Below are 57,671 nucleotides of genomic sequence, written 5' to 3'. Positions count from 1 at the left end.
CTATACTCATAGTCGTAAGCGGCAAACATAGTCGGAGGACAGGCCATGATGGGCAAGAGCAGGAAAGAGCGGCTGCCGGAGTTGTCCCGGCTGGAGCGGGAGATCATGCAGGTGGTGTGGGCGCTGGGGGAGTGCTCATCGTCGGAGGTGATCGCGGCGCACACGCGGGAGCCCGCGCTGGCGGCGACGACGATCAAGACGGTGCTGGCGAACCTGCGGAAGAAGGGGTATGTGGCGGTGGTGCCGAGCACGGAGCGGGGGTACCGGCTGCGGCCCACGGTGGCCCGGGAACAGGTGGCGCGGCGCTCCATCCGGGGGCTGGTGGCCGATTTCTTTGACGGGTCGCCGCGGCATGCGGTGGCCTATCTGCTGAACGACCCGGACATCACGGCGGAGGACTTGGAGGAAATCCGCCGGATGGTCGAAACACGCAACAAGGAAAGGGAGTGACCATGCGCCTGCCGGAAGAGATGAACGCATGGCTGTGGTACCTGGGCGGGAACGTTGTGTTGGAGCGCCTTTTCTGGGCGAGCCTGGAGATGGCGGTCCTCGCGCTCGCCGTGGGGATGGTGATCGCGCTGGCGCGGCCGGCGTCGCCGCGCGTGCGGGCGCTGCTCTGGCTGCTGGTGCTGGCGAAGCCCCTGGCCGCGCTGGCCCTCGGGCCGCTGTATCCCGTGCTCATTGTGGAGGAACCGCAGGTCGCCTACCTGGCGGTGGACCCTGCACCCTGGGACGATGAACTGCTGACAGCCCCCGCCGCGCCGCCGCGTCCGGCCCCGGCGGCGGTACCGGCGGACACGGCCGCCCGGCCCTGGTGGGAGGCGTGGGCGGACGTCGCGCGGCGCGCCGACCCCCGCCGGGCCGGGGCGGCGCTGTGGGGGCTGCTCGCCGGGCTGATGGCGCTGCACCGCGCGCTGGACGCGGTCCGGCTGCGCCGGCTGGTGCGGCGCGGCGCGGCCCCGTCGGCGGCGTGCGCGGCGCTTTACGCCGAAGCGGCCCGCGGACTGGAGGTGCGGCGGCCGCCGCGGCTGGTGGTGACGGACGAGGTGGAGTCGCCCGCGCTGGCGGGCACGCTGCGTCCGGTGGTGCTGCTGCCCGCGTGGCTGCACACGGCGGGGGAGCCGGGGGTGGTCTCCTGGGCCCTGCGGCACGAACTGATGCACTGGAAGCTCGGCGACACCCTGTCGAACCTGGTGCGCCAGGCGGCGCGGGCGCTCTTCTTCTTCCATCCGGCGACCTGGTGGGCGGCGGCGCGGTGGGAGGAGGAGGCGGAACTGGCCTGCGACCGCGCGCTCATCAACACGCCGGGTGAGGCGGACGCCTATGCGGGGACGCTGTACGAGGTGCTCGCGCAGATGCGCGGGCGGCGCGACCGCGCCTTCGCGGGAACCCTCGGCGCCACGCGCACCCAGATCGGAAAACGCATCGCGGCCCTGCTGGCCAACCCCCTGCGGTGCCCCGCCCGGCCCGGCATGTGGGCCGTGGCCGGCCTGCTGCTCCTCGCGGCCGCCGCGCTGGGGACCGGCGGAACCTTTGGCGGGCAGGTGTCCGCCGACACGCCGCCGGACACCATACAGGCGGAGTTGGAAAAGGCGCTCGAACGTCCCGCTTCCCTGGTATTCAACAAGGTGCATCTGTGGGACGTGCTGAGTTTTGCCGCAGACGCCTATGATGTGGATTTCGCCCTGGACTGGCGGGTGATTGCGCCGCCGCCACGCAGGGACGGGCACACCGTGAAGGGGGGCACCGCCGCCTACGCGACAGACGGCATGGTGGCGGCGGTGGACTGCCGCGACGTCGCCCTGCGGGAAGCCCTGACGAAGATGCTGGAACCCCTGGGCCTGGCCTATGAATCCGCGGAGGGCGTGGTGTGGGTGAGCACGCCGGAGCAGTTGCGGCGGGACGCCGCCGATGGATCAGCCCGGGCTGTCGTGCCCGCGCCCGGGGCTTTCCCGGAATGGGACAAGGTCCTCAACGCGCCGACCACGGTTGAGTTTGAGGACATTCACGTCCAGCAGGTGGTGGAGTTCCTCGCGGACTCCTACGATCTCCCCCTCGTGCTGGACACTCAGGCGATCCCGCCCCCCTCTGAAGATCAGTCCACCTGGTTATATGGCCCCGTGGGGCCGGACGGCATCCGGGGGGGGGCGCCCCCCTTCGAAGGGGAGGCTCCCCCGGCCGGGACCTGGCTGCCCAGGGTCTTTCTTGGCAACGTGGCGGCGCGGACGGCGCTTTCCTGCATGCTGCGCCCGCTGAACCTCGTGTGCGTCCCGAAAAACGGAAAGTTGTTGGTGACGGCGCGCGGTGCGCAGGCCCCGGCGGGAACGGGGACGGTTCCGGCGCTGGTGCGCGTCCGCACGCTTGACAGCGGGGTGAAGCGCGCCCTGATCCGCGACACGGACGGCGGGCTGCACTGGTACAACGAGGGCGCGCGCGTGGGGGACTTCACGGTCACGGAAATCAACGCCGTCAAGAAGACGGCGCGGCTCGTCGCGGACGACGGGCAGGGAATTCACATGGTTGCGGAGACCAGGGACGGCGCCCCCGAGCCGGCCTGGACGGGGCCCTATGTGGCGTTTCGCTGGGAGGCCCGCGACGGGGGCGGGGAGGAGGTGCCGTGGGCGAAGGGCCACGGGGAGGGCCGCCTGCGGCTGGAGCCGGAGGCGCTGCTTACGGAGTATGGCGTGCTGCGCGCGGCCATCAGACCGTCGGAGGACGGTCGCACCCGGGACGTGCTGCTCACGCTGCGGCCCGAAGCGGCGGCGGCCTTCGGTGCGGCCACCGAGGCGGGCGTGGGCCGGAAGCTCGCCATCGTGTTCGACGGAGAGGTCGTGTCCGCGCCCGAGGTGCGCAGCCGGATCACGGAGGGGGTAATGATCCCGGGGTTGTCGTGGTCCGAGGCGCAGGGCGTCGTGGAGTCCGTGGAGATGGCCCCGAAACCGGGGGAGGAGGCCGCGGCGGCCGCGCAGGCCGGGGAGGAGAAGGGCCCGCAGTATGCCGTGGAGGCCCGGTTCTTCCATGTGCCAAGAATGGGGCTGGCAGAGACGGTGATGTCCAGCCCACAGTGGGTGAATCAGATGTTTGTCGAGACGAGATCGCCGGAAGACGTGCGCGTGTTCCGCTTTCCGGATGCGGAACAGGTGCTCAACGGCCTTGAGAAGGTGGAGGGAACGATGCTTGTCTCGGCGCCCCGCTGCACGTTCATACCGGGGAAGACGCCGCCCAAGGTTCTCTGGAGGAGGGACGAAAACCGGAATCCGGGGCCGGGAGACGCGCCTCTCCGAACGCTTGACGCCCTGAGCCCCTCGTTTTCCCGGTTCCGCGCGCAGACGCCCCCCTGCGTCGTGATGGCAGACCTGACCACCCAGCCGGTTTCCGGGGAGGGGAACCAGGCACCCCTCCATGAGGGCGTTGTGTTCGCCCTGGCCGCGGGGGCCGCCGGGCCGCCCGCCCCGCTGGACGTCACGGTCTACCTCAACGAGCTGCGGCGCGGGACGGCCCCCAAGGTGCGCGACCACCCCGTGACCCTGCGGATGCCCCTCGCGCCGGGGGAAACGGTCGCCGTAGTCTGTGACACGGAGGCGCCTGAAACGGTTCAGTTCGTCCTGCTGACGCTGTCCGCAGTTGATCCCGCGAAGCGTGGCAGGTTCTTTGAGGAACCCGCCTCCTGAGTCCCGGACTGCCGGACAAGTGGCTGGCCAGGCCACACTCCGGGGCGCCGAGGGCGCGGTATTGCACAGCCCGGGACGTGAGCCCCGGGAATGCGGATGCACCCGTCCTCTTTGGAGAGCGTTGAAAGCACGGCACATCCGCGGAAGGCCTTTGTGCCGCCCCTTCGGGGCTCGGGGGATGGGGGGAGGGGTCGCTTTCCCGGGGCTCACGCCCCGGGCTGTTTAGTGCCGCGCTTTCAGCGCTTTTTTCGGTCACTTCGCTCTCCACCTCTCTGAAGGAGGCCGGCCCCCCGCCTGTCTGGCAATCCGCCATAGCCTGCCCCCTTGCCTTTTCCGCCCCCGTGCGGTAGGCTTCTGCATGTTTCGCGGGACCGGGCGCAACCGGAGGACAGGCTCATGGACAGAATGAACCGGCGGGTGTTTTTGAAGGCGGCGGGGGCGGCGGCGCTGGGGGCGGGCGCGGCCGCGCGCGCGGCGGCAACACGGCCGCCGAATGTGGTCTTGTTCCTGATTGACGACATGGGCTGGCGGGATGTCGGGTGCTACGGCAGCCGGTTCTATGAGACGCCGAACATTGACCGGCTGGCGGCGCAGGGCATGCGGTTCACGCAGGCCTACGCGGCGTGCCCCGTGTGCTCGCCGACGCGGGCCAGCGTGCTCACGGGGAAATACCCGGCGCGGCTCCATCTGACGGACTGGATCCCCGGGCACAAACACCCGTACGCGAAACTGCTGCCGCCGAAGTTCAACCAGGAGCTGCCGCACGACGCCGTGACGCTGGCGGAGGCGCTGAAGCCCGCGGGCTACGCCACCGCGAGCGTCGGCAAGTGGCATCTGGGCGGGCCGGACTTCGGGCCGGCGTCGCAGGGCTTTGACCTGAACGCGGGCGGCACGCACCAGGGCCAGCCGCCGTCGTACTTCTCGCCCTATGGCATCCCCGCGCTGAAGGACGGCCCGGAGGGCGAGTACCTGACCGACCGGCTCACGGACGAGGCGGTGGCCTTCATCGAGAGCAACCGGGAGCGCCCCTTCTTCCTGTACTTCCCGCACTACGCGGTCCACACGCCGATCCAGGCGAAGAAGGACGTTCAGGCGCGGCACGCCGGGAGGGTGCGCGGTGACGACCCGCAGAACAACCCCGGCTACGCCGCCATGGTGGAGGCCGTGGACCAGAGCGTGGGCCGCGTGATGGGCGCGCTGGACCGCCTCGGGCTGGCGGAGGGCACGGTGGTCATTTTCACCTCCGACAACGGCGGCCACGGCCGGGTGACGTCCAACGCGCCCCTCCGCGGGGGCAAGGGCACGCTGTACGAGGGCGGCGTCCGCGAGCCCCTGATCGTCCGCTGGCCGGGCAGGGTCGCCGCGGGGTCCCTGTGCGACACCCCGGCGTGCAGCGTGGACTTCTTCCCGACCATTCTGGAGATCGCGGGCGTGGGGCCGGGGCCGCAGACGGACGGCGTGAGCCTCGTGCCCCTGCTGACGGGCGCGGGCGGCATCGCCGCGCGCGATTTGTACTGGCACTACCCGCACTACCACCCCCTCGGCGCGACGCCCGGCGGCATCGTTCGCCGCGGCAACCACAAGCTCATCGAGTACTACGAGGACAGCCGTCTGGAGCTGTACGACCTGGCCGCCGACCCCGCCGAGACCAGGAACCTCGCGGCGGAGATGCCCGAAAAGGCCGAAGAGCTTCGCCGCGCCCTCCACGGCTGGCTCCTCGACGTGGACGCCCAGATGCCCACGCCGAACCCCGCCCACGACCCCGCCCGCGCGGCAAAGACGGGATGATAGAGCCTTGGCGTACCGCACCCTTGTGAGATGGCCGGAACATGCGCATCAAGACAAGGCCGCCGGGACGCCAGCGGCACGAAAGAGGCCGACGGGGGCATTCCGTACCGCCGGCCTTGTCTTTGGGCACCCTTCACAATTTCGGCTGCCCCGTTGGGGCATGACGGTTCTGCGCGGGCAACCCAGGGCAGGCCTGGCCCTTCGGGCGGCGGCCTGCCCTGGGCTATATTCGGCAACGCTTTCAGCGTTGAAGAGGGTCCAGAATAGGCAACGATCAGACTTTTTATCAGAGGGGGTGAACGGGTTTTCGTGCGAGTGCCCCGCGCGGCCGCCCTACTGAAAACCGCCCCCGCGGGCATGTGCTACAATACGGGCCGCAACGGGGGCCGTTCCGGCCCAGGGAGTGAACAGGCGGCATGAACCGGAAAGACGCGCGGACCATCTATCTGAGCGGGCCGATCATGGACGCGGCGGCGGACGAGAGCAAGCCGTGGCGCCAGCGGGCCAAGGAGCGGCTCGCGGGCCGTTTCATCCTGCTGGACCCCATGCGGCGCGACTTCCGCGACCGCGAGATTGACAGCGCCAACGAGATCGTGGAGTTCGACCTGCAGGACGTGCGCGACGCGGACATCCTGCTGGTGAACTACAACAAGCCGTCCATCGGCACGTCCATGGAGGTGTTTTACGCCGCCCATGACCAGGGGAAGTTCGTGATCGCCTTCAGCCCCTTCCCCTTCCAGGACATGTCGCCGTGGATGGTGCGCTACTGCACGAAAATCCTGCCGGACCTCGACGCCGCGCTGGACTATATTGAACGCCACTTCTAACCGCCGGGAGAAGACAGACATGAACATGCCCGCCACGCCCCTGGTCGTCATCCTCATGGGCAGCGAGTCCGACTGGGAGACCATGCGCCGCGCCCACAGAACCCTCGCCGAGTTCGGCGTGCCCCATGAGTCGCGGGTGCTCTCGGCCCACCGCACGCCCGACCTCGTGGCCGACTACGTCCGCGCATCGGACGCGAACGGGACGGAGGTCTTCATCGCAGGGGCCGGGCTGGCCGCCGCGCTGCCCGGCGTCGTGGCCGCGCTGACCACGCGGCCCGTGCTGGGCGTGCCCGTGGCCTCGGGGCCCCTCAACGGGCAGGACGCCCTTCTCGCCATCGTTCAAATGCCCCCGGGCATCCCCGTGGGCACGCTGGCCATCGGCGGCGCGGGCGCGACCAACGCCGCGCTCCTGGCCGTGGCCATCCTCGCCAACAAATACCCCGTCCTCGCCGAAAAGCTCGCGGCGTACCGCGCGGCGCAGGCAGAGAAGATCCAGGCCATCACGCTGCCGGAGGACTGACCGGCGCGCCGGAGGGCAGGGACGCCCCATGCTTCACGATACTGACGTCGTCATAGTGGGCGCGGGCCACGCGGGCATCGAGGCGGCGCTCGCCTGCGCGCGCCTGGGCCGCCGCACGCTCCTGCTCACGCTCAATCTCGACGACATCGGCCGCATGTCGTGCAACCCCGCCATCGGCGGCGTGGCCAAGGGCCAGCTCGTCCGCGAGATCGACGCCCTCGGCGGCGAGATGGGCCGCTGCATAGACCGCACGGGCATCCAGTTCCGCATGCTTAACCGGAGCAAGGGCGCCGCGGTCCACTCCCCGCGCGCCCAGGCCGACCGTTTCCTCTACCAGCAGGACATGAAGCGTGTCTGCGAGGGCGAGCCGAACCTCTTCCTGAAGCAGGCCGAGGCCGTGGACCTCCTCGTGGAGGGGGACGGCGGCGAAACGCCGCGCGTCGCGGGAGTGGTGACCGCCTTCGGCGAGGAGATCCGCGCGCGCGCCGTCATCGTCTGCGCGGGCACCTTCCTGCGCGGCCGCCTGCACTACGGCATGACCAGCGTGGCCGGCGGGCGCGGCGGCGCCCCCGCCGCCGACGGCCTCAGCGAAGCCTACCGCCGCCTAGGCTTCCCCGTGGAGCGCCTGAAGACCGGCACCTGCGCGCGCATCCACCGCCGCAGCATAGACTTCGGCGTGCTGGCCGAGCAGCCCGGCGACCCCGACCCGCGCCCCTTCTCCTTTTCCACGCCCGTCGCGGGATTCAACCGCAATCTGGCCTCCTGCTGGGTCACGCGGACCAACGAGCGCACCCGCGACATCATCCTGCGCAACATGGACCGGTCGCCCCTCTACTCCGGGCGCATCGAGGGCGTCGGCACGCGCTACTGCCCGAGCATCGAGGACAAATACGTCAAGTTCCCCGACCGGACGTCGCACCATCTCTTCCTGGAGCCCGAGGGCCTCGACACGGCGGAGTTCTACGTCAACGGCCTCTCCACCAGCCTGCCCGAGGACGTGCAGCGCGACATGCTCCACTCCTGCCCCGGCCTCGAGCGCGCCGAGATCGTGCGCCCCGGCTACGCCGTCGAGTACGACTTTGTACCCCCCGTGGAGCTGAGGCCCACGCTGGAGACCAAGCGCGTGCGCGGCCTCTTCCACGCCGGGCAGATCAACGGCACCTCGGGCTATGAGGAGGCCGCCGGACAGGGCCTCTTCGCCGCGCTCAACGCCCTGCGCCTGCTCGACGGCGCGCCGCCGCTCCTCCTCTCGCGCGACGAGGCCTACCTCGCCGTCATGGTGGACGACATCGTCACGCGCGGCGTGCGCGAGCCCTACCGCCTCTTCACCTCCCGCGCGGAGTACCGGCTGCACCTCCGCCACGACAACGCCGACGAGCGCCTCGCGAAGTACGGGTTCCGAAACGACGCCGTGCTGGCGCGCCTGCGCGAAAAGCAGGACGCCGCCGCGCGCGAGCTGGCCCGCATCGAGGGCGCCGCCGTGCCCGTGTCGGAGGCCCTGAACGCCCTGCTCGCGCGCCACGGCGGCGTGCCCGCGGCGCGGTCCCACACCGTCGGCCAGCTCCTGCGGCGGCCCGGCCTGTCGCTGGAGGAGCTGTGGCGCTTCAGCCCGCCCCCCGAACCCGTGGACCTCGAGGCCCGCGAGCAGGTCGAGATCCGCGTCAAGTACGAGGGCTACCTCGACCGCGAGCGGCGCACCATCGAGCAGTTCCGCCGCGCCGAGCACCTGCCCATCCCCGACGGCTTCGACTACGACGCCGTGCCCGGCCTTCCCCGCGAAAGCCGCCAGCGCCTGAAGGAGGTGCGCCCCGCCAGCTTCGGCCAGGCCGCCCGCGTCCCCGGTGTCCGCGCCTCGGACGTCGCCATCCTGCATGTGTGGCTGGAGAAGCGCCGGCGGGAAAGCGGCGGGTGCGGGCCGCAGCCGGCCCCCTTGGAATAGCACTGCCCCATCGGGCCGGTCCGACCAGTCCGACCAGTCCGACAAAGTCCCGCCCGCATCCGACCGATCCGACGGATCCGACCGATCGGTCCGATGCCCCCGCCCCGCGTGTTTACTACCTTCCTGAAGTCTGAAGCCTGAAGCCTGAAATCCATCCCACTTTTGTCCGCCGCAAGACGTCCAAAACGCCGTCCTTGAACGGGACTTTCCCCTTGTAGTATTATCTTTTTGAGGGAATTTCGGCGTTGTGGACGTTGCAACGCCGGGCCTAAGATATTCCCGCGTCTTCATTTCCGAGGGTCCGGCATGAATTTTCTCACCAAGGCGGCCATCAAGGCACATGTTCTCCACTGGCGGCTTACTTGGAAGAAACATGACTCCAAGCACCCCGTTCCGGCGTCGGTGCGCGACAACCCGAAGTTCATGACGGCATGGGACGCCGTGGACCTGATCCGGGACGGTGCGGTGATGGGCACCTCTGGCCTGGGCGGGAACCAGCGCTGCGCGCTCATGTACTGGGCCATGCGGGAGAAGTTCCAGGCGACGGGCCACCCGAACAACGTGACCATCATCTGCGTGGGCGGCCAGGGCGGCCGCGGGAAAATCCCGGGGTCGCTGGAGGAGATCGGGCTGGAGGGGCTGAACACGCGGCTTTTCACAGGGCACGCGGAGACGTTCAAGGCGCAGCTCCGCCTCGCGGACCAGGGGAAGCTGGAGCTCCAGATCATCCCGCAGGGCACGATGACCCTGCTGCTCCGGGGGCAGGGCGAGGGGCGCGACTGCGTCGTCAACGACACCGGCGCGGGCACCTTCATGGATCCGCGCTGCGGCCGCGGCACGCCGTTGAAGCCGGAGACGGCCCCGCAGTATGTGGAGGTGGCGGACGGCCGGTTCAGGTACACCATCCCGAAGATTGACACGGCCGTGTTCAGCGCCCCGGCGGCGGACCGCAGGGGCAACATCTACATGAAGAACTGCGCGGTCCTCGCGGAGAGCCTGGAGATCGCGCGGGCCGCGCGGCGCAACGGCGGCCGCGTGATCGTGAACGTGGGCCTGCTGGTGGACGAGGGGTACGACGAGGTCTTTCTGAAGGCGGAGGACGTGGACGCGGTGGTGTACTGGCCCGATGTGGAGCAGACGGCGACGATCAAGCACCGGAAGCGCTGGGAGCAGTTCACCCTGAACAGCCGCATGTCCACGGAGGAGGGGATCGCGCGCGCGCGCGTCGTGAACGACATGCTCGGCGTCACGCCGAAGCGAAGCGCCGCGGACCAGGTGCTGGCGCGGCTGGGAACGAAGATTTTCGTGGAGAACGCCCGGAAGGGCGACCACGTGGACATCGGCGTGGGCCTGCCCGAGGAGGTGTCGCGCCTGCTGCACGCGAGCGGCGTCATGGGCGAGCTCGCCATGATCAACGAGAGCGGCGTCTTCGGCGGCATGGCGGCCCCGGGCATCTTCTTCGGGGCGGCCGTCAACCCCACCGAGATCGTGCCCTCGGCCACGGCCTTCGAGCGCATCTACCAGCGCCTCGACTGGTCCATCCTCGGCGCGCTCCAGGTGGACAGCGACGGCAACGTCAACGTGTCCAGGCGCGGCGAGGGCGCCATCAACTACGTCGGCCCCGGCGGGTTCATCGACCTGTGCGCCTGCTCGAAGCTCCTGCTGTTCTGCGCGGCGTGGAACGACCGCGGCGTCATCCAGCCCGAGGGCGGGCAGATGCGCGTGCTCCAGAAGGGCACCCCGAAGTTTGTGGACCGGGTGGACGAGGTCACGTTCAACGGCCGCGAGGCCCTGAAGCAGGGCAAGAAGGTCTTTTACGTCACCCACGTGGGCGCGTTCCAGCTCACGGAGCGCGGCATGGAGATGATCTGGGTCATGCCGGGCGTGGACGTCGAAAGGGACGTCGTCGGCGGCTGCACCATGAGGGTGGTCCTTCCGGAATCCGGAAAGGTGCCCGTGGCGCCCGAGGCGGTCGTGACCGGGCAGGGGTTCAAGTTCGCCCTGCCGGAGGGATGAGCCTGTGAAGACATCCGTGGTCTCCGTCCTGGCCGTGCTCGGCGCGGCCCTGATCCTCACGCTGGACCTCGCCGCGCGGGGCGCGGACGCCCCCGCCGCCGCCCCGGAAGCCGACCGATGGGAGAAGGACATCGCCGCCTTTGAGGCTGAAGACCAGGCGGCCCCGCCCGCGCCCGGCGGCGTCCTCTTCACGGGCAGCTCCACCACCCGCATGTGGGACCTCAAGGCAGACTTCCCGGACCTGCCCGCCGTCAACCGCGGCTTCGGCGGCTCCGCCTACGCCGACCTTGACCGGCACATCGGGCGCATCATCGCCGCCCACCGGCCCCGCACCGTGGTGGCCTATTCCGGCGACAACGACATCGCCTCGGGCGGCGCGCCGGAGAAGGTGTTCCAGGACTTCGCGTCCTTCGCGGCGAAGCTCCACGCCCTGCGGTCTGACGCGCGCCTGCTCGTGATCTCCACCAAGCCCTCCACCGCGCGCTGGGACAAGTGGCCCGCCATCCAGGACCTCAACGCCCGCGTCGCGAAATGGTGTGAGGAGACCCCGTGGGCCGAATATGTGGACACGGTCCCCGTGAGCCTCGGCCCCGACGGGCTCCCCCGGAAGGACCTCCTTATGAAGGACGGCCTCCACCTCAACCGCGAGGGCTACCGCCTTTGGGCGGAGACGCTCAAGAAGCACACGCCCTGACGCGCGCTAGTTCGCAACCTTCTCGCCCTTGGCGCCGTTCCAGGTGCCGCCGGCGGTGAAGGTGTAGCGCAGGGTCTCGCGGCCCTCCGTGTCCGTGGGGATGTCGGCGGTCACGGCGGCGGCCTCGGCGCGCGTCGGCTTGTCCGCCCCCCGGTACACGCGGTACCGGTACTCGACGGTGCCGACGTAGCCCCGGTCCTGGTCCACGAGATGCCCCGCCGCCTTGGCGTCCAGGGGCATGAAGTTCTCGTAGATTTTGACCTCCTTGAAATACCGGCCGCGCAGGCCGTCCTGCTCGAATTTGATCTCGCCGTTGCGGCCCTGGGCGTTCAGGCGCTTCATCTCGGTCTTGCCGACGGCGTCCAGCTCCTGGAACACCTTGTCGGAGCCGGAGACATAGCCCTCGGGCTGCTCGCGGAGGCCGAAATCGGCCAGCACCTTCTCGGTGACACTGCCGCCGCCGGTCTGGCACCCGGCGACGGAAACCGCGGCCATCAGAAGCAGGAAAGCGCGCATTTTCACGGTGAAATCCTCGCGCGCCGGGGCTGTCTTTCCGGCGCGGGGCCATTATAGCACGCGCGCGAAGCGGTAAAGCGTCGCCCGCTCAGACAGTCGCCCCGCGCGCCCGGCCGCCTGGAGGTGAACAAAAGACAAGGCAGGCGGGACGCCTGCGGTACGGAAAACGCCCCGGACGCCGCCTTCGTACCGCAGGCGTCCCGCCCGCCCTGTCTTCGGGGTTCCGCATGCGATCCGGCCGTCCGGTCACACGCCGTGCGTCTTCCGGTACCACGCCACGAAGCGGCGGACGCCCTCGTCCATCTCGAAGCGCGGGGCGTAGCCCACAAGCCGCCGCGCGCGGGAGATGTCCGCGTAGGTGATCTCCACGTCTCCCGGCTGCACGGGGCGGCGGTCAATGACGGCGGGGCGGCCCGCGTGCCGCGCGACCATCTCCACCAGCTCGGCGAGGGTCGTGGTGCGGCTTTCGCCCAGGTTGAGGATCTCATAGCGCAGCGGCGTGTCCACGCAGCCCAGCAGCCCCTGCACAATGTCGTCTATGTAGGTGTAGTCGCGCCGGGTGGACCCGTCGCCGAAGACGGGGATGGGCTCGCCGCGCAGGAGGTTCCGCGTGAACTTGTGGATCGCCATGTCGGGCCGCTGGCGCGGGCCGTACACCGTGAAGAAGCGCAGCATCGTCACGTTCAGCCCGTAGAGGTGGCTGTACACGTGGGCCTGCAGCTCGTTCATCCGCTTCGTCGCCGCGTAGGGGCTGATGGGCCGCATCACGGGGTCCTCCTCCGTGAAGGGCACCGCCGTGCTCCCGCCGTAGACCGACGAGCTCGACGCGAACACCAGGTGCGACGGCCCGAAGTCGCGGCACGCGTCCAGGACGTGCTGGCCGCCGATCACGTTCACCCGGTGGTAGAGGTTCGGGTCCTGAAGCGACGGCCGCACCCCCGCCCGCGCCGCCAGATGCACCACCACCTCCGGACGGAACCGCTCAAAGGCCCCCCGCAGCGCCGCCTCGTCGCAGATGTCCGCCTCCACCAGCGCAAACCCGGGCTGTGCCAGCGCCCCGGCGAGGTTCCCCCGCTTCACCGCCGGGTCGTAATAGTCATTGAACTCGTCCAGCCCCAGCACCTCGTCCCCCCGCGCCAGCAGGGCGTCCGTCAGATGGGATCCGATAAACCCGGCCGCGCCGGTGACCAGCACACGTTTCATGCGGTGATTCCTTGTGGATGGGAACAGGACAAAAGAACGGGGCCATTGTAGCCCAACCGCCCGCAACCGCGAAAGCGCGGAACAACCGAAGACAGGGCCGCTGGGGCGGCGGCACGGCGAAGCCCCCCCGGACAGCGCATCCCCAGGATCGTGCGCCCCATGCGGCCTCCAATTCCCATTCTCCGGGGGCGCCGGGGACGGCCACGCTGGTCCCGGAACACCCGCAGGTCTTTTCCCATCTCTGTGCGGCGATGCTGTACCATGGCGTTTTCCGGAAAGGCGGCGCGCTTTCCGCGCCGACCATGGAGACCAATCATGATGAGAATCGCCCTCCCGCTTGCCGTGGCGCTGTGCTGCGCCGCCCCTGTGTTTGCCGGGGTCCCCGCCGCCGAACCCGTCTTTCCGCGCTTTGACGTGCGGGACACGGGGGCGCCGCCGGAGGGGGTGCCGGAGGTCGCGCCGTGGAAGGTGGTGGCGCTGGACCCGGACTATGCGGGGCAGTGGGCGGTGGCGGGGGATGTGGACGGCGACGGCGCGGTGGAGGTTGTGGCGGCGGAGAATGTGAACGTGGAGGACACGCATTACACGAGCGCCGTGGCGGCGCACCGGCTGGACGGGTCGGTCCTCTGGCGCTGGGGGAAACCGGACGCGGGCCGCAAGGTCTGGCACCATGACGTGGCCTGCCAGATTCATGACTGGGACGGCGACGGAAAGAACGAGGTGGTCGTCTGCGACCAGCGGGACATCGTGGAGCTGGACGGCGCGACGGGCGCGGAGAAGCGCCGCATCCCCATCGCGGAGGGCGCGACGGACTGCCTGGTCTTCTGCGACCTCGCCGGGCGCGGGCGGCCGGAGGAGGTGCTGGTCAAGGACCGCTATGAGCGCATCTGGGCCCATGACCGCAGCGGCACCCTGCTCTGGGACGTGACGAAGCCCGGGGGCTACCGCACGGCGCACCAGCCCCGGCCCCTGGACGTGGACAGCGACGGCCGGGATGAGATTCTGGCGGGCTATGCCCTGCTGAACCCCGACGGCTCGGTCCGCTGGGTCTACGAGACGAAGGAGCCCATTCTCCCGGGCGTCGGCCACATGGACTGCGCGCGCGTGCTCCGCGCGGGAAAGACGCCGGAGGAGGTCCGCATCGTGTTCACCTGCTGCGGCGCGAACAACATCGCCGTGGTGGACGGCGCGGGCGCGGTGGTCTGGGAGCGGCCGGGCCTCCATTTCGAGTCGGTGCAGACGGGGAGCATCGTGGCGGACGCGCCGGGGCCGCAGATTCTGGTGGATGTGGACCACACGCCGGACGGTGCCAGCCCGATGTGGGTGCTTGACGCCGACGGCGCGCCCCTCGGCCGCATCACCACGCGCTACTCGCGCCACCACCGCCTGCTCGACTGGACGGGCGACGGCCTCGCCGACATCCTCGCCGCCGACAGCCGCGGCGTGTACGACGGCACGGGGAAGCGCGTCGCCACCTTCGCGATGCCCGGCGCGGGCGACCCCGCAACAGAGGGCTACGAACTCAGCCTGCTCATCGGCGACTGCGACGGCGACGGCGTCCCGGACATCCTCATCATCACCCCCGCCACCGTCTACGTCTACAGGAACGAAAGCGGGAAACGCCCCGAAGGCCCGGCCGTCCCCGGCACGGGGATGAACGTCACGCTGTACTGACGCGGGGGGCGCGGCCATGCGTCCGCGGCAGAGATGCATCGTTCCGCACCTGCCCAGTGATGGATTATGGGCCTGATGGTCGCACGCCGTTTTGGTCCCCCCTTGAGGGGGGTGGTTCGCGGGAGCGAACCGGGGGATGTTCCGGATTCCAGGACGATGGTGGGCGTCAAGAACATCCTCCGGCCGCGAAGACGCGGCCACCCCCCTCAAGGGGGGACCTAAGAACGGACGGGCGCAGACCCCAGCATCTGGACTTGCCTACAGAACAACCCTATTCGCCCGCGAGCTGCTTCTCCAGCCAGGCGAAGGCCTCGTCCTGCATCTCGATGGAGAACTGGTGGGGGACGTCCCAGAGTCTGGTGACGAGGCGGTCGCCCGCGCCGGCGGCGCGGGCTCCGGCGCGGCCGCTCCCCACGGCAGGGGCGCCCAGGCAAACCGCTCCGCCCACGCCCTCTCCTGGGGTTATGCCGCCGCGCCGGGCGTGAGGATGGCCGCACAGGCCAGGAGGGCGGCGGTGACCAGCCCCCCCTGTCTCATGATGTTCTTCAAGAGCCTCTTTCCTCTTCCGGTGTCCGCCCTACTCCCCGCAGGGGAGGTGCTTCACCCCGCGCCGGGGTTCGGCCATCATGTCCGCCACGGTGTCGCGCCATTTCGCGTAGTGGGCTGTCTCCTTGTGGGCGGCGGCGGCCTCCGGGGTCCGGTAGCCCTCCACGAGCACAAAGCGCTCCGGCGCCTCCGTTTCCTGCAGGACGTCAAAGCGGTAGACGCCGGGCTCCTGACGGCTCTTGCGGGCGTTTTCCAGCGATGCGGCTCGGAACGCCTCCGCGCATCCCGGCTTCACATGCACATAAACAAGCACTTCCAGCATCTCCGGGGCTCCTTTCGTTGTCGGACCGCGCCAGTATAGCGGACGGCAGTCCGGGGGCGAAATCGTTCCGCGCCCAAAAAAACACTTGCAGAAACGGGCCGCCTGCACTATAATCTTGACAAGGTGCGTACTAAGCGCAAGGAGCACGGGTGGTTGCGTTTGGGTGTTGTCTGGGGTGAAAGGTGGAATTATGGAATCCGATATTCGCACCCTGATTGAGGAGCTTTCCCAGGAACAGCGTCTGCTGGACGAGTGGTCCGCCTCCGCCCTTTCCTCTTTGGAGGAACAGGCGCGCACCCTTCGCGCCCAGGCCGGACGCCTCGCGGCGCGCAAACCGGAGCCTGCCGCGGACCCTGCGGCGGCAGCGGCGCTGACGGAGGAGCGGGATCGGCTGGCCGCAGCCTTGGAGGAGGCGCGCGGCGCCTCTTCGGAGAAGGACGCGGCCCTGGAACGGCTGGCGGCGGCCGAGCGGTCCCTCGCGGAACTGGAGGGGGTCCGGGCGGAAGGCGACGCCCTGCGCGCGGCCATCGCCGAAAAGGACACACGGCTGGCGGAATTGGACACCCTGCGCGCCACACTGATCCAGCAGAACGCGGATCTGGACGAGTTGGACGGCCTGCGCGGCCGGCTGGCGGAACTGGAGGGGCTGGTGCTGGAGGCGGAGGCGCTGCGCGCCCGGATCGCCGAACTGGAGACCGCCGCGGCCGAGATGGAGACGCTGCGCGCCGCCACCGCGGAACAGGCCGCCGCCGCCGCAGCCCTTCGCGCGGAGCTGGCGGAAAGCCGTTCCGCAAACGCCGAGACGGCCACCCTGTACGAAACCCTCGCGGCGGCGCAGGCGCGTCTCGCCGAACTTTCCCCGCTGGAGCAGGAGGTGGCCGCCCTGCGCGGCGCGGCCGAAGACGCCGCACGGGCAACGGAGACGCTGCGGACCTCGCTGGCAGAGGCCGCAGCCGCGGCCGAGGCGGCGCGGATCGAAGCCGCGCGGGCGGAGGAGCAGGCGGCGGAACGGGCTGCGGATCAGGCGCGGACCGCCCAGGCGGCGGCGGAGGCGCAGCACGCGCGCATTGCGGAGCTGGAGACGGCGCTGGCGGGGGCGGCCTCCGGGGACGATGCGCTCCGGACGGCGCAGGAACGGACGGCGGCGCTGGAGACGGAGAAGAGTGAGCTGGCGGCGCGCCTGGAGGCGCGGGAAGAGGACCTTGCCAAACTCGAACTGGAGAAGAAGATGCTCTGCGGGCAGGTGGAGGGGCTTAGCCTTCATGTGACCGACGCCGCCGACGCCCGGACCCGCATCGCCAAGCTTGAGGCGGAGCTGGAGGTGGAGCGCACACGGGTGCTGCGGCTGAGGGCGCGCGCGGAGGCCGGCAAGCCCGAGCGCCCCACGGTGCCCCGGTACGAGCGCCACGCCGGGTCCACCCCCCTGGAGGAGCAGATATCGGCCCCGCTCGGCGGGGCGCCTGCGGGCGGGACGGCCTTTTTCTCCGACGATCTGGACCTGCCCCCGATCTCCCCGGACCTGGACGGCGGCCGGATGCCCGCCGATCTGGACGTCGCCCCCCTGCCGTCGGGGCCCCGAAACCGCACCGAGGGCGGCCGGGGCCGGCGAACCCGCGCCGCGCGCAAGCAGCTCGGTGAGATCCTGGTGGAGGCGGACATCATCACCCAGGCGCAGCTGGAGGAGGCCATACGGCTTCAGGCCGCCGATCCCAGGCGGCGTCTGGGCGCCATTCTGGTCGAGCAGGGCTACACCACCGAGGAGGCCGTCGGCGCCACCCTGGCCGCGCAGCTGCGCACCCGTTTCGTGGACAATCTGGAGCGCGAGATGACCCCCGACGCCATGCGGATGGTGCCGCAGACCGTGGCGGTGAAGCACCGCTCCGTTCCCCTTGTCTTCGAGGGCGGCACCCTCACCGTGGCCATGGCCAACCCCCTGGATCTCATTGCCCTGGAGGACCTGCAGCACGCCACGGGCGCGCACATCGAGGCCGTCGTCGCCACCAACAGCGCCATAGACCGGGTGCTCGCCAAGTACTACTCCGGCAAGACCGTCACCTCGCGGAACGCCTCCTGACGCATGACGCCCGGCGGCCGGGCGTGCTATAATCCGCCCAGCAGTCCGGGAAAGCCGGTGTTGGCGGGTTTCCATCCGCCGCCGCGCGGGCAGCGCCCCGCCTCCCCGCGATCCCGTCACCTCCGCCGGACGGACGCCGTCCGCGGCCCAATGGAGCGAGTTCATGTTCTCAGAAGACGCCTTCATCCGCCGCCACAAGATCATCACCGCGCTGGTCCTGCTCGTGGTCCTCATCGGACTGTGGTACTACTCCCTGCGCCGGGGGCCGCACCACGGCTACACCCTGGACTTCACCCTGCCCGCCGGGCAGCCCTCCGAGCCCGCCGGGCCCATCCAGGCGGGCGTCGCCAAGCGCGACATCACCATCGACCTCGAGAGGTACGACAGCTGGGTGGACGGCAACAACAACACCCAGTACGACATCGTGCCCGACACGCTCACGCCCTGGCAGAAGGCGCTCTTTGCCGCCGTCAACAAGAAATTCAAGCTCTACGACCCGGCGAAGGCGGCCCAGTCCGGCGACTCCTATGTGGACCGCAACGGGAACGGCCGCTTCGACCCCGTGTGGGTGGCCGGGTTCAACTCCAACCGCCCCGCGAAGGGGATCAACGACCCGCAGTGGGTGCGCGCCCTGGCCCTGCGCAACAACGGCGTGACCGTGGTCATCGTCTCCATTGACGCCATCGGCATCTACCACAACGAGTACATAGACATCCGCAAGTCCGTGAACCCGGCCGCCAAGATTGACCACATCATCTTCTCGTCCACGCACAGCCACGAGGTGCCGGACACCATGGAAATCTTCAGCGGGGCGGTGCCCGTGCTGAACTACGACCGGGCCTACGTCGAGTCCATCAAGAAGAAGGCCAAGGAGGCCATCGAGGAGGCCGTCGCGGGCCTGCGCCCCTCCGACATGACCTGCGCCACCGCGGAACTCCTCCCCCGCGAGGCCTTCAACCACGACTCCCGCCGCCCCGTCGTCCTCGACGACAACGCGTACCTGTGGCGCTTCGCTGTGCGCGGCACCGACAAGACCATCGCCACCCTGGTCAACTGGGGGAACCACCCCGAGGCCCTGGGCGGAAGCAACGGCTTCCTCACCTCCGACTTCTGCAACTGGCTGCGCCTGGGCATGGAGGAGGGCATCCCCGGCCCGCGCCCCGTCGAGGGGCTCGGCGGCACCTGCCTCTTCGTGCAGGGCCCCATCGGCGGCCTGGCCAACCCGCTCCACGCCGACGTGCCCAAGCGCGACGGCTCCGGCATCGCCGAGGACGGCACCTTCGAGAAGGCCGAGAACCTCGGCTACAACATCGCCGAAAAGGCCCTCGAGGCCCTGCGCGGCCCCAGCGCCTGGAAGAACGAGAACCCCTTCCTTGCCGTGGCCGGAAAGACCATCAAGGCCCCCATGACCGGCATGTTCAAATGGCTCATCATGTTCGGCTTCATCCACGAGGGGTACTACTGGGGCGGCCACTCCAAGACCGAGGTCAACGCCCTGCGCGTGGGCGACGCCCTCGTCGCCACCGCCCCCGGCGAAATCTACTCCGAAATTGTGGTCGGCGGCATCGAGGCCAAGCCCGGCCGCGACTTCGAGGTGGCCCCCGTCGAGGTTCCCCCCGTGCAGATGGAGGCCCGCCAGCGCGCCCGCCAGTCCCTGCTGTTCGGCCTCGCCAACGACGAGATCGGCTACATCATCCCCAAGAGCCAGTGGGACACCGAAAAGCCCAACGTCTACGAGAAATCCCAGTACGGCGAGGAGAACTCCGGCGGCCCCGACGTCGCCCCCGCCGTCCACACCGGCATGATCGAAATGGTCCGCCGCATCAACGCCACCTACGAGATCGCCCCCCCCACGCCCCCCGCCGCCCCCGAGCCGGCCCCGGCGGCGCCCGAAACCGCCCCCCCGCCCGCGCAGTAGGCAGACAACAAACCAGGGCGGTGCGCCGCCCCAAAGGCGTTGGTGTGGGTTCAGTGCCTATGCGTGGGGCGTTTCAGGGCCAATGTCCCCGAAGGGGACAAATGTGAATAGCCGGAGGCGACCGAAGGGAACCTCCGGTCAGCGGTCCGGAGAATCCCAACCCTGAAGGGGTTGAATGTGAACGGGTTCGCAGACCGGGCCGCAGGCAACACACATTCAACCCCTTCGGGGTTGCTGTTCTCCGGACTTCTGTCCGGAGGTTCCCTTCGGTCGCCTCCGGCTATTCACATTCTTCCCCTCCGGGGAAGAAAAACCCGCACATGCAAGGGCGGCCATGGTTCATTCTAAACTGCCCTAACTCTCGCGGCGCGGGCGTCAACAGCGCGTCACGTAGCGCCGGCGTCCCGCCGACCTTGTCTTCCTTGCCCCTCGGATGAATGGTGTGTTGAGTGATCTACCCCTCCGCCTCCATCACCGCGCCGCCGAGGAGGTCGCGGAGGGGGTGGTCTTCGGGGCCGCAGAAGCCAAGGTGCGAGTGGCGGATCCAGCCTTCGGCGTGTTGGAATTGGCCGGACCACCGACCGACCTCGCGGGCCATGTCCGCCATGGCGGTGACATAGCTGTCGAGGCCCTGGCTGGCGTCGAGCCATTCGCGCTGGCTGCGGTGGCAGGCGAGGGCGGCGCGCTTCCGGTCGAGGACCGGCGAGATGTCCACGTAGCAGTGGGGGCGGACGCGGTTGCGCAGGCCGTCGCAGAGGCCGTAGGGGAGGGCGTGGTAGACGGCGGCGGCCCCGGCCACGGGGACCGTCGGCGGGTCGGTGATGAAGTTGGGCATGCCGCGCGAGAAGGCCGCCGTGACGGCGAGCCGCGCGGTGATCATGTGGTCCTCCATGTAGTCCAGGGGGCACTGCGCGAGGACGATGGCGGGGTTCACCTCCCGCATGACGGCGGCGAGCCGCCGCAGGAGGTCCACGCGGTAGGTGATCTCCAGGTCGTGGGCGAGGGGCGGGTGCAGCGTCGCGCCGAGGACCCGGGCGGCGTCGCGGGCCTCCTCCAGCCGCGTCGCGGCCGCCGTGGGGCCGTCCATGGTCTGGCTGCCGCAGTTGCCCGAGCCCACATTCATCACATGCAGCTCACACCCCGCGTCGCGCAGCCGCAGGAGCGTGCCCGCCATCATGAACTCCACATCATCGGGGTGCGCCGCCACCGCAAACACCACGGGATTCGTCATCTTGAAAACCTCCGTTGGGGGCCGTTTTCCGGACTCGACCGGTGCCGGTAAGATACCACAGGACGCCGCCTGAACGGAGACCGGCCGTGCGCGGTTTCCGGATAAATCACATTTTTGTTGGTTCATTTTGGGGGGCGGTGTGCTATTCTGAAGGGCGTATCGCGTGCTGAACCGGTCTTGGAACCGAACGGAGGAAACGGGATCATGGTCACCAACGGGTCTCTCAAGGCGTCTTTTCATTTTCTTGCCGCGCTGCTCGTGCTGGGCGGGGCGGTGTGTTCGGGCATGGCGGCGGCCTCGCCGCCCGCAGAGCGGCTGAATGTCTATCCTTCCCCCGCCGGGGGAAAGGGCGTCGGGGACAAGGCGGTCACGGGCACCGAGCGGGTGCTGGTCCTGCTGGTGGAGTTCGCGGGCACGGACACCTTTGACTTCATCCCCGAGGGGGCGGAGGGCGAGGGGGAGGCGGGTGTGCTCAGCTCGTCCACCTGGGACGCCCTGGGCGTGGCCGAGCCGGTGGGATTCACCGGCATCTACTGCGACTGCTCGCTGACGATGACGACGGCCCAGCGGTTCACGCCTTCCGGTCCGCTGCACAACCAGATTCCGCGCCCCCTGTCGGCGGCGGACCCGTCGGGGACCATGATTTGGACGGAGGACTTCTCGGCCAACTGGTACCAGCAGATGCTGTTCGGAGGCGGGGTGACGTTCAACTACCTGCGGCAGGACACGTCGCCGGTGTCCGCCGATTTCACGGGAAAGTCGGTGCGCCAGTACTTCCTCGACATGTCCAACAGCCAGTACACCGTCAACGGCGACGTCATCGGCTGGCTCACCGTTCCGCACTCCATGGCGTGGTACGGGGCGGACTGCTGCCCCGGCGGCCGGTCCGGCGGTTCGGTGGACGGCTCGCCCATCGCGGGGGCGGGCAGCCCCGCCTCGTTTGTGGGCGACGCGCTGGACGCCCTCGTCGCCATACAGCACACCATTCCGGGGTTCAGTTTCTTCAACTACGACCTGGACGCCGACGGCGTGATTGACCGGCTGTTCATCATCCACGCGGGCTACGGGGAGGAGGAGTCTTCGGCGGAACTGCTGAACCGGACGGCCTACGGCGAGTCGGCGCTGTGGTCGCGGGCCAGCGTCCTGACCACGCCGTATCTTGTGGACGCGGTCAACAACATCTCCGCGACGTCCTATGTGATCCTGCCGGAGAACACCGGAGTGTCCGCCGTGGCGCGGCACCTCGCCGGGTACCTGGGTGCGGACAGTCTGGCGGATCCCACGGGCGAGGCCGACACCTCCCCCGGCATCTGGACGCCGATGGCGGATCCGGTGACGGGGTTTCCCGCCGGGTTTCAGCCCGCCGCGCTGGACCCCTGGAACCTCGACAAGGTTGGCTGGCTGAACCCCACGGTTCTTTCCGACCCCGCGGAGACTTCCGTGGTCACGCTGGACCAGGCGGGCACGGCCGCTGCCACCCCCCGCGGCGCGAAGATCGCGCTGGAGGACGGCGCCCTTCCCCTGGCGGTCACTCCGCAGGGGGCGTATGGCTGGTGGGGCGGCGCGGAAGAGGTCGCCAACGCGCAGATGACCCTGAACGCGCCCATCACGCTGCCCGGCTCCCCGGTGGCCACACTGAGCGTGGATATGGTCTATGGCATTGAGACCGAGTGGGACTTCCTCTGGGTGCAGGTCTCCGCGGACGCGGGCACCACCTGGAACACCCTGACCAACGCGCACACGGTCTGCACGCATGATTCGGGATGGATTGGGACGTCCAACGGGTTTCCCGATGACCTGTGCGCGGCGGGCATCGGCGGGTTCACCGGTTATTCCAGCGCGTTTCCCGACTACAGCACCGAGACCTTCGACCTTGCGGCCTATGCCGGGCAGGACATTCTGGTGCGGTTCTGGTATATGACGGACTGGGGCACCACCTACGAGGGCGTCTTCCTGGACAATGTCCGCGTGGAGGCGGACACCACCGTCCTGTTTTCGGACGACGGGGAGTCGGGCGGCGGCGGCTGGGCCTACACGGAGCCGTGGATGGTCTCCAACGGCACGCAGACCTTCACCCACAACTACTACCTCCAGTGGCGCAACACCGGCGCTACCGGCGGGTTTGACAGCGTCCTGGGGGACCCCGCCGGCCCCTACGGCGCGGCGGACACGGGTCTGCTGGTCTGGTACAACAACAACCACTACGAGGACAACTACCTCTTCGGGTCCTTGCGGGATTATCCGGGATTCGGGCCCAAGGGACGGATGCTGCTGGTCGACGCGCATCCGGAACCCCTCCGGGACCCCTACTGGGAGGTCTACGGGTATCTCAACGAGGGTGCCAACCTCACCGGAAAATGCCAGATGCGCGACGCGGCGTTCAGCCTGAACGACACCGCCGGCTTCACCCTGCTGCCGCCGCTGGTCTACGGGACGGATCCCGTGGATTTCCCCGGCCGCCCCGCCGTGAGCATGTTCCTCGATGAGTACGGGTTCTATCCCGGCTCCGAATACGTGAACCGCGGGCCGGGCTACGCCGGGGGCAGCTACAAGTGGGTCACGAAAGACTGGGATGTCGGCGTGGTGCTTCCCTCCACCCAGTTCTACGGCATCAACGCCCCGGGCTACACCGCCGACGAGGAGTTTCGGTGGGCCGCTGAACGGACCGACACTGGGCGGCTGGGCGCGTACTGGCTCGGGGCCGGTATCGGACTGGGCTATGCCGGCGGCACGGGCAACCCCAAGGACGCGCCCGGTGGGCCCGGCCAGTACGGGTGGAAGGTGTGCATCGTCAGCCAGACCGACACCACCGTGACGCTGGCCGTCTGGAACTCCCATTACAACGAGCCCAACTACGGGCCCCGTCTGGACACCATCCCCCCCCGGAGTGTCCGCGAGGGGCAGCGACTGGAGGTGGCCCTCTGCGCCCTCGACCCCAATGACGACCCCCTGGCCTTCTCCGGCTCGGGGCTGCCCGACGGCGCGCAGGTGGACCCCGCGACCGGCATGTTCACCTGGCGGCCCGGTCCGGGCACGGCGGGACAGCACTTCACCATGACATTCTCGGCGGCCGACGACGGCGACCCGCAGCTCTCCGACACGAAGACCCTGGATGTGGACGTGCTCGACCGCATCCTCGTGGCGGTCCCGGACGTGACCGGCCAGACACAGGACACCGCCTTCGCACTTCTGGACACGGTAAACCTGGTGATTTCCACAACGACGGAGCAGTGCAGCGACACGGTGCCCGCAGGCCTGGTCATCAGCCAGTTCCCCGAGGCGGGCGCGCAGCTGTACACGGGGAATGCCGTTGCCCTCGTGGTTTCGCGGGGGCCCTGCGTCGTGGTGCCCTATGTCTTGGGGCTGGCGCAGGCGGACGCGGAGGCCGCCCTCACGGGCGCGGGCCTCGCCGTCGGCGTGGTCATGGAGCAGTGGGACGCGTCGGCGCCCGCCGGGCAGGTGGTCATCCAGATCCCGGCGGCGGGCTCGGACATCGGCCCCGGTGAGGCCGTGGACCTGGTCGTGTCGAAGGGTGTGGAGCCTGTCACGGTTCCCGACGTCGCCGGCATGACGGAGGCCGCCGCGGGCGCGGCCGTCGGCGCGGCGGGGCTGGTGCTGGGCGTGGTGACGGAAAGTTACAGCGACACGGTTCCGGCGGGAATCGTGACCGCCCAGGCCCCGGCCGCCGGCGCGTTGGCGGCCCCGGGATCCGCGGTGGATCTGGAGGTGTCCAAGGGCTCCGCGCCCCCCGGCGACCGGGCGGTTCCGGACCTCTCGGGGATGATGCAACTGGAGGCCGAGGCCGCGCTTGGCGCGGCGGAGCTGACCCTGGGCATGGCCGCGGAGCAGTACAGCGCGGTGGTGCCCGTCGGGCAGGTGGTCAGTCAGAACCCGGGGGCGGGTGCCATGGTCGCCCCGGGCACGCCGGTGAACATCCTTGTGTCCAAGGGCCCCGAGCCCGTCGCCGTCCCGGACGTCGCCGACATGACGCAGACCGACGCGGCGGCCGCGATCACCGGCGCGGGCTTGGCGCTCGGCGCGGTCACGGAGGCCTTCAGCGCGACGGTGCCCGCCGGGCAGGTTTCCGGCCAGAGTCCGGCGGCGGGCGTGAGCGTGCTTCCCGGCGCGGCGGTCGCCCTCACCGTGTCCAAGGGCGTGCAGCCCGCCACGGTTCCCGATGTCGCCGGCATGACGCAGACGGCGGCGGGCGCGGCCATCGGCGCGGCGGGCCTGGCGCTCGGCGCGGTCACGGAGGCCTGCGATCCGGCGGTGCCCGCCGGGCAGATCATCAGCCAGAGCCCGGCGGCGGGCACGGAGGCGGCCCCCGGCTCCGTCGTGGATGTCGTGGTCTCCGAAGGACCGGCCCCGGTCAGCGTTCCGAACACGATCGGGATGACGCAGGCGGCGGCGGGCGCGGCCGTGGGCGCGGCGGGGATGACCTTGGGTCTTGTCACCGAGGTGTACAGCGCGACGGTGCCCTCGGGCCAGGTGATCAGCCAGAATCCGGAGGCGGGCGCGGAGGCGGCCCCCGGCTCCGCCGTGGCCCTCGTGGTGTCCAAAGGGGTGCAGCCCGGCACCGTGCCCAACGTGGCGGGGATGACGCAGGCGGCGGCGGGCGCGGCCGTGGGCGCGGCGGGCCTGACGCTCGGCGCGGTCACCGAGGTCTTCAGCGAGACCGTAGCGGCGGGCCGGGTCATCAGCCAGAGCCCCGCCGCGGGCACCGGGGTGGCCGCCGGTTTTGCGGTGGACCTTTCCGTGTCCAAGGGCGCGGACCCCGCCGCGGCCCAGGCCGCGCGCGGCGCGCTGGCGGAGGCCTTCTCCCAGGCGGACACCGACGGCGGCGGCACCCTGTCCTTCGCCGAGGCCCAGGCGGTCCTGCCCTCCCTCTCCCAGGCCGTGTTCGACCTCCTCGACACCAACGGGGACGGCGCGCTCGGCCGCGACGAGCTGGGCATCGCGGACGAGGGGGGATGCGGCGGCTGCGCCTGCGCCAAAAACGCCCTCAGCCCCGGCGGCCTCAAGGCGCGCCTGGGCGACCTCTTCCTCGGCGGCATGGCTTTGGCGCTGTTGGCGACGCTCGGCGGCGCCCGGCGCGACTGACACATCCGGCACAGTGAACGATGCAGACGGTCCGGCGCCCTGGCGGGCGCCGGACCCGTGTTCTTGAAGACCCCGGACGGGGCCGAGAAGGGGGTCCGGTGAGCCGCGCGCCGCTCTCGACTTTTTCGCGCGCCTTACTATACCATAGCGTTTCGGACACCCGGCGCCGCGCGCGGCGCCCCAACGGAGGAGCGCAGACCCATGGACAAAATGACGGTTCTCGACTACATCCGGCGACACGGGATTATCGCGATCATCCGCGCGGACAGCGGGGAGGACCTGGTCCGCGTGGTGGAGGCCGTGGCGGAGGGGGGCATCCGCTGCATCGAGGTGACGATGACGACGCCGGGCGCGCTGCGCTGCCTGGAGCTGGCCGCGGCGCGGCTGTCGGCCACGGACATCTGCCTCGGCGTGGGCAGCGTGCTCGACGCGGAGACGGCGCGGCTGGCCATCCTCGCGGGGGCGCGCTATGTGGTGAGCCCGGTGCTCGCGCCGGGGGTCATCGAGACGGCCCACCGCTACGGCTGCCCCTGCCTGCCGGGCGCCTTCACGCCCACGGAAATCTTCACCGCCTGGGAGGCGGGCGCGGACATGGTCAAGGTCTTCCCCGCGTCGCTGGGCGGCCTGGACTACATCAAGGCGGTGCGCGCGCCCCTGCCGAACATCCCGCTGGTGCCCACGGGCGGCGTGGACCTGAACAATCTCGCGGCCTTCGTGGCCGCAGGCGTGTCGGCCATCGGCGTCGGGGGCAACCTCGCGGGCAAGGACCTCATCAAGGCGGGCAGGTTCGCCGAGATCACCGAGAACGCCCGCAAGTACGCGACGGCCCTGGCTGTGGCCCGGAACGCCCTGGCATGACGGTTGATCTGGGGCGGATCCTCGCGCGGGCCGTGGAGAAGGCGAAGGCCCCCGGCGCCGTGGCACTGGTGGGCTGCGGCGCGGAGACGCTGTTCTCCGGCGCGACGGGCCTGCGCCGGCGGGAACCCGCCCCCGAGCCCGCCGCGCTGGACACGGTCTACGACCTCGCCTCGCTCACCAAGGTGGTCTCCACCACCACCGCCGTCATGCTCCTGAAAGAGGACGGCAAGCTCTCGCTGGACCAGCGGGTGTCGGAGTGGCTGCCCCTGCCGGGGCTGGACCGCTTCACCCTGCGCCACCTCATCACGCACACCAGCGGCCTGGAGCCCTTCAAACTCTGGTACAAGGAGATCACGGGGCCGGAGGACATGGTCGGCCGCATTGCCGCGCTTTCGCTGGACCACCCGCCGGGGGCCGCGCGCGTCTACTCCGACCTCGGCTTCATCCTCCTCGGCCAGGTGGCCGAGAAGGCCGCCCGCGAGCCCCTCGCCCAGTTCGTCAAACGCCGCGTCTTCGCGCCGCTGAAAATGCGCGACACGATGTTCACCCCGCCGGAGAACCTGCGGCCGCGCTGCGCGCCCACGGAGCAATGCGCGTGGCGGGGGCGGCTCCTGTGCGGCGAGGTCCACGACGAGAATGCCTTCGCCATGGGCGGGGTCTCGGGCCACGCGGGCCTCTTCAGCACCGCGCCGGACCTCGCGCTGTTCTGCCGCGCCCTGCTCGATGGAAAACTCTTCAAGCCGGAAACCCTCGACGAGATGCTGCTGCCGGGCCGCGTCCCGACCTATCCCTGGCAGGGCCTCGGCTGGTGGCTCGACCCGCGCGAGACGGGGGCCAACGGCTTCCTCCCCGCGCGGACGGTCTTCGGCCACACGGGCTTCACGGGCACCAGCCTGTGGATGGACCGCGCCACGGGCCTCTTCGTCATCCTGCTGTCCAACACCTGCCACCCGTCGCGCGCGCGGCGGGACAACGGCACCCTGCGCCGCATGTTCCACACGGCGGTCGCGCTGGACCGCTACCCCGCGTCGTGCAACGCGCAGAACGGCCTCGACATGCTCCTGCGCGACAGTTTCGACGGCGTGCGCGGGAAGCGCAAGACGGCGCTGCTCACCAACACCGCCGCCGTGGACCGTCTGGAGCGGCCCGCGCTGGACGTGCTGGGGCTGGACCCCGGCGTGCGGGTGGGCGTCCTCTTTGCCCCGGAGCACGGCCTGCGCGTGCAGGCGGAGGCGGGCGAGAGCGTGGGCACGTCCACCGCCGGGCCCGTGCCGGTGATCAGCCTCTACGGCGACCAGAAGCGCCCCATCGGTGGCCAGCTCTCGGGCGTGGACCTCATGGTGGTGGACCTGCCCGACGTGGGCGCGCGCTGGTACACCTACATGGCCACCATGAAGGGGTGTCTGGAGGCCTGTGCGGAGGCGGGGGTGCCTGTGATGGTGCTCGACCGCCCCAATCCCCTGGGCGGCGTTGTGCTGGAGGGCGGCCTGCCCGCCGACACCACCTCGCTGGTGTGCGCCGCCGCCGTGCCCGTGCGCCACGGCATGACCATGGGCGAGCTGGCCCTCTTTTTCCAGGCGGGCCTCCCGGGGAAGAAGAAACTCGACCTCACCGTGAAACCCGTGGAGAACTGGCGGCGCGAGCTGCTCTTCGACCAGTGCGCCCTGCCCTGGGTGCCGCCGTCGCCCAACCTGCCGTCCTTCGACAGCGCCCTCGCCTACGCGGGCACCTGCCTCTTCGAGGGCGTGAACCTCAACGAGGGCCGCGGCACCGAAACGCCCTTCCTGCGCTTCGGCGCGCCCTGGCTGGACGCCGAGGGGCTGGTGGACGCCCTGTCGGCAAGCCCCCACGCCGTCGGCATGACCCTCAAGAAAACGCTCTACATCCCCAAGGCCATCCCCGGCAAGGCCGCCAGCCCGGAGTACAAGGGCCTGCTGTGCCGGGGCGTGGATGTCGGGTTCACCGACCGGAACGCCGCGCGGCCCTTCGCGCTGGTCACCGCCGTTCTGGCGTGGCTGGTGAAGCGCCACGCGGACGCCCTGACGTGGAAGCCCCACTTCGACGCCCTGGCAGGCGGGTCCGAGCTGCGGAAACGCCTCGCCGCGGGAGCACCCGCGGAGGATGTTCTCGCCGAGGCCGCCGCCTCGCACACCCCCTTCGACGCCGCCCGCCCCAGGCTCTACCAGACCGGCGCCGAACAGCGCGCCGCCCTGGAGAAATGACCGGAGCCCCCGGGGCAGCGCCGTCCATGACGTCCTGCCGTCCATGCCGGCCGCATGAGGCCCTGTCCGGCAGGCTGATGCCGCAATTCGCCCCTATCCGGCAAGTCTGCCGCATCTTTGGCCCGGTCGAAGGCCGCATTCCAGGCGGTGATTAGAGGGGTGCGGGCAGTTCGTGAACCGGAAGCAGCCTGCCGCTGGCCCCGGGGCGGTCCGGTGTGGTATCTTACCGCGCCAAAGCGGCCGGTGGACGCCCCTCTTCGGGCTGAGGTCGGGGCCTTCGATCCGCCGGACCGCGCGCTTTCCCGGGCAGTACCACCACCACAGGAGACCTCCCATGCCGCGACGCGACGACATCAAGACGGTCATGATCATCGGCTCCGGCCCCATTGTCATCGGCCAGGCGTGCGAGTTTGACTACTCGGGGACACAGGCCTGCAAGGCCCTGCGCAAACTGGGCTACCGGATCGTGCTGGTGAACTCGAACCCCGCCACGATCATGACGGACCCGGAAATGGCGGATGTGACGTACATCGAGCCGCTGAACGTGGAGCGCATGACGGAGATCATCGCGAAGGAGCGGCCGGACGCGCTGCTTCCGAACCTGGGCGGCCAGACGGGCCTGAACCTGTCGTCGGAACTGCACAAGGCGGGCGTGCTGGACAAATACGGCGTGAAGGTGATCGGGGTGCAGGTGGACGCCATCGAGCGGGGCGAGGACCGGCAGGAGTTCAAAAACGCGATGGACCGCCTCGGCATCGAGATGCCGAAGAGCGAGCTGGCCTACAGCGTGGCGGAGGCGGAGAAGATCGCCGAGGGGCTGGGCTACCCCGTCGTGATCCGGCCGGCCTACACCATGGGCGGCACGGGCGGCGGGCTGGTCTACAACCTGGAGGAGCTGCGCACCATCGCGGCGCGCGGGCTGGCGGCGAGCATGGTCGGCCAGATCCTGGTCGAGGAGTCGGTCCTCGGGTGGGAGGAGCTGGAGCTGGAGGTGGTGCGCGACGCCAAGGGCCAGATGATCACGGTGTGCTTCATTGAGAACGTGGACGCCATGGGCGTGCACACGGGCGACTCCTACTGCGTGGCGCCCATGCTGACCATCGCCCCGGAGCTGCAGCAGCGCCTCCAGAAGTACTCCTACGCCATCGTGGACGCCATCCAGGTCATCGGCGGCACGAACGTGCAGTTCGCCCACGACCCGAAGACGGACCGCGTCGTGGTGATCGAGATCAACCCGCGCACGTCGCGGTCGTCGGCCCTCGCGTCCAAGGCCACGGGCTTCCCCATCGCCATGGTGTCATCGCTGCTCGCGGGCGGCCTCACGCTGGACGAGATCCCCTACTGGCGCGACGGCACGCTGGAGAAGTACACGCCGTGGGGCGACTACGTGGTGGTGAAGTTCTGCCGGTGGGCCTTTGAGAAGTTCAAGGGCGTCGAGGACAAGCTGGGCACGCAGATGCGCGCCGTCGGCGAGGCCATGAGCATCGGCAAGACCTACAAGGAGGGGTTCCAGAAGGCGATCCGGTCCATGGAGACGGGCCGCCACGGCCTCGGCTTCGCCAAGGACTTCAACGAGAAGCCCCTGGAGCAGCTCCTGCGCCTGGTGAGCACGGCCACCAGCGAGCGCCAGTTCATCCTATACGAGGCCCTGCGCAAGGGCGCGACCACCGAGGAGCTCCACGCCCGCACGCACATCAAGGCGTGGTTCATCGAGCAGATGCGGGAGCTGGTGGAGCTGGAGGAGAAGATGCTCGCCCACAAGGGGAGCATGCCGCCCGACGACCTGCTGGTCCAGGCCAAGAAGGACGGCTTCGCCGACAAGTACCTGGCCAAAATCCTCGCCGTGCCCGAGGCCGACATCCGCCGCCGCCGCGTCGCCCTCGGCGTGGTGGAGGGCTGGGACGCCGTGCCCGTGAGCGGCGTGGAGAACGCGGCCTACTATTACTCCACCTACAACCGCCCGGACGCGACCACCGCGACGGACGCGCGCAAGGTGATGGTCCTCGGCGGCGGGCCCAACCGCATCGGCCAGGGCATCGAGTTCGACTACTGCTGCGTGCACGCGGCCTTCGCCCTGCGCGGGCTGGGCATCGAGTCCATCATGGTCAACTGCAACCCCGAGACGGTCTCCACGGACTACGACACGTCGAACAAGCTCTACTTCGAGCCGCTCACGGTAGAGGACGTCCTGAGCATCCACGAAAAGGAAAAACCCGAGGGCGTCATCGTGCAGTTCGGCGGCCAGACCCCGCTGAACATCGCCCGCGAGCTGGCCGAGGCGGGCGTCCGCATCCTCGGCACCACGTGGGACACCATTGACCTCGCCGAGGACCGCGACCGCTTCCGCCAGGTCATGGAGCGCCTCGGCATCCCGCAGCCGAAGTCGGGCATGGCCGTCAGCGTGGACGAGGCCCTCGCCATCGCCGGCGACATCGGCTACCCGCTCATGGTGCGGCCGTCCTACGTCCTCGGCGGCCGCGGCATGGAGGTGGTCCACGACGACGACATGATGCGGCAGTACATGGCCGCCGCCGTCGGCGTCACCCCCGAGCGCCCCATCCTCATTGACAAGTTCCTCGAAAACGCCACGGAGTGCGAGGCCGACGCCATCTGCGACGGCACGGACGCCTTCGTGCCCGCCGTCATGGAGCACATCGAGCAGGCGGGCATTCACTCCGGCGACTCGGCCTGCGTCATCCCGCCGGTCAGCATCCCGCAGCTCCACCTGGACACCATCTGCGAGTACACGCGCCGCATCGCCGTCGAGCTGGGCGTGGTCGGCCTGATGAACATCCAGTACGCCATCCACAAAGACACCGTGTACATCCTGGAGGCCAACCCGCGCGCCTCGCGCACCGTGCCCCTCGTCTCCAAGATATGCAGCATCCCCATGGCGAAGATTGCCGCCAAAATCATGCTCGGCGCGAAGATCGCCGACCTGAACCTCAAGAACCTCCCCATTCCCCACTTTGGCGTGAAGGAGTCCGTCTTCCCCTTCAACATGTTCCCCGAGGTGGACCCCCTGCTCGGCCCCGAGATGCGCTCCACCGGCGAGGTCCTCGGCCTGGCGGAGTCCTTCGGCATGGCCTTCTTCAAGGCCCAGGAGGCCACCCAGTCCCGCCTGCCGCTGGAGGGGACCGCCCTCGTCACGGTGAACGACACCGACAAGGCCGCCGTGCTTGAGGCCGCCCGCATCCTCAAGGCGCAGGGCTTCCGCCTCCTCGCCACGAAGGGCACCCGCGCCTTCCTCGCCGAAAACGGCGTCGAGGCCGACCCCGCCAGCAAGCTGCACGAGGAGCGGCCCAACCTGGTGGACGCCCTGAGCAACGGCGAGGTCCAGCTCGTCATCAACACGCCCAACGGCCGTTACGGCGTCTCCGACGACTCCTACATCCGCAAGGCCGCCATCCGCAACAAGATCCCCTACATCACGACGGCCGCGGCGGCTCTGGCCGCCGCCCGCGGCATTGCCGCCCGCCGCGGGGGAAAGCACGCCATCCGCTCCCTCCAGGAGTACCACGCCGGCCTCCGGTAGTCTGCCGTGCCTCCGCCCCCGCGTTCCGGCGCGGGGGCGTTTCCTTTTTCCCTTCCGCGGCGGTGGGAACCGCGTGGGCGCGGGACTATAATGTCTCCGGTCCGCCGCCGGGCGGACCCGGAACTTTCCACCAAGGGAGGGCGTTGTCATGAAACGCGTTTCAGTGCTGTTCATGGGCCTTGCGGCGCTGTGCGCCGCGGCGGGGGCCGTCTCCCCCAGCCCCGACGAGCTGGCCACGGCGGACCGCTGGGCGCGGGCGAAGTTCGCCGGCGACACGGCCCTTCCCCCCGCGCCGTCGCTCGTGGTGCTGGACAACCACAACCCCGTGCAGAAGAACGGGCGTTTTGGAAAGCCTCTGCGCATCGGGGAGACGGAGCACGCGCGCGGCCTCTACTGCCATGCCGACAGCAAACTCCTCGTGCGCCTGCCGGGGCCCGCAAAGACCCTGACCGCCGTGGCGGGCATGGACAACAACGGGGACACGGCGGGCGGCAGGGGCTCCGGGGTCTTCTCGGTGGTGGCCGGGGGGAAGGCCCTCTTCACCTCGGGCGTCCTGCACGGCGGCGATCCGGGCGTGCCCGTGTCCGTGGACCTCGCGGGCGCGGCGGAGTTCACGCTGGAGATGGGCGACGCCGGGGACGGCATCTCCGCCGACCAGGGGGAGTGGGCCGACGCGAAGGTCACCCTGGCCGACGGCTCGGAGCTGTGGCTGGACGAGCTGCCCATGCCGGGAAGCCCCGTCGTGCCGGACGGCGACACGCCGCCCTTCTCCTTTGTCTACGGGGGAAAGCCCTCCGCCGACCTGCTGAAAGGCTGGAAGGTGGAGCGGGCTGAGAAGCGGCTCGACGACGCCCGCACGGGCCACACCATCACCTGCACCGACCCGGAGACGGGGCTGGTCCTGCGCTGCGAGGGGATCGCGTACCACGATTTCCCGACGGTGGAGTGGACCCTGCACTTCAAGAACACCGGCACCAGGGACACGCCCCTCCTGGAAAACATCCAGGCCCTCGACCTGCGCCTGGAGCGCGGGGACACCGGCGAGTTCGTCCTCCACCACAATGTGGGCTCCCCGGCGAACGGCAACGACTACGGCCCCCTGGAGACGAAACTGGAGGCGAAGACGACCAAGCGCGTCGGCGCGGCGGGCGGCCGCCCCACCAACACCGACATGTCGTATTTCAACATCGCCTCGACGGTGGACGACGGCCTCATCGCCGTGGTGGGCTGGCCGGGCCAGTGGGCGGCCGACTTCGCCCGCGACGACGGGAAAGGCCTGCGCGTCACCGCCGGGCAGGAGCTGACGCGCTTCAAGCTGCTGCCGGGCGAGGAGGTGCGCTCGCCCCTCATCGTCCTCCAGTTCTGGAAGGGCGGCCACGCCCGCTCGCAGAACGTCTGGCGGCGCTGGATGATGGCCCACGGCATGCCCAAGCCCGGCGGACAACTCCCCGCGCCCATGGTGGAGGGGTGCAGTTCGCGCGCCTACGAGGAGATGATCAAGGCCGACGCCGACAAGCAGATCATGTTCATCAACCGCTATCTGGAGGAGAAGATCAAGATAGACTACTGGTGGATGGACGCGGGCTGGTACATCCAGGAGAGGGGCTGGCCCCAGGTGGGCACCTGGGAGGTGGACCCGAAACGCTTCCCCGACGGCTTCAAGCCCGTCAGCGCCCACGCCCACGGGAACGGCGTCAAGATCCTCGTGTGGTTCGAGCCGGAGCGCGTGGCCGGGGGCACCTGGCTCGCGGAGAACCGCCCCGAGTGGATTTTCGGCGGTAAGAAGGGCGGCCTGCTCAACCTCGGCGACGACGCGGCCCGCGAATGGCTCACGGAGCATGTGGACCGGCTCCTCACGGAGCAGGGCATTGACCTCTACCGCCAGGACTTCAACATGGACCCCCTCGACTTCTGGCGCGGGAACGATGCGGAGGACCGGCAGGGCATCACGGAAATCCGGCACGTCACGGGCTATCTCGCCTACTGGGACGAGCTGCGGCGGCGGCATCCGGACATGCTCATTGACTCCTGCGCCTCCGGCGGGCGGCGCAACGACCTCGAGACCATGCGCCGCGCCGTGCCCCTGTGGCGCAGCGACTACGCCTTCGAGCCCGTCGGCCACCAGTGCATGACCTACGGCATCTCGCAGTGGATCCCCTTCCACGGCACGGGCACCGTGGGCTGCGTGGACGCCGGGTACTACGGCGGCGGGCTCACCCCCGTGCAGCCCTACGCCTTCTGGAGCAACGCCGCCCCCAGCATCAACTGCGGCTTCGACATGCGGGTGCGCGAGATTGACTATGACGCCCTGCGCGGGCTCTTCGGCGCGTGGCGCGGCCTCAGCGCCAACTACTACGGCGACTTCTGGCCCCTCACCCCCTGCACGATGGACAGGGGCGCGTGGATCGCCTGGCAGTTCAACCGGCCCGAAGAGGGCGCCGGCATGGTGCAGGCCTTCCGCCGCGCCGAAAGCATCTACACCGACGCCCAGCTCCCCCTGAAGGACCTCGACCCCGCCGCGGAGTACGAGCTCACGGACGTCTCCACCGGCGCGTCCACCACCCGCACCGGCGCGGAACTCATGGACGCGGGCCTGCCCGCCCACATGACGGAACGCCCCCAGGCCCTGGTCGTCTCCTACAACAAGAAGGACATCTAGAGAAACTTCAGGTTGAGATGCAGCATTCCAAGAGAACGTCCAGCAGGCACACCGAGGCGGCACGGGCTTCCAGCCCGTGTCTTGGGTCATGGATGCAGCCCAAGAAACACGGGATGGAAGCCCGTGCCACCTCGGAGCCCGTCCCCGCCCTCTTCCTTTCGATACGGCATTTCAAGCTTGACATGCTCTAACCCTTTCCCATACCGCCCCACTCCGGAGATTTCTGACATGCCCCGCTTTTCACGCCTGTTCCCGGTCCTGCTTCTGCTGGCGGCCGTGCCCGCCCTGGCCTTCAACCCGCCGGAGGACTCGTCCGGCCCGGTGAAGCTCCGCATTGAGGCCCCCGGGGTAGTCGAAGAGGCGGACGCCCCCTTTGCGGCCACCCTGCTGATCGAGAACGGCGGGACCGCGCCCGTGTCCGGGCGCGTGCACATGCGCGGCGTGGACCAATGGGCCGTGGACCCGGCGGAGCCCCGCCCCTTCAGCGTGGCCCCCGGCGAAACGTTCCGGCTGGAAACCTCCGTGACCCCGGCCCTGGACTCGCACAACGCCATTTATGCCTTACACGCTGAGGCGGCCTTTGAACCGCCCGTGGACGGCAAAGCCACCTTCCACGCGGTGCAGATGGTGGAGATGCGGCGGCCCGACCCGCCGCGTCCGGACCGCGCCGCCGAATGGGCGCCCTGGCCCCTCGCCGGGCAGGGCGAAAAGGCCCTCCTGCGCTACCCCGCGCGGCGCGCGGTCTGGCAGGTCTTCGGGCAGCCGCCCCTGACCACCCCCGCGGACTGGCACGGCGCGGACCCGGGCACGGGCGCGTCGGTGGAGTACGCCGGATGGCGCGCCCATCCGGACGGACGCCCCTCCCTGGTCATGCACCCCTGCTGGCGCAACGCGCCGGGCACCGTGATGGCCGAGTTCGCCCTGAGCCTGCCGGCGGCCCCGGCGCGGCTCCGCTTCGGCAACGCCGTCCGCGACACGCACCCCGGCGAGCCTCCCAGCGACGGCGTCACCTTCCGCGTGCGCGTCGTCCCCTTCGACGCGCCGGACGGCATGTTCGGCGAGGTGGCCTTTGAACAGCACACGGACGCGAAGACCTGGCAGCCGGGCGAGGCCGACCTCTCCCCCTGGGCGGGACAGGCGGTCCGGCTCCAGCTCGAGTCGCACCCCGGCCCTAAGAACGACACCACCTGCGACGAGTCGCACTGGGGCGACCCCCTGCTGGTCTTCGCGGCGGCGGGCGATGCGGCGCAGGATGCGGCGGCGGAAACCGTCGCCCTGGGCACCGTCACCTGCGGCGGCCAGGCGTTCCCCGTCTCCGTCACGCCGGGAGGGCGCGGCCTGCTGGACGCCGAAATCCGGCTCGGCGACGGACCGTCGGCCCTGGTCTGCCGGGGCATCGCGCTGCGGGTGCTGGGCGACGACCTCGCCGACGGCCGGGGCCCGACGGAGCTGGTGGAATGGACCCGCGAGGCGGCGGACGACGGCGCGCGCTTCCGCCACCGGATGCGGCGCGGCGACACGGCCTATGACGTGGTGGCGGACCTCTCCATCGCGCCGGACGGCGCCGCGCTGCGCGCGCGGCTGCGCCTCGAAAACACGCCCCCGGCCCGCCCGTGGTTCGACGTGTTCATCGAGGACGCCGCCCTCGGCCCGCTGGACCGCGCGCCGCGCGACGTCTACGCGGGGATCGGCAACCTCCTCCGTGAGCCGCAGGATTTCAGCCTCCCCTTCGACAGCCACCAGATGGCCACGTCTTTCGTCGGCTTCGACTTCGGCGGCGGCGTGTGCCTCGTGCAGGGCGTGGACGCCCCGCCGTCGCGCCTCGAGTTCAGCCGCTCCCGCAGCACCTACTCCCTCCACGCGGGCGGCGGGCAGACCCTCTTCCTCATCCCCTGCGCGGACGTATGGGACGGCGCGGCCAACTGGGCGGAAAAGGTGGACACGCGCACCGAGGCGCCGGGCGTGAAGGTCCTGCGCGGGCGCATGGCCTTTGACCTGTGGGGCGGCGACTACGCCCCCACCGCCGCCGCGCTCCGCGACACCTTCGCCCGCGTCGGCGGGGAGCGCTGCGTCGTCATCTTCCACAACTGGCAGCGCTGGGGCTATGACTACCGCCTGCCGGACATCTTCCCGCCGAACCCGGACTACGGCACGGACTCCGATTTCGCGCGGCTGGCCCGGACCTGCACAGAGGCGGGCGCGCTCTTCGCCCCCCACGACAACTACATTGACCTCTACCCCGACGCGGACGGGTTTTCCTACGACCATGTCCTTTTCTCCCCCTCGGGCGACCCCGTGCGCGGGTGGCTCAACGAGTACCGCGGCGCGCAGGCCTACCGCTGGGACACCGACGCCTTCCGGCCCGCCATGCTCCGGAACCTCCACCTCCTGCGCGACTTCTGCGCGCCCACGGCCTACTTCGTGGATGTGTGGTCCTCCATCGGCCCCTATGACGGGTGGACCCGCGCGGGCGCGCACCAAACCCAGACGCACACCCGCGACGCCTGGGGCCGCGCCTTCGCCGAAATCCGCGACACCCTCGGAGGCGCGCCCACCATCTCCGAGGGCGGCCACGACCAGCTCATCGGGTGGCTCGACGGCAGCCAGTGCAACCACCTGCGCGTGGACCCCAATCCCCCCGCGGGCTACAACAGCGTCTTCACCTGGCGGATCACCTGCGCGGACGCGGAGCGCATCCCGTGGTTTGACGCCGCCCACCACGGCCGCTTCGTCGCCCACGGTGCGGGCTATGACCCGCGCTACCGCGCCGGACTCGACCCGCGCCTCCACGGGATCTACAGCGACGACTACATCTGCTCAGAGATCATGACCGGCCACCCGCCCATGGTCTCCGACCCCGGCGGATGGGACGTCCTCCGCAAGGCCGAGCTGTTCCGCGGCGTCTGCGACATGCACCTCGGCCCCGACCGCCGCGTGGCCCGCGTGGACTTCGCGGACGGCGACCTCCGCCGCCAGCATGTCCAGTGGACCGGCGCGCCCGCCTATGAAACCTGGATCAACCGCGGTGAGGCGGACTGGACCGTCACTGCGGGCGGCGGGACCCACGTCCTGCCGCAGTACGGCTTCCTCGCCCTCGGCGACGGCGGCCGCGGGGTCCGCGCGGGCATCACCCGTGTGGACGGGCTCATCGTGGAATGGAGTTTTTCGGACGACGGCGCGCGCGCCTACTGCAACGCCCGCTCCCCGCAGGGCGAGCGTGTCCCCTTCCGCGCTCTCTCTCTCTCCGTGACGCCCGGGGAGGGCCGCGCCGTGCGGGCCGCCCTCCAATGGTCCAGCGCCGCGCCCGCGCTCACGGACTGGCAGCCCTTCGTCCACTTCGTCGGCGGCGACGGCAAGATCGCCTTCCAGGCCGACCACGCCTTCCCCGTGCCGGCCACCCAGTGGACCGGCCCCGTCACCACGGAATGCGCCGCGCGGATTCCCGCGGACGCCGCCCCCGGTACCCGCTACGAGATGCGCGTCGGTCTGTATGTGAAGGGGGGGGCGCGCGCCGTCATGACGGGCGCCTGCGACGCCGAGCAGCGCGCGTGCCTCGGCACGGTCACGGTCACCGAAACAGGTTTCGACTGGGCCCCTGTGGAAGAGACCGACGACCCGTGGATCGCCCGCACCAACCCTGAACGCCGCATCGTCCCCTTTGGCGGCCTGCGCACCAACGGCGCCCTCACCGTCGAGAAGGCCGACGGCCACTGGACCGTCACCCCCTTCCCCGGCACAGCCCCCTGCACGCTCCTCTTCCAGGCCCAGGGAGACACCCCGCCGCCCACCGCCGCCGCGCTCGACGCGGACGGCAGCACCATCACCGAAGCCGCCCTCCGCCGCGAAGGTGAACACTGGGCCTTGGACTGCGCCCCCGGCGTCGAGGAATACCGCATCGCCGGGATGGGCAAATAGGCGCAGGCGGTCACCCACTAAGAGAACACGCCCCAAGGGGACGTCAAGAGACATCTTGTCCTCTCAGTGGCTCTGCGGCTCCGTGTGAGATTCTCTGCGCGGAGTCGCTGCGTGCCGGCCTCAGAACGCGACGAGGACGGGCTCGGTGGGGGGGGAGGCGTTGCCTGCGGCGTCGCGGGCGCGGACGGTGTAGGCGCCGGGGATGGCGGCGGTGTAGACGGGGAAGGGCGTGGTGTCGGCGGGTTCGCCGTTGAGGAGGATTTCGTAGGCGGCGACGCCGTAGTTGTCGCAGGGGGCGGGCCAGGAGAGGGTCGCGCCCTTGTCGTCCCGGCCGGCGATGACGACCCGCGCCGGGGTCTCGGGCGGCTGGATGTCGCGCCTGCCAAGGAGGAAGACCCGCGCCGCGCCGTTCATGCTGACGCGCAGGGAGACGGATTCCCCGTCCGTTGTGTGCTCCACGGGAACGAACCCGGCGGGGGTGACGGTGACGGCCTGCTCGAGGGGAATCCACGACGGCATGGCGAAGGAGACGGTGCCGCTGGAGGATTTCAGCGAGTAGTTGCTGCGGAAGGGGAGCAGGCCGGTCGTGTAGTTGTTGTTGAGGACCACGGCCACGACGGCGTCGCGGGAGACGAGGAGCCGCCCGGTGATCTCCGGGTCGTCGCTTTTCAGTGCACCCAGGGGCTCGCCGTAGAAGCACAGGGCGCGCACGGTGTTGAACGCGCGGATGATGTTCTCGGCGGTGCGGATCTGGTCGGGGTGGTCGCGCTCGTACCCGGGGCCGTACTTGAACCAGAGGATGCCCTTGGCGCCGCCCATGACATGGGACCAGAACTGGTGCTTGACGCCCCAACCTTCGGGCTGGCGGCCCCACACGGGCGCGGCGAGCTGGGCCCAGGTCCACATGCGCACGGGCTCGGTGTTGCGCTTGAGCTGGTCGGTGTACTCGAGGGCCTCCTCCAGCCGGGCGTGGCGCGTGATGCCCGTGCGCGGGAGGGCGTTGGGCGCGTGCATGACGTAGTGGTCCATGCAGGCAATGTCCGCCGCGGGGCCGTACTCGTTGAACCCCGACATGCTCATGAGATTGAGGTAGGCGGGGGTGTCCGGGTCGTGCCGCCAGTAATCCAGGGCGTGGTCCAGCATGCGCGCGGCGGGGATGCCGTGGAGGTCCGGCTCGTCGCGCACCATCCACGCGGCGATGTGCGCCGCCCCGGCCCGCGCGGCCACCTGTTCGGTGTCGGGCTCCTTCTGGGGCGGGTCGCCCGCCTGGCGCGCGCAGATGTTGAGCGTGCGGATGTGGTGGCTGGCGAACATGGCCTCCTGCGCGGGCCAGTCGGTGTGGCTGACGCACGCGTCTATCCCGAGCCGGCGCGCCTGGCGCTGTCCCTCCGGCGACTGGATCATGTCGCTGCTCCAGGTGCCAATGGGGAACGCCGCCTCCGTGAGGCGGATGCCGGCGCCGACCCGCAGCTGCGAGTCCCCGGCCTCCGCGAGCACGCGAACGTTCAGGGGGGCCATCGGGGGAAGGGATTCCCCGTGGGCGAGTTCCAGGATGCGCAGCCCGCCCGGCGGCACGGTGTGGGATCCGCCGACGGCCGCAAGGCCCGCATCGGTCCCGGCGGCCCACTCCCGGCTGTTCAGGAGGACCCGGCGGACCTCGGCGGGGGTCTTCCCGTCGTTGCGGAGGTAGAGCAGGAGCGTGCCCGGCTCGGGCGCGGGGAGCACATTGGCCAGGCGCAATGCGGGGGTTTCGCACACAAAGGACACGGAATCCCGCGCGCCGGAGTCCATGACGACGGCCAGTTCCGCCGTGGAACCCTTCGCCAGGGGGGCGCCGGTCGCCTTGAGGGTGACGCATCCGGTCTCCCCGGGGGCGAGGGATTCGGGCCAGACCCGCCACCAGGAGAATTTGGGGCCCTCGCCGGGGGCCTTGCCGTTCACAAGCAGCTCCGCCACCCCGTCGGGGGCCGCGCCGGTGTTGCGCACGAAGCAGTAGACGACCCCGCCGTTGTCCTCGGGCCATTTCTCCCTGTAGAGGGCGGACCGGACCGCCCCATGGAAAACGGGGGGCTCCAGAACGATGTCCGCCGCCGCGCCGCAGACCGCCGCGAGGCAGAGCAGAAACACGGCCATCCTGTGGGGGTTCATGGGAAGTCTCCGGGAGACCGGGAATGGGACGGCTAGGCGTCAATTTCCATGAGGGCGAAGGTCATGACGGCCTCGGCCGCCACCATGTCGTCCGTGAGGGCCACGGCCTGGACCTTGCACGCGTTGTCGCGGTACTGCACCATTTCGGCCTTGATGACCATCTGGTCGCCGGGGACGACGGTGCTGCGGAACTTGGCCTTCTCGATGCCCGTGAGGAAGGCGAGGCGCCCGTTGGGCTCGCCGTTGTCCCCGAAGACGAGCATGGCGCTGACCTGGGCCATGGCCTCGATGATCAGCACGCCGGGCATGACCGGCACGTCGGGCCAGTGCCCCTGGAAGAAGGGCTCGTTCACCGTGACGTTCTTCATGCCCGTGACGGTCTTCATGGGCTCGAAGGAGAGTATCCGGTCCACCAGCAGGAAGGGGTAGCGGTGGGGGAGGATCTTCATGATCTTGTTGACGTCGAGGGCCGGCGGCTGGCGGCGCGGGACGGCCCCGTAGCCGTCGCCGGAGCGCTCCTGCTGCCCCGTGAGGTACGCCTTCTTGATCTGCTTGGAGAAGTTGACGTTCTTCTCGTGGCCGCACTTCGCGCCGATGATGTGGCCCTTGATGGGGCGGCCCAGGAGGTAGGTGTCGCCGATCAGGTCAAGAATCTTGTGGCGCACAAACTCGTCGGGGAAGCGCAGGTCGTCGTTCAGGATCTTGTCGTCGCCGATGACCACGGCGCTTTCGAGGTCGCCGCCCTTGATGAGGCCCGCCTCCTGGAGCATCTTCACCTCGCGCAGGAAGCAGAAGGTCCGCGCGGGGGCCAGCTCGTTGCGGAAGGTGTCCTCGTTGATGGTGAACGAGGCGTACTGCGTGCCGATGGCGGGATGCCCGTAGGAGATCGTCATGGTCACCCGGAACTCGTCCGACGGCAGGATGCTCAGCGTGACATCGTCCTTGCGGTAGTAGACCGGGTGGTCCACCGTGATGTACTGCTTCTCGGCGTCCTGCTCGACGATGCCCGCCTTCATGATCGCGCCCAGGGCGGGCAGCGAGCTGCCGTCGCCGTTGGGGATCTCGTCGGCGTCCACCTCGACGGTGATGTTGTCCACGCCCATGCCCGCGAAGGCGGACATGGCGTGCTCGACGGTGTGGATGGCGACGCTGCCGATGCCGATGGTGGTGCCGCGGGACACGTCCACCACGTTGTCCACCAGCGCGGGGACCATCGGCCGGTCCGGCAGGTCCGTCCGGACGAAATTGATGCCGCTGTCCGGGGGCGCGGGTTTGAACGTGACGGTGGTCAGGCTGCCGGTGTGGAGCCCGACCCCGGAGTACGACGCTTCGGAGGCGATGGTTCTTTGTCTCATGATTCCGACTCTTCCAGGGCCTTGAGGCGCGCCTCAAGCTGGTTGATCCGCCGCATCAGCCCGGGCAGCCGCATCTGGCCCACCATGATGCGCTTCTGCGCCTCGTGGTCCGTGGCGGGAAAGCCCGAGACGGTCGCCCCCGGCGGGACGGACCGCGTCACCCCGCTGCGGCCGCCAATGCTGGCGCCGTCGCCGATGGTGATGTGGCCGGCAATGCCGGCGGAGGCCCCTATTCTGACTTGGTTGCCGATTTTCGCGCTGCCCGCGATCCCGGCCATCCCGGCGACCACACAGTGCTCGCCGATCTCCACATTGTGCCCTATTTGCACAAGATTATCAATTTTCGTGCCCCGTCCGATGCGGGTGACGCCAAAAGTCGCCCGGTCCACCGCCGTGTTGCTGCCGATCTCCACGCCGTCGCCGATCTCCACGCGGCCCACCTGGGGCACTTTGTGCCATGCGCCGTCCATGGGGACGAAACCGAACCCGTCACTGCCCAGGCAGGCCCCCGCATGGATGATGCAACCCCGGCCAACAGTGGTTTCTTCCCGGAGCACCGCGTTGGGATGCACCACCGTGCCGTCGCCGACCCGGCAGTCCGCGCCGACATAGGCCCCGGGAAACAGCACCACGCCGTCTCCAAGCACCGCCCCGGCTTCCACCACGGCGCCGGGGCCGACGGCGACGCCGTCGCCCAGCCGGGCCTCCGGGGAAACATGGGCGCCGGGATGAACCCCCGGCGCGGGCCGCGCCGCCTCGCCGCGGTCAAACAGGGCCAGGGCGCGCAGAAACGCCTCCTCGGGCCGGGCCACGCATATCTGCACGGGGGCGGCGTCCGCCACCGGCTCGGGCACAAGGACGGCGGCGGCCCGGCACTCGCGGAGGAGGGGGTAGTATTTCTCGCCGCGCACGAAGCAGAGGTCGCCGGGGCCGGCCTCGGCGAGGCCGTTTGCCCCCGTGACCGGGACGGCGGGGTCGCCAAGCGCCTCCCCCCCCACCAGGCGGGCGATGTCTTCAACGGAATGTCCCATGAACCGTCAAGCCTCCCGCGCGGCCTTCCGGCCGCGGACAGGACCCCGGATTCCGGAAATCACTTGTTGAGAATGGCCAGCACCTTGGGGGTGACGTCCAGGGTGGCGCTGTGGAACAGCAGGCCGGAGCGGGGCGATCCCTCCTCGGCGGCGTTGAGGATGAGGTGGTACCCCTCCTGCTCGCCGATCTGGGCGATGACCTTCTGCACGTCCGCCATGACCTCCTTCATCACCTTCGCCTCGTTGCTGTCAATCATCTGCTGCCGGGTCTGCATGGCGGCGCGGAAGTTCGTGACGGCGGTCTGGACCTTGGTCCCCAGCTCCATGCGCTGGGCGTCGGTCATGCCCGCCCCCTCGGTCTCCAGCTTCTTGCGGTCGGCGCTGATGGCCGCCTCCATGGCGTCCAGCTCCTTCTGCTTGGCGTCCACGTCCTTCTGCAGCTCGTCGTAGAGCGTCTTGCGCTTGCCGTAGTCGCTCAGGAGGACGCCCATGTCCACCACGGCGATCTTGTAGGAGGGCTGGGAGTTGTTCTGCGCGTTGGCGGCGGCGCTCAGGAGCGCGACGGCCCCGGCCCCGGCCACCAGCAGCGCCACAAACACGGACAAAGTCTTCACCGACGGTTGACGTGACACGGCTGAATCCTTTTGCTGGGTTGATTGTGGGAAGCGGGCGCAACAGGGGCGCGCCCGCGGTTCTCCTGCATTTCCACCATGGTCCGCCAGTATACCATGCCGGCGGAACGGGTTCAAAGGGGGCGCGGCCCGCGCCGGCCCCCGGCGCCGTTTCGGGGGCCTAGAAACGGAAGCCCGTGGCGAGGTGGAGCCTGCCCGAGCTGCTCTGGTCGTCGTCCGGGTTCAGCGGGAAGCCGTAGTCCACACGGATGGGGCCGAGCATGGGGACGTTGAACCCGAGGCCGACGCCCACGCTGTAGCGCATGTCGCCGAGGTCAAAATCGGTGTCCTCCCACACGCCGCCCGCGTCCGCGAAGGTGTAGACCCGGAGCATGTCGGTGATCTTGTACTTCATCTCCAGGTTGGTGAGCAGGCGGACATTGCCGCCGATGGCGAAGGTGTCGCCCCACCACCGGTACTCGCGGACCTTCGGGCCGATGTCGCGGTTGCGGTAGCCGCGGACGGTGGTGGTGCCGCCGGCGTAGAAGCGGTCCTGGAGGGGCACATAGTCCGAACTGCCGTACTCGGTCATCCAGCCCTCGCGCTGGCGCAGGGAGAGGACCACCTTCTCGGCGGAGCCGACGCCGCGGTACCAGATGGAGTCGTGCTCCAGCTTGACAAACTCATGGTCGCCGCCGAACCCGGCCACCTCGGCGGCCAGGCTGTGGGTGGAGCCCTTGCCGGGGTCGAAGCGGCTGTCCAGCGTGTTGCGCTCGATGGCCCAGCGCGTGCTCACGGTCGTGGACTCGCCCTCCTGCCGTTTGATCTCCCTGTTGATCAGCCAGGGCAGGTCGCTGATGTCGGTCTCCTGCACGCGGAAGCTGGACTGCGCCGTGACATAGGGGGAGAGCGACTTGCCGAAGCGGAGCTGGCCGCCCCGGGAGTCCTCCTCGTAGTCGGCGCCGCCGCGCACGAGGTAGGACTCGTCGAAGAGGTCCACGCCGAAGGAGATGGGCCGCCCGAGGAACTCGGGCTCCGTGAAGCTCAGGCTGTACTGGTCGCGCCGGGTGCCCGTGTTGACCTTGAGCCGCAGCTGCTGCCCGCCGCCGCTGAATTTGGGCCAGTTGGCGATGTCGAAATTGTTCAGGCGCAGCTCCGTGTAGACGCCCATGCCGTCCTCGGTGCTGTAGCCGCCGCCGAAGTTGAAGGTGCCGGTCTTCCCCTCCTCCACGTCCACGTTCAGGTCCGTGAAGAGGTCGCCCCCCGCGTTGTCCGGCGTCTCGTCGAGGGTGACCCGCACGGAGTCGAAGAACCGCGTGTCGTCGAGGCGTTTCTTGCTCTGGTCCACCGCGGCGCCGTCGTAGCGCTCGCCGGGCACCAGCAGCATCTGACGGCGGACGATCTCGTCCCTGGTGACGCTGTTGCCCGTGATCCGGATCTGGCGCACGTATTTCAGGTCGCCCTCGGCCACGTCGTACACCACGCTCGTTGTCTTCTTCTCGCGGTCCAGCGCCACCTGCGGGGTGACCAGGGCGTCCACGTAGCCGCTGTCCTCCAGGCCCTTCTGCAGCACCCGCGCGTCCTTCGCCACCTGCCCCTTGTTGTGCACGTCGCCGGGCTTCACCTTGACCAGGCCGGACATCTCGTCGTCGTCGTAGACGATGTTCCCCGCGACGTCCATGGCCTCCATTTTGTACTCGGGGCCCTCGGCCACATGGACCGTGATCTTCATGCCCTTGCCGTCGTCCGTGTAGACCACGTCGGTCTTGGCCACCTCGGACTCCAGGCGGCCCTTGTCGCCGTAGGCGTCCACGATGCCGGCGAGGTCCGCCTCGAACTTCTCCTCCTCGTACTTGCCGCCGAAGAACCACCACGCGCGCTTGGTCTTCATGACCTTGCGCAGCTGGCGGTCGCTCAGGGCCTCGTTGCCCTCGAACTCGATGTCGCGGATGCGGGCCTTGCGGCCCTCGGTGATGGTGTAGATCAGGCGCACGCGGGAGGGGCCCACGTTCTCGGCGGCGGCGTCCACCGTCGTGTTCGCGAAACCCTTGCCCTCGTAGAGCTTGAGGACGGCCTTGCGCTCCTCGTCGAACGCCTCGGGCACGAAGGACTCGCCCTCGCGCAGGGTGAGGGCGCCGCGGATGTTGCGGTCCTTGATCTTCTTGTTGCCGATGACCCGCACCTCCTCGATCACCCGCTTCTCCTCCACCTTAAACACGAGGACGGTCTTCCCGGCCTCGTCCACGACCCCGGCGTCCACCTTGTCGAAGTAGCCCAGCTCGTAGAGCCGGCGGACGTCGCGCGAGACGGCGCCCTGGTCGAGGGCGGCGCCCGCGGCGGACTCCACCCGGGAGCGGACTGCCTGGTCGCTCACGCGCACCAGCCCCTCGAAGCGCACCTCGTCCACCGTTTTCGCCGGGGCATCCTGGGCCGCGGCGGCAAACGCGAACAGACCAAGCACCATGATTCCCAGCGCGACATGTTTCGTTTTCAAGACGTTGCACCCTCCGCGGCCCGCACAGCCCCGTCAAACACCAGCCTGTCGCCGGCGTCCGAGGGCCGCACACTGATTTCAGTATCCCTGTTCAACCCGCCCCGAAGCAACAATTCAGCCAGGGGGTCTTCCATGTATTGCTGCACCGCCCGCCGCAGGGGCCGGGCGCCGTACTCGTTGCTGCTGCCGATCCGCACCAGAAACTCCCGCGCCTCGGGGCTCAGGACCAGGCGCAACCCCTGCTCCGCCGCCCGGCGGACCACCTCCCCGGACTGGATGTCCACAATCTGGAGCAGCTCGGCGCCGCTGAGCCGGTGGAACACCAGCGTCTCGTCTATCCGGTTGAGAAACTCCGGATTGAAGACCTTGCGGGCCTCCTCCAGCACCCGGTCCCTCATCCGGGCGTGGACGCCGTCGTCCTCGTCCGTGTGGAATCCCAGCGACGTGCTCCGGCCGATCCGGCGCGCCCCGGCGTTGGAGGTCATCATGACCACCGTGTTCCGGAAATCCACCTTGCGGCCCGTCGAGTCCGTCATGTGCCCCTCGTCGAGCACCTGGAGCAGGGCGTTAAACACGTCCGGGTGCGCCTTTTCAATCTCGTCGAAGAGCACCACGGAATAGGGGCGGCGGCGCACCTGCTCGGTGAGCTGGCCGCCCTGGTCGTAGCCGATGTATCCGGGGGGCGCGCCCATGAGGCGGGACACGGCGAACTTCTCCATGTACTCCGACATGTCCACCGTGATCAGGGCCTCCTGGCTGCCGAAGAGGAACTCGGCCAGGGTCTTGGCGAGCAGGGTCTTGCCCACGCCGGTGGGGCCCAGCAGGAGGAAGGAGCCCACGGGCCGGGTGCGGTCGCGCAGGCCCGACCGCGAGCGCTGGATGGCCCGCGTGATCGCGTCTATCGCCTCGTCCTGCCCCACCACGCCCCGGTGCAGCTCGTCGCGCATGCGCAGGAGCCGCAGCGACTCCTTCTCCTCCAGTTTGGTCAGGGGCACGCCGGTCCACTTCGAGACGATGTGGGCGATGTCCTCCTCCGTGACCACGGTTTCGGCGGAGTCGCGCTTGCGCTGCCAGTCGCGCTGGGCCTCCTCGAGGCGGGCCTGGAGCGTGCGCTCGCGGTCGCGCAGCGACGCCGCCCGCTCGTATTCCTGGTTGTGGATGGCCTCCTCCTTCTCCTTCACCGCCTCGCCGATCTCCGCCTCCAGCAGCTTCAGCGCCGGGGGGCGCGTCGTGATCTGGAGCCGCGCCCGGCTGCCCGCCTCGTCTATGACGTCCACAGCCTTGTCCGGCAGGAACCGGTCCATGATGTACTGGTTCGACAGGCGCGCCGCCGCCACCACCGCCTCGTCGGAAAACTTCACCCGGTGGTGCGCCTCGTACTTGTCGCGCAGGCCGCGGATGATCTCGATGGTCTGCTCCACCGACGGCGCGTTCACCAGGATCGTCTGGAAACGCCGCGCCAGGGCGGCGTCCTTCTCGATGTGCTTGCGGTACTCGTCCATCGTCGTCGCGCCGATGCACTGCAGCTCGCCGCGCGCCAGCGAGGGCTTCAGCATGTTCGCGGCGTCCACCGCGCCCTCCGCCGCCCCCGCGCCCACGATGGTGTGCAGCTCGTCAATGAACAGGATGACGTTGTCCGCCCGGCGGATTTCCTTCATCACCGACTTGAGCCGCTCCTCGAACTGGCCCCGGTACTTCGTCCCCGCCACCACCCCCGCCAGGTCCAGCGTCAGCACGCGCCGGTTCAGCAGCAGGTCGGGCACGTCGCCGTTCACGATGGCCTGGGCCAGCCCCTCGACGATGGCCGTCTTGCCGACGCCCGCCTCGCCGATGAGCACCGGGTTGTTCTTCGTGCGGCGGCTGAGCACCTGGATCACCCGCTCAATCTCCGCCTCGCGGCCGATCACCGGGTCCAGCTTGTTCTCCCGCGCCAGCGCGGTCAGGTCGCGGCCGAAGGCGTCCAGCGCCGGGGTCTGCGACTTGCGGCCCGCGCCGGGCTCGGGCGCCGCGCCGGGGCGGCCCTGGCCGCCGACCAGCCGCTGCACCTCGGTCTGCATCCGGGCATGGTCCACGCCCAGGTCGTTCAGCAGCTTCGCGGCGATCCCCTCGCCCTCCTTTATCAGCCCCAGAAGAATGTGCTCCGTCCCCACGTAGTTGTGGTTCAAACGGCGCGCCTCCTCCACCGCCAGCTCCAGCACCTTCTTGGCCCGCGACGTGAACGTGATCTCCTCGCGCGAGGCCGCCCGGGTACCCGGCTGCACCTGCCGCTCAATATCGGCGGCCAGCATCTGGATGTCCACCCCGAGGTTTTCCAGGGTGCGCGCGGCGATCCCCTCCGGATCGCGGCAAAGCCCCAGCAGCAGATGCTCCGTGCGGACATAGTCCGACCCGTGGCGCAGCGCCTCGCTCCGCGCCGCGCTTACCGCAGCTTTCGCCCTTTCGGTGTATCTTTCAAACATGCCGGGACAAGATTCCACACATGGGTTGGCCCCACAGCCCGGGGGCGCGCATAGCATAGCACAAAGACCGCCCCGGAGGAAGCCCGCGCGACGATTCCCGCCCGGCAACCGCGCCGCTTTCCCCCCGCAACCCGGGATTGCGCCGAAAGCCCCGCATCTGGTAAACTGCCCAGCCCGGAAAGCACGGCGAATCACCCATCATTTGAAGGAAACCCCAACAGGGAGACAAGAAACATGTCCGGCCATTCCAAGTGGAGCACCATCAAGCGGAAAAAGGGCGCGGCCGACGCAAAACGGGGCAAGATTTTCTCGAATCTCGCCAAGGAGGCGACGCTTGCCGCCCGCCAGGGCGGCGGCGACCCCAACGGCAACCCCCGCCTGCGCGCCGTGCTGATGGCCTGCCGCGCCAACAACATGCCCCTGGACAACATTGAGCGCGCGATCAAGCGCGGCACGGGCGAGCTGGAGGGGATCACCTACGAGGAGCAGCGCTACGAGGGCTACGGCCCCAACGGCGTGGGCATCATCATTGACGTGGTCACGGACAACAAGAACCGGGCCACGGCCGAAATCCGCCACATTCTGAGCAAGGCGGGCGGCTCGCTGGCGGCGACCAACGCTGTGGCGTGGAACTTCGACCAGCGCGGCGTCATCACGGTGCCCAAAGAGGGCGTCTCCGACGACGACATGATGGAGAAGGCCATTGAGGCGGGGGCGGACGACGTGGACAGCTCGGGCGAGGAGGCCCACGAGGTCTTCTGCGAGCCGGGGCAGCTCCACACGGTGGCGGGCGAGCTGGACAAGATGGGGGTGAAGGCGGAGGAGGTCGCGCTCAAGATGATTCCCCGCACAACGATGAAAATCGAGTCCAAGAGCGTGCCCGCCCTCCTGCGCCTGCTGGACACGCTGGAGGAGAACGACGACGTGCAGAACGTGTTCTCCAACGCGGACATCAGCGACGAGGACATGGAGGCGGCGATGGCCGACTAGCCATGCGCGTGATCGGGTTCGATCCGGGCACGGCCACCACGGGCTACGGCGTCGTCGAGGGGCGCGCCAGCCGGTTGCGGCATCTGGCCCACGGCGTCATCACCACCCCGGCCAACACCGAGTTGGGCGGGCGGCTGAAAAAGATTTTCGAGGAGGCCTCGGGCCTCCTCGAAACGTTTAAGCCCGACGCCGTGTCCATCGAGCGCCTGTTTTTCAAGCAGAACGTGACCACGGGCATCCAGGTGGCCCAGGCGCGCGGGGTCATCGTGCTGGCCGCCGTGCTCGCGGGGGTGCATGTGGGGGAGTTCAGCCCGACGGAGGCCAAGACGGCCATCACCGGCTACGGCCGGGCGGACAAGCGCCAGATGCAGGAAATGGTCCGCATCCTCCTCGCCCTGGAGCACATCCCCAAACCCGACGACGCGGCCGACGCCCTCGCCCTGGCCATCTGCCAGGTACAGACCGGACTGGTCCAGCGCCGGCTCGAGGGGAAGTGACCCCGGTTCAGCCGGCCGCGGCCAGGATCGCCCGCGCATAGGACCGCCCGTGGGCCGCGAAGGACGACAGCAGCCCCGCCTCCATGGCGTTGATCTCCGCCGCCGCCCCGGCACCGTGCCGCGCCACGACCGTCTCCACCACCTCGTGGCGCTCCGGCTGGTCCATCACCTCCACGGCGGGGTCGCTGACGAAGGCCGCGGGCAGATACGCCAGCAGCAGGGCGCAGGTGCTTTTCGCCCGCGTGAAGGCCCGGCGGGCCACCATCGCGCGCGCGGACGCGTCGGTGTAGTCCGGCGCGGACACAGGGGCGGTCACCGCGCGGATCAGCGGATGGTCCATGTCGCCGCCGCGCCAGGCGCGCACCATCTCGATCCCCTGCCAGACCTCCATGATGAGGTGCTGGTTGGACACGAGCTGCACCGCATCGTCTTTCGGCTTGGACCAGCCGAGGATGTCGAGGAGGTTGATCCACAGCATCCGCATCACGCTCACGCCCGGCAGCACCGTGGCGTGGTAGGGCTGCGACAGGTCGGCGAGGTAGTGCAGCCCCCAGCCCATGAAGCGCCAGCCCCAGTAGGGGTGGCCCGTGCGGAAGGCAAACTCGGACAGGGTCTTGTACAGGTGGATGCGGTGCTCGGGGTAGGACACCTTCAGGAAGGAGGCGAAGGCGAAGACGATGCCCGCCTCGTGATAGTAGCCCATGTGGAAGGGGGCCTGCGACCCGAAATCCAGGTTGGGGTTGCCGAAGGGCTGCACCCCAAACCCGTAGGCCTGGCCCGCCGGGGTCCCGTTGTCCTCAAAAAGCCCCACGTCCAGACCGTAGTCCGGCTCGTTGCTCGACGTGGCCACCACATCCAGCGGGGCGACCAGCGCGCCGGGGGCCAGCTCGGTGAACTCGAAGGGGTCCAGCGCGCTCAGGTCCTCCAGCACGGACACCTCCGATGCGTCCAGCTTGCGGCCCTCATGGGGGGCCATGCCCTTCAGGCTGAACGCGTAGAGCGGCGTCATCATCTCCGGGTTCACCCGGACGGCCTGGAGAAACCGTTCCCGGACCGTGCGGGCGCTGCCCGGCGCAAAGGCCAGCGCGTCCGGGCGGGGCGCGTACAGGGGAAGGTTTTCCCGCGCCCAGGCCTCCTCCGCCGCCAGCACCCCCGCCAGCTCCGTCTCGACCGCGAGCAGGAAGTCCTCCAGCCGCTCCGCGGCCACCGGCGCGGCCTGCGCCACCTCCGGCAGGATAGACAGGGCGGGGCCGGTGAACAGCGGATGGTGTTCCCACGCGGGGGCGGCCAGGGCGGCCAGCATCAGCAGGACAGCGGGAACCGCCAGACGAAAAAGAGGCGTCTTCATGGAACGTTCTCCCGGGTGGCCGTCCTCCGGACGGCACGCCATGCGGGCATCCGGGACGCGCCGTCACGCCCCGCCTTTCCCGCAGCCATCCGGGTATTGTACCATTGGGGCGGCCGCTCCGGCCTGTCACCCCGAGGGGACGCCGGGGCGTTCGTTTCTGGAGCGCCGGAAAACCCCGCGCACGAATGGGAGCATTTCGTCACACCATGGACAAAAAAGGCCTGGTTGTCTTTCTGCTGGTCACCTTCGGTCTGGGCGCCGCCCTGATGGCGGGCGGCCTGGCTGCGGGCTTCATCACCTCCGATGACTTGGGTTTCTTCCGCTCGCTCTACCTGCTGGCGGTGATGTGGGTGCCCGCCGTCGGGGCGCTGGCCGCCGCGCTGGCCGCACCGAACCCCGCCCAGCCCCTCCCCCGGATATGGCCCGTGCCCGCGGGTGCGGCGCTGCGTCTGGGGGTGGCGGTCCCCCTGTTCTTCGCGGCGGCCTACGCCGCAGATGCGGTGATCGCCCAGGCGCCGCCGCAGTGGCACCTCTCCACTCTCCTCAGCGGCGTGGAGGACTATGCGGACCTGTCCGACTATCCGGAGAACGTCCGGCACCTGCTGCCGGCCCTGTTGCTGGCCATTGGTTTCCCGGCGACCATCCTGCTGGGTTTTCTGTTTTTCCCCCTGTGCGTGCTGGGCCTGGAGATCGGCTGGCGCGGCGGCCTGCTGCCGCGCCTCCTGCCCCTGGGCCGTGTCCCCGCGCATCTCATCACAGGCGCCCTGTGGGCCCTCTTCTTCCTGCCCCTGCCCCTCGGATACGCCGTCTTGGACAATGACTACTCGGCCCTGCCGGTCACCCTGGGCTGCGGGCTGGCCTTCGCGCTGGGACTGAACGCCTTTCTCAACGAGATCGTGCTCCGCCGCGGCCATCTGGGCCTGTCCGCCCTGGCCATGGGGCTGGTGGTCTCGCAGCAGCAGGGCATGTGGATGTTTCTTTTCCCGGCCTCCAACCCGCCGCTTGGGGGCGGCAAGGGCCTCCTGCTGGCGGGAATCCTCCTGCTCGCGGCGGCCTTAGCGGGAAAGATTGTCGGCCGAAAGCCCACCCCCGCGCCCTCCGCGTCCGCCTGATCATGCCTGCCGCCTGGTGCTTTCACATTTCCGTCCTTCGTCACCCCTCTCAGTGGAAAACCGCCCCGTTCTTCCGGGTAGACTGTGTCTTGATGCCTGATTTCCAGAAACCCTTCCTCTGCGTTGGAGAGCGCCCCTCATGAGCGGCGGGATGTTTGGCGGGGGGGTGCCCCCGCGGCGGGCCGCCGCGCTGGTGGTCTGCGACCTGTCGCGGGGCGGTTCCATCCTTCTCGGGCGGCGCAATCCGGCGCTGCCCTTCATGGGCGGCCACCACGCCTTTCCCGGCGGCAGCCTCGTGGCGGACGACGCGGAGGTGCCCGTGCTGAACGGCGCCCCCGACCCCTTTCTGGCGGGCGCGGTGCGCGAAACCTTCGAGGAGACGGGGATGCTGCTGGCGGACGGGCCGATGCCCGGCCCGGACGCGCTGGCGGCGGCGCGCGACGCGCTGAACCGCGGGGAGTTGCGCTTTTCCGCGTGGCTGCGGGAGGCCGGATGCCGCGTGGACGCGGCGGCCTTCACGCCCGCGGGCCGGTGGATCACCCCGTCCTTTTCGCCCGTCCGCTACGACACCCAGTACTTCCTGTGCCGTCGTGCGGGTGTTCCTGCCGGCGGGTCCTGCGGGCCGGACGACGAGATTTGCGGGCTGGACTGGCTGACCCCCGTGGCGGCGCTGGCGTGCTGGCGCGGCGGCGGTATCCGCCTGTCCACACCCGTCGCCTATGTTCTGCGGAGCCTGGCGGCGCTCGCGCCGGACGCCGCCCTGGAGCGTCTGCGCCGCCCGCCGGGGGTGGATGACGTCCGCGCGGACTTTATTGAGTCGAGGCCCGGCATCCACGTGATCCCCCTGCGCACGCAGACGCTGCCCCCGGCCACCCACACCAACTGCGTTGTCATCGGCTGGCGGGAGATGATCATCGTGGACCCCGGCCCCGTGGCGGGGGAGGAGCGCGCGCGCCTCGCGGCGCGGCTGGACGACCTGTGCGCACTGGGGGGCGCGGTGACGGGCGTCGCCCTCACCCACGCCCACGGCGACCACGCGGGCGCGGCTTCCTTTCTCGCGGCGCGGCACGGGGTGCCGGTGTGGGCGCACCCGGCGGCGGGTTTCCCCGGCGCGCGGCCCCTGGAGGACGGCGCGGTGCTGGAGGCGGCCGGTGATCCGCCCTGGCGGCTGCGGGCGCTGCACACGCCGGGCCACGACCCGGGGCATCTCGCCTTCCTGGAGGAGACCACCCGCACGCTCATTTCCGGCGATCTCTTCGCCAACCCCGGCACCATCCTCGTGTCCCCCGAACACGGTGGCGACATGACGCAGTATCTCGAGAGCCTCGAGCGCGCCGCCGCGCTGGAGGGACTCGACATGGTGGTGCCGTCCCACGGCTGGGCGATGCCCGGCGCGGAGGGAACCGTGCGCCTGCGCCGCCTTATCGCGCACCGGCTCCAGCGCGAGGAGCGCATCCGCGCCGCGTTGGACCGGGGCCTCCGCGCGGAGGACGACCTTCTCGACGCCGCCTATGACGACACCCCGGCGGACCTCCGCGACCTGGCCCGCCTCCAGCTCCGCGCCCACCTGCGGCGGCTGGGGCGTTACTGACCCGCCCCCCCGCGCGCCGGAAAAACAACGGCCTTCGTGCCCGCGTCAGGGCGCAGCAAGCAGCGCCCCTACAAGACGATTGCCCGGCGTTCTTGCGCAAACCCAAGGCACGCGGATGTAGGGGCGCTGCTTGCTGCGCCCTCTTGCATCTCGGCGCAGGATATTTTCCCGCTGGCGCGGGGATTCGGGCGCTTGGTACACTGTGGGCAGATATGCCGCCCTGCGGCGCGGGCGTCGGGTGATGTTCGCGGCAGACGCGCGGCAGGACAGAAGAGGACAAAGACCATGCGCAAGGGTATTGTGGTTTTCGGACTGTGCATCGCCGTGGCGGTTGGGATGACCCTGGCCGGGTGCGGCAAGGCGGCCGAGAAGGTGTCGGAGAAGGCCGTCGAGAAGGCGATCTCCGTGGAGGGCGGCGACGCGAAGGTGGACATCAACAGCGAAACGGGCGCCGTGAACGTGACGGGGAAGGACGCCTCGGGCGCGGAGTTCAAGGTGACCTCCGGCGGCGAGGGGGATTCGCAGTCCTTCTCCATGACCCAGACCACCGGGGAGGGCGGCACCGTCGCCATCCAGAGCGGCGAGGGCACCAAGATTCCGGCGGACTTCCCGAAGGACGTGCCGCTCTATGACGGGCTGGCGGTGCAGCAGGCCATGTCGGACACCGCCTCCGGCATGTTCAACGTCACGGGCGGCATTGCCGCCGCGCCGGACACGGTGATGGCCTTCTACAAGGAGAAGACCGCGGCGCAGGGCTGGAAGGAGACCATGTCCATGAACGCCGGGGACATGCAGACCCTCATGTGCGAGAAGGATGACCGCGCCCTCTCGGTCATGGTGTCCAAGGACGGGGAGAAGTCCACGCTGTCCGTCAGCGTGTCGAAACAGTAGGGGGCGTCCTACTCCGCCGCGTCCGCGGGTGCGCAGACGATCCGGAAGCCGACGCGGGGGCCCCGCTGGTCGGCCGGCAGGGCCGCGCGGGCCGTGGGCCGCGTCAGGAGCGCCGTCTGGTTGGCCGCGCCGCCCCGGAGGGCTCGGGCGGGCTCGCCGCCGCCCTTGCCGGCGGAGACCCGCTCGTCGGCGCACCATTCCCAGGCGTTCCCCAGCATGTCCAGCAGCCCCCAGGCGTTGGGCGTCTTCTGCCCGACATCCTGGATAAGGCCGTCCGGCGTGTTGCCCCGGAACCAGGCGTGGGCGGCGAGGACGTTCGCGTCCGTCCCCTCGAAGGGGAACAGGCCCGCAGTCCCGGCGCGGCAGGCGTACTCCCACTCATTTTCCGTGGGCAGGCGGAACACCCCCTCGGCGTTCTTGCCCAGGGTCTTCGCGAACGTGGCCGCGTCCTGCCAGGTGACGCCCGTGGCGGGCACCTCCTGCCCGCCGCCGGCCCCCGTGTCCAGCCAGGGCTCGGAGTTCATGATCCGCCGCCACTGGGTGCGCGTGACCTCCGTGCGCGACATCCAGAAGCCCCTCTCGAAGGTCACCTCCGGGCGCGGCGCCTCGTCGTTAAACCACTCCTCGCGCCCCCCGAGCGCGTCCTTCACCGCCACGCCGCCCCCCTCCAGTCCGGGGGTGAAGGCGCCCGCGGGCACCCACACAAACTCCATGTCCTGGATGACCTTCACCGTGCCGGGCTCCGGCGCGGCCGCGGCGTCCTTCTCCTGCGCCCCCGCAAGGGCCGCCAGCAGGAGGATGCAGACCGGGGCGAGACGCTTCATGGCTGGTTTCCCCCCACCGGCGACACGCGCCAGCCGCCCCAGGTGATCTCCGCCCCCCGCACGAGGCCCAGGCCCGCGTGCGCGGTGAGCAGGAGCGACCCCGGCGCGCCCAGGGTGACGCGCTTCGTGTAGCGCTTGACCAGGCCCGGTGCCGGGGGAATCTGGATGAAGTCGTCGTCCAGTTCCACCGCCCCCGACGGGTCGTCCAGCCACAGGCCCACCGACACCGTCGCCGCCGCCGGCCCGGTGGCCGTCAGCTCGATCTCATATTCCCCCGGAGGCAGGCTCTCGATCCGCGCCCGCGCGCGCACCGCCAAGTCCTCATACGTGTCCGACGCATCCCACACCTGTTTCACGCCCGCCTGCACGCGCTCCAGCTTCGAAAACGCCGCATCCGGCGCGGTCAGGGCCTTCGGCGCCGGCGCGCCCGCCCACCACGCCTGGAAATCGCCGTCCTTCAGCAGGTTGGGTGCGGCCGTCTCCACCGGCGGCGCCGGGGCCAACGGCTGTACGGACAGCGTGATCATCGTGCCCGGTTTCGGCAGGTCCGGAAGCAGGGGCTCCGGCGTCCCGCCGCATCCGGCGAGGCACACCCCCGCCAGCAGGGAGGCGGAATATCGAAATAGACGGCGCATCATGCTCCAATAACGCCTTCCGGCGCGTTTCGGAAGACAGCGTACCGGAGCCCCCACCCCCCGTGCAACCCCCCAGGGGCAATCGCACTAAAAGGCCCCTCGAGAAACGCCTGCGACCGGCATGAACGCTCCCCGGGTCGGTGATTTGGTGTTTATTGTCCCAACGGGACATCCGCCTATGGTCCAAGCAGGCCGCCGCCCATCTCCGAAGCCCCGGGTCCGCACAGCGCCTTGGAGTGCGGCAGCTTGCTGCCGCCTTTCTTCGCGTGGGCTTGCCCGCGCGGAGGCACACGAAAAACGACTGGGACCGCGTGTTTCCCCAAGGCCGGTCCGGTCCCCCCGCCGCAATTTCGGCTGCCCCGTTGGGGCATGATGGTTCTGCGCGGGCAACCCAGGGCAGGCCTGGCCCTTCGGGCGGCGGCCTGGCCTGGGCTATATTCGGCAACGCTTTCAGCGT

Annotated in this window: 36 protein-coding genes; 22 read left to right on the top strand and 14 right to left on the bottom strand. The window is 69.8% G+C overall.

What is annotated here, in order from left to right; translation table 11 throughout:
* The first annotated feature begins 45 nt into the window (after positions 1–45).
* The 8 genes from GXY15_14360 to GXY15_14325 all read left to right on the top strand — a co-directional run bounded on the left by GXY15_14360 (position 46) and on the right by GXY15_14325 (position 11,455).
* Positions 46–450 (top strand): BlaI/MecI/CopY family transcriptional regulator, encoded by a 405-nt coding sequence (locus GXY15_14360; protein ID NLV42391.1) that lies wholly within the window; start codon positions 46–48, stop codon positions 448–450.
* 2 nt (positions 451–452) lie between these two features.
* The gene (locus GXY15_14355; protein NLV42390.1) at positions 453–3,671 is read left to right on the top strand and encodes a hypothetical protein; all 3,219 of its coding nucleotides are present in this window, start codon (positions 453–455) and stop codon (positions 3,669–3,671) included.
* A 396-nt stretch (positions 3,672–4,067) separates the two neighbouring features.
* On the top strand, positions 4,068–5,459 hold the full coding sequence (locus tag GXY15_14350; protein ID NLV42389.1) for a sulfatase: 1,392 nt from the start codon (positions 4,068–4,070) through the stop codon (positions 5,457–5,459).
* 416 nt (positions 5,460–5,875) lie between these two features.
* Positions 5,876–6,286: a hypothetical protein gene (locus GXY15_14345; GenBank protein NLV42388.1), complete on the top strand. Its 411-nt coding sequence runs from the start codon at positions 5,876–5,878 to the stop codon at positions 6,284–6,286.
* 19 nt (positions 6,287–6,305) lie between these two features.
* Positions 6,306–6,806, top strand: coding sequence for a 5-(carboxyamino)imidazole ribonucleotide mutase (gene purE, locus GXY15_14340; GenBank protein ID NLV42387.1), 501 nt, complete (start codon positions 6,306–6,308; stop codon positions 6,804–6,806).
* Between the two features lie 28 nt (positions 6,807–6,834).
* A complete protein-coding gene (mnmG, locus tag GXY15_14335) occupies positions 6,835–8,745 on the top strand; it encodes a tRNA uridine-5-carboxymethylaminomethyl(34) synthesis enzyme MnmG (protein NLV42386.1) in 1,911 nt (636 codons plus the stop codon).
* Between the two features lie 306 nt (positions 8,746–9,051).
* Positions 9,052–10,761: a hypothetical protein gene (locus tag GXY15_14330; GenBank protein ID NLV42385.1), complete on the top strand. Its 1,710-nt coding sequence runs from the start codon at positions 9,052–9,054 to the stop codon at positions 10,759–10,761.
* 4 nt (positions 10,762–10,765) lie between these two features.
* A complete protein-coding gene (locus tag GXY15_14325) occupies positions 10,766–11,455 on the top strand; it encodes a hypothetical protein (GenBank protein ID NLV42384.1) in 690 nt (229 codons plus the stop codon).
* 6 nt (positions 11,456–11,461) lie between these two features.
* Here the strand turns inward: GXY15_14325 and GXY15_14320 are convergent, their stop codons facing one another.
* Positions 11,462–11,977 carry a hypothetical protein gene (locus tag GXY15_14320; GenBank protein ID NLV42383.1) on the bottom strand — a complete coding sequence of 172 codons (516 nt, stop codon included), beginning with the start codon at positions 11,975–11,977 and terminating at the stop codon, positions 11,462–11,464.
* Positions 11,978–12,217: 240 nt separating this feature from the next.
* Complete coding sequence (locus GXY15_14315; GenBank protein ID NLV42382.1) at positions 12,218–13,174, bottom strand: NAD-dependent epimerase/dehydratase family protein; 957 nt, start codon at positions 13,172–13,174, stop codon at positions 12,218–12,220.
* 315 nt (positions 13,175–13,489) lie between these two features.
* Here GXY15_14315 and GXY15_14310 point away from each other — a divergent pair, with 315 nt between their 5' ends.
* A complete protein-coding gene (locus GXY15_14310) occupies positions 13,490–14,848 on the top strand; it encodes a hypothetical protein (GenBank protein ID NLV42381.1) in 1,359 nt (452 codons plus the stop codon).
* Between the two features lie 271 nt (positions 14,849–15,119).
* Here GXY15_14310 and GXY15_14305 read toward each other — a convergent pair whose 3' ends face one another.
* A complete protein-coding gene (locus tag GXY15_14305; protein NLV42380.1) occupies positions 15,120–15,296 on the bottom strand; it encodes a hypothetical protein in 177 nt (58 codons plus the stop codon).
* 129 nt (positions 15,297–15,425) lie between these two features.
* Positions 15,426–15,716, bottom strand: coding sequence for an antibiotic biosynthesis monooxygenase (locus tag GXY15_14300; protein ID NLV42379.1), 291 nt, complete (start codon positions 15,714–15,716; stop codon positions 15,426–15,428).
* A gap of 190 nt (positions 15,717–15,906) precedes the next feature.
* On the opposite strand from GXY15_14300, the gene GXY15_14295 reads away from it, so the two are divergent.
* Both GXY15_14295 and GXY15_14290 read left to right on the top strand, forming a co-directional pair.
* Complete coding sequence (locus GXY15_14295) at positions 15,907–17,790, top strand: hypothetical protein (protein ID NLV42378.1); 1,884 nt, start codon at positions 15,907–15,909, stop codon at positions 17,788–17,790.
* Positions 17,791–17,953: 163 nt separating this feature from the next.
* Positions 17,954–19,708: a hypothetical protein gene (locus GXY15_14290; GenBank protein ID NLV42377.1), complete on the top strand. Its 1,755-nt coding sequence runs from the start codon at positions 17,954–17,956 to the stop codon at positions 19,706–19,708.
* 454 nt (positions 19,709–20,162) lie between these two features.
* Here GXY15_14290 and GXY15_14285 read toward each other — a convergent pair whose 3' ends face one another.
* Positions 20,163–20,939: an LmbE family protein gene (locus GXY15_14285; GenBank protein ID NLV42376.1), complete on the bottom strand. Its 777-nt coding sequence runs from the start codon at positions 20,937–20,939 to the stop codon at positions 20,163–20,165.
* 204 nt (positions 20,940–21,143) lie between these two features.
* Here GXY15_14285 and GXY15_14280 point away from each other — a divergent pair, with 204 nt between their 5' ends.
* The 6 genes from GXY15_14280 (at position 21,144) to GXY15_14255 (ending at position 39,228) form a co-directional block, all read left to right on the top strand.
* Positions 21,144–26,039: a PASTA domain-containing protein gene (locus tag GXY15_14280; GenBank protein NLV42375.1), complete on the top strand. Its 4,896-nt coding sequence runs from the start codon at positions 21,144–21,146 to the stop codon at positions 26,037–26,039.
* A gap of 201 nt (positions 26,040–26,240) precedes the next feature.
* Positions 26,241–26,897 (top strand): bifunctional 4-hydroxy-2-oxoglutarate aldolase/2-dehydro-3-deoxy-phosphogluconate aldolase, encoded by a 657-nt coding sequence (locus GXY15_14275; protein ID NLV42374.1) that lies wholly within the window; start codon positions 26,241–26,243, stop codon positions 26,895–26,897.
* The gene (locus GXY15_14270) at positions 26,894–29,119 is read left to right on the top strand and encodes a DUF1343 domain-containing protein (protein ID NLV42373.1); all 2,226 of its coding nucleotides are present in this window, start codon (positions 26,894–26,896) and stop codon (positions 29,117–29,119) included. Before GXY15_14275 ends, GXY15_14270 begins: the two co-directional genes overlap by 4 nt.
* A 334-nt stretch (positions 29,120–29,453) precedes the next feature.
* Positions 29,454–32,654 (top strand): carbamoyl-phosphate synthase large subunit, encoded by a 3,201-nt coding sequence (gene carB, locus GXY15_14265; protein ID NLV42372.1) that lies wholly within the window; start codon positions 29,454–29,456, stop codon positions 32,652–32,654.
* A 148-nt stretch (positions 32,655–32,802) separates the two neighbouring features.
* Complete coding sequence (locus GXY15_14260) at positions 32,803–35,313, top strand: hypothetical protein (GenBank protein ID NLV42371.1); 2,511 nt, start codon at positions 32,803–32,805, stop codon at positions 35,311–35,313.
* Positions 35,314–35,541: 228 nt separating this feature from the next.
* Positions 35,542–39,228, top strand: a complete 3,687-nt coding sequence (locus GXY15_14255; GenBank protein ID NLV42370.1) for a hypothetical protein — start codon at positions 35,542–35,544, stop codon at positions 39,226–39,228.
* A 120-nt stretch (positions 39,229–39,348) separates the two neighbouring features.
* Here the strand turns inward: GXY15_14255 and GXY15_14250 are convergent, their stop codons facing one another.
* The 6 genes from GXY15_14250 to GXY15_14225 form a co-directional block, all read right to left on the bottom strand.
* A complete protein-coding gene (locus GXY15_14250; GenBank protein ID NLV42369.1) occupies positions 39,349–41,376 on the bottom strand; it encodes a hypothetical protein in 2,028 nt (675 codons plus the stop codon).
* A 32-nt stretch (positions 41,377–41,408) separates the two neighbouring features.
* The gene (lpxC, locus tag GXY15_14245; protein ID NLV42368.1) at positions 41,409–42,731 is read right to left on the bottom strand and encodes a UDP-3-O-[3-hydroxymyristoyl] N-acetylglucosamine deacetylase; all 1,323 of its coding nucleotides are present in this window, start codon (positions 42,729–42,731) and stop codon (positions 41,409–41,411) included.
* Complete coding sequence (lpxD, locus tag GXY15_14240; protein NLV42367.1) at positions 42,728–43,762, bottom strand: UDP-3-O-(3-hydroxymyristoyl)glucosamine N-acyltransferase; 1,035 nt, start codon at positions 43,760–43,762, stop codon at positions 42,728–42,730. The genes lpxC and lpxD overlap by 4 nt, the downstream gene beginning before the upstream one ends.
* Before the next feature lie 59 nt (positions 43,763–43,821).
* Positions 43,822–44,394, bottom strand: coding sequence for an OmpH family outer membrane protein (locus GXY15_14235; protein NLV42366.1), 573 nt, complete (start codon positions 44,392–44,394; stop codon positions 43,822–43,824).
* Between the two features lie 160 nt (positions 44,395–44,554).
* Positions 44,555–46,867: an outer membrane protein assembly factor BamA gene (bamA, locus tag GXY15_14230; GenBank protein NLV42365.1), complete on the bottom strand. Its 2,313-nt coding sequence runs from the start codon at positions 46,865–46,867 to the stop codon at positions 44,555–44,557.
* Positions 46,864–49,326 carry an ATP-dependent Clp protease ATP-binding subunit gene (locus GXY15_14225; GenBank protein NLV42364.1) on the bottom strand — a complete coding sequence of 821 codons (2,463 nt, stop codon included), beginning with the start codon at positions 49,324–49,326 and terminating at the stop codon, positions 46,864–46,866. The genes bamA and GXY15_14225 overlap by 4 nt, the downstream gene beginning before the upstream one ends.
* A 234-nt stretch (positions 49,327–49,560) precedes the next feature.
* On the opposite strand from GXY15_14225, the gene GXY15_14220 reads away from it, so the two are divergent.
* Positions 49,561–50,316 (top strand): YebC/PmpR family DNA-binding transcriptional regulator, encoded by a 756-nt coding sequence (locus GXY15_14220; GenBank protein ID NLV42363.1) that lies wholly within the window; start codon positions 49,561–49,563, stop codon positions 50,314–50,316.
* A gap of 2 nt (positions 50,317–50,318) precedes the next feature.
* Entirely contained in the window at positions 50,319–50,813 is a 495-nt protein-coding gene (ruvC, locus tag GXY15_14215) for a crossover junction endodeoxyribonuclease RuvC (GenBank protein NLV42362.1), read from the top strand.
* A gap of 7 nt (positions 50,814–50,820) precedes the next feature.
* Here ruvC and GXY15_14210 read toward each other — a convergent pair whose 3' ends face one another.
* On the bottom strand, positions 50,821–52,161 hold the full coding sequence (locus tag GXY15_14210) for a hypothetical protein (GenBank protein NLV42361.1): 1,341 nt from the start codon (positions 52,159–52,161) through the stop codon (positions 50,821–50,823).
* 206 nt (positions 52,162–52,367) lie between these two features.
* Between GXY15_14210 and GXY15_14205 the strand changes: the two genes are divergently transcribed.
* The 3 genes from GXY15_14205 (at position 52,368) to GXY15_14195 (ending at position 55,755) form a co-directional block, all read left to right on the top strand.
* Entirely contained in the window at positions 52,368–53,273 is a 906-nt protein-coding gene (locus GXY15_14205) for a hypothetical protein (protein ID NLV42360.1), read from the top strand.
* A 139-nt stretch (positions 53,274–53,412) separates the two neighbouring features.
* Positions 53,413–54,864 (top strand): MBL fold metallo-hydrolase, encoded by a 1,452-nt coding sequence (locus GXY15_14200; GenBank protein ID NLV42359.1) that lies wholly within the window; start codon positions 53,413–53,415, stop codon positions 54,862–54,864.
* A gap of 285 nt (positions 54,865–55,149) precedes the next feature.
* A complete protein-coding gene (locus GXY15_14195) occupies positions 55,150–55,755 on the top strand; it encodes a hypothetical protein (GenBank protein NLV42358.1) in 606 nt (201 codons plus the stop codon).
* Between the two features lie 8 nt (positions 55,756–55,763).
* Here the strand turns inward: GXY15_14195 and GXY15_14190 are convergent, their stop codons facing one another.
* The gene (locus GXY15_14190; protein NLV42357.1) at positions 55,764–56,579 is read right to left on the bottom strand and encodes a formylglycine-generating enzyme family protein; all 816 of its coding nucleotides are present in this window, start codon (positions 56,577–56,579) and stop codon (positions 55,764–55,766) included.
* Complete coding sequence (locus GXY15_14185; protein ID NLV42356.1) at positions 56,576–57,217, bottom strand: hypothetical protein; 642 nt, start codon at positions 57,215–57,217, stop codon at positions 56,576–56,578. Before GXY15_14185 ends, GXY15_14190 begins: the two co-directional genes overlap by 4 nt.
* Positions 57,218–57,671 lie beyond the last annotated feature (454 nt).

Source organism: Candidatus Hydrogenedentota bacterium (assembly GCA_012730045.1).
Classification (GTDB): Bacteria; Hydrogenedentota; Hydrogenedentia; order Hydrogenedentales; family CAITNO01; genus JAAYBR01.
This window is presented reverse-complemented; position numbering and strand designations above follow the sequence as displayed.

Coding starts and splice junctions, on each gene's coding strand:
- GXY15_14360 (NLV42391.1), top strand. CDS start 46: ATGATGGGCAAGAGCAGGAAAGAGCGGCTGCCGGAGTTGTCCCGGCTG.
- GXY15_14355 (NLV42390.1), top strand. CDS start 453: ATGCGCCTGCCGGAAGAGATGAACGCATGGCTGTGGTACCTGGGCGGG.
- GXY15_14350 (NLV42389.1), top strand. CDS start 4,068: ATGGACAGAATGAACCGGCGGGTGTTTTTGAAGGCGGCGGGGGCGGCG.
- GXY15_14345 (NLV42388.1), top strand. CDS start 5,876: ATGAACCGGAAAGACGCGCGGACCATCTATCTGAGCGGGCCGATCATG.
- purE (NLV42387.1), top strand. CDS start 6,306: ATGAACATGCCCGCCACGCCCCTGGTCGTCATCCTCATGGGCAGCGAG.
- mnmG (NLV42386.1), top strand. CDS start 6,835: ATGCTTCACGATACTGACGTCGTCATAGTGGGCGCGGGCCACGCGGGC.
- GXY15_14330 (NLV42385.1), top strand. CDS start 9,052: ATGAATTTTCTCACCAAGGCGGCCATCAAGGCACATGTTCTCCACTGG.
- GXY15_14315 (NLV42382.1), bottom strand. CDS start 13,174: ATGAAACGTGTGCTGGTCACCGGCGCGGCCGGGTTTATCGGATCCCAT.
- GXY15_14310 (NLV42381.1), top strand. CDS start 13,490: ATGATGAGAATCGCCCTCCCGCTTGCCGTGGCGCTGTGCTGCGCCGCC.
- GXY15_14300 (NLV42379.1), bottom strand. CDS start 15,716: ATGCTGGAAGTGCTTGTTTATGTGCATGTGAAGCCGGGATGCGCGGAG.
- GXY15_14295 (NLV42378.1), top strand. CDS start 15,907: ATGGAATCCGATATTCGCACCCTGATTGAGGAGCTTTCCCAGGAACAG.
- GXY15_14290 (NLV42377.1), top strand. CDS start 17,954: ATGTTCTCAGAAGACGCCTTCATCCGCCGCCACAAGATCATCACCGCG.
- GXY15_14285 (NLV42376.1), bottom strand. CDS start 20,939: ATGACGAATCCCGTGGTGTTTGCGGTGGCGGCGCACCCCGATGATGTG.
- GXY15_14280 (NLV42375.1), top strand. CDS start 21,144: ATGGTCACCAACGGGTCTCTCAAGGCGTCTTTTCATTTTCTTGCCGCG.
- GXY15_14275 (NLV42374.1), top strand. CDS start 26,241: ATGGACAAAATGACGGTTCTCGACTACATCCGGCGACACGGGATTATC.
- GXY15_14270 (NLV42373.1), top strand. CDS start 26,894: ATGACGGTTGATCTGGGGCGGATCCTCGCGCGGGCCGTGGAGAAGGCG.
- carB (NLV42372.1), top strand. CDS start 29,454: ATGCCGCGACGCGACGACATCAAGACGGTCATGATCATCGGCTCCGGC.
- GXY15_14260 (NLV42371.1), top strand. CDS start 32,803: ATGAAACGCGTTTCAGTGCTGTTCATGGGCCTTGCGGCGCTGTGCGCC.
- GXY15_14255 (NLV42370.1), top strand. CDS start 35,542: ATGCCCCGCTTTTCACGCCTGTTCCCGGTCCTGCTTCTGCTGGCGGCC.
- GXY15_14250 (NLV42369.1), bottom strand. CDS start 41,376: ATGAACCCCCACAGGATGGCCGTGTTTCTGCTCTGCCTCGCGGCGGTC.
- lpxC (NLV42368.1), bottom strand. CDS start 42,731: ATGAGACAAAGAACCATCGCCTCCGAAGCGTCGTACTCCGGGGTCGGG.
- lpxD (NLV42367.1), bottom strand. CDS start 43,762: ATGGGACATTCCGTTGAAGACATCGCCCGCCTGGTGGGGGGGGAGGCG.
- GXY15_14225 (NLV42364.1), bottom strand. CDS start 49,326: ATGTTTGAAAGATACACCGAAAGGGCGAAAGCTGCGGTAAGCGCGGCG.
- GXY15_14220 (NLV42363.1), top strand. CDS start 49,561: ATGTCCGGCCATTCCAAGTGGAGCACCATCAAGCGGAAAAAGGGCGCG.
- ruvC (NLV42362.1), top strand. CDS start 50,319: ATGCGCGTGATCGGGTTCGATCCGGGCACGGCCACCACGGGCTACGGC.
- GXY15_14210 (NLV42361.1), bottom strand. CDS start 52,161: ATGAAGACGCCTCTTTTTCGTCTGGCGGTTCCCGCTGTCCTGCTGATG.
- GXY15_14205 (NLV42360.1), top strand. CDS start 52,368: ATGGACAAAAAAGGCCTGGTTGTCTTTCTGCTGGTCACCTTCGGTCTG.
- GXY15_14200 (NLV42359.1), top strand. CDS start 53,413: ATGAGCGGCGGGATGTTTGGCGGGGGGGTGCCCCCGCGGCGGGCCGCC.
- GXY15_14195 (NLV42358.1), top strand. CDS start 55,150: ATGCGCAAGGGTATTGTGGTTTTCGGACTGTGCATCGCCGTGGCGGTT.
- GXY15_14190 (NLV42357.1), bottom strand. CDS start 56,579: ATGAAGCGTCTCGCCCCGGTCTGCATCCTCCTGCTGGCGGCCCTTGCG.
- GXY15_14185 (NLV42356.1), bottom strand. CDS start 57,217: ATGATGCGCCGTCTATTTCGATATTCCGCCTCCCTGCTGGCGGGGGTG.